The following is a 57,671-nucleotide window of genomic DNA, read 5'->3' on the forward strand; positions in this document are numbered from 1 at the left end:
ATGCCTCCGTTGCCTTGGGTTTGAGTGACGTATTCGCCTGATAGGAATAGGTTATCTACGCCCGCATTGCCTTGGTAACGTAGACTCATGGTTTCTTGTCCATCACGAACACTGCCCTGATCTGCATCCAAGCCTTTAATGTAAACGGCGGCATACGTACCTTCAGGCGTCACATACTCCGCATTCAGTCCTGCCAGCTCCATTTTCGCTTGAGCCACGTTGTCAGATTTCAACCAGAAAACGTCAGCACGGGCCCCTTCGCTGCCACCGATACGCAAGATAGCAGTCTCATCAAAGGCTTTTCTAGGTGCCAGCCAATAGCTACCACCGCGATTCATACTACCGTCGAATGCATTACCAAAATTTAACGCATCGCCGTTAATTAGGAAGCCATCGCCCACGGCAAAATTCTGACGTCCGAACGATAGATCCAAGCCGTCTTTACCTAGTGCCGGAAACAGGTCACCTGAGCGCCAGCCAACATAGGCATCTTCTAAATCCGTTTCACGCTCATTACCGATGGTGAAACCTGCCGCGTCGCCATCCCCCCATGTACCGGAGCTGACAATGTTTACGGCGCCGTAAACACTGGAATTATTGTCACCGGTGACATGACTGCCCGATAGACCATATTTGAGATAACCTTCCTGCCAGGCTGAGCTTCCCGCTTGCTTTGTGCCTAACGTGTCGTAATTATGATCACTGGAAAAGACACCAAACATCGCTTCCAAATCGACATTAAGCTCTGTGCCATTGGCATCATATACATTGTAAGCCTGAGCGGTTGACGCAAGTGCCGCAGCCATCATGGTAGGTAAAATTTTCTTGGTGAAAAAGGGGATCGTTTCACTCATAGTATTGTCCTGATATAAGTTCAATTTGTGATATCACATACCTAATACACCATTCTGTTAGTAAAACAGCATGGACTATTTAAGTAAGTATTTTTTAAGAAAATGATTCTTCTTTGGAATCACTATATGACCTTATCATTTAGCCCCTATAGATAAACTGTCCCTTTCGGGACATTTCTATATAAACAATAAATACTGATAGACTCTGACATTTTTAGATGAACCAAGGGAGCAAAGGAATTCTCATGGTCAGCTCCAGAGATTTCCATAGAGCTAACATGCTAAAGATCTCCGTTAAAGTTATTGGCCAGATAGATGAAGGAATTGTGAGTACTTCTGACGGTTGATAGTAACTATTAGATTCAATAGTAAATAGATTTGTTTATTTTATTCCGACCAAATGAAAATAGAAGATACTATTTATACAAATTAACATTAATCAGGAGATTTCCTATCTATGATAAAAATAAACAGCCAACATATTGATGAAATTGCAGCTCTGATAGCCGTTGCTGCTAATGGAACTTTTGCCGCAGCCGGAAAAGCAATTGGGCGACATCCTACCATTATTTCTAAACGTATCGCATCATTGGAGACCCGCCTTGGTGTTCGCTTGGTTGAACGCACGACACGTCAGGTTCAACTAACAGATACAGGCAAACGTCTCGCTGATAAATATAGGGTAGCGACTGACCTTATAGAGGAAGCACAAGAAGAAGCGACTGAAAACGCGAATAACCTGAGCGGGAGACTAAAATTGGCTTTTCCAGCCACTATGGGACGTTTGTGGTTAGCACCGAAAATCCCGGAATTCATGGCTAAGTATCCCAATCTAGAGCTAGATATTAACTATAGCGATAATTATGTCGATCTTATTGAAGGTGGATTTGATGCGGCCATTCGAATTGGTCAACTGACCGACAGTCGTCTCGTTGCACGTAAACTGACCAGCCATAAACGAATTCTCGTTGCGTCACCTAATTATTTGCAACAGCATGGAACGCCCATGGAGCCAGGCCAACTACTTGAGCACAACTGTATCGGTAACCCGAGTCTTCACTCCTACCCAATATGGCGCCTTTCCGATGGGCAACAACTAGCTATGGTTCGTACCAACGGAACCTTAGTCACTAACGATAGTATCGCCATGCTAGAAGCAGCACGGGCTGGCATTGGCATACTTGGTGCCGGTGAGTGGCTTGTTGCTCAAGACATACATACAGGAGCTTTAGTACAACTGATGCCACATTGGCATTTTGATAGTGATGGCGGCATCTACTTGGTTCGCGCGTCGCGCCACTATATATCAGCACGAACGGACGCATTTGGAGAATGGATTTCGCAGTTATTTCAACCAGTACCATGGAAATAGTGAGTGCTGCTTTGTAAGTTTTATTCATGCAAATAATGCATGAGTATTGTGCAAATTTAAGATATTGCCTCCCACAGTGCATGTTGACACAATCATCTCCAGTAGAAAAATACAGGAGATTTCAATATGCCACACCTTTCCCCAGCAATAAAAACAGGCTCGCTACTTTTCTTATCTGGTCAACTTGCGTTCAATAGCAACGGCAAAATCCATGGTGATATTGAAGAGCAGACAGCTTTAATTCTTGCTCATCAGTTTAAAGCTCTGGCTGAATATGAGCTGGGGCCAGAGAACGTCGTCAAAGCCGGTGTATGGATTACCGAGCGAAATAATTTTCAGAAATTTGATGCCGCATTTGCCCGCGCATTTGGCGACCATTTGCCAACTCGTTCTACCGTTATCTCACAACTGGCTCTTGAAGATGCTTTGGTTGAAATAGACTTAGTGGCTTCCTTTGAACCACTTACCCGTTGAGATATTGGCATATCTTTGTAATAACTTACTTCCGGAGAAAAATATCATGAATATTCAGCGCATTGCTGCATTCTCAAACGGTTCAGAAGGGGGGAATCCCGCTGGCGTTGTTATATGTGAATCGTTGCCTGAAACAACAACGATGCAAACATTGGCAGCAGAGATTGGTTATTCTGAAACTGTATTTGCAGCTCCTAACGATACAGGTTGGCGAGTTCGGTATTTTTCACCAGAAGTTGAAGTAGACTTTTGCGGTCACGCAACCATTGCGCTCGGATCTGCTCTTGCACGAGATTTTGGGCCTAGAACCTTTCACTTAACACTCAATCACGCGCAAATCAGTGTCGAAGGCTACTTCTCAGAGCAGGACTGGGGGGCTTCATTTATATCTCCACCTACGCATAGCCGCCCGATTGACAAGGAATTACTCGCCGAAGCCCTCGCTTTATTTGGCCTCAGTGAGGCAAAACTTGATCTACGAATTCCACCTGCGATAGCTCATGGCGGTGGAGATCACTTGATCCTTGCCTTAAAAGACAGACAAACATTACAAGCGATGCAGTATAACCAAGAAGAGGGTCGTCATTTATCTCTTCGAGAAAAGCTGGTGACATTCAATCTGATTTACGCTGAGCAGAATCAAGTATTCCATTCGCGAAATCCGTTTCCTGTTGGAGGAGTATTTGAAGACCCTGCAACTGGAGCGGCAGCAGCAGCACTTTCTGGATATCTCAGAGATATCACTTGGCCTCATCAGGGATCTATTGTGATTTATCAAGGGGAAGATATGGGTATGCCTTCACGCTTAACCGCTGAGATCTCACCTCAAATGGGTTCTGGGATCAAAGTGTCAGGCAGCGCACGATTGCTTAGCTGATCAAATAACATTCACTAATGATTGAAAAGATTGGTATGCCATATCACCAGAGAAAACACTTGAATCACTTAATATTATTTTACTCTCAGCGCCTAAACCAGCAGGTCAATATCAACCTGCTTGTTTAGTTGGAAATGTGCTTTATTTATCTAGGCAAGGTCTAAGAAATGAAGATGGTCATTTCCATCGATAGTTTCATTGACCATGCTAAAGTTGTTAACGGTAGCTCTGATTTACTAGTCGAAGTTTTAGGCGAAAGGGAGCTATCACCCCCAGTTCTGTTATGGGCGCTAGTTCACTGCCTTTTAGCATGATTCTTCAAGTAGAAGCCATCTTCTCAGTTAAGTAAACACCACAGTAGTGTGATCATCGTTTTAACGTTCAAGGAATTTTCGGAAATTAAATATGTCGCTCATTGAAATTATTTTGTCTTCAGGGCGATCTTCTGTTGATATTGCACTTTATACGCTCCTACCTATCATGATAGTGATGCTTTGCATTATGAAAGTTCTCGAAGCGATAGGGATAATGGACTTTATTGTTAGTATGTTAAGTCCGCTTTTGAAGCCCTTTGGTTTGACTGGCATGAGCACATTCGCCTTACTGCAAATGAACTTTATCAGCTTTGCAGCGCCACTTGCTACTCTAATGATTATGCAAAATCGAGGTATATCAGATAGACATTTGGCTGCAACACTAGCGATGTTATTAGCAATGGGGCAAGGCAATATTCTCTACCCAATGATCCCATTAGGTCTCAACTGGACAGCAGCAATTGCCATTTCTATCATTGGTGGATTGTGTGCCTCAACATTTACTTGGTATGTTTCGGGTCAACATTTATCCCATAAAAATGACCATTCTTCGACCCCAGCTTTAAAAGACAGCTCGTCTAACGATAGTCTAGTCAAAGTAATAAATGATGCTGGCCTTGATGCTATTCGACTAACTGTCGCTGCTGTTCCTATGCTAACTCTATCTATTACTATTGTCGGAACTCTCAAAGCTTTTGGTGCCATTACAGCCCTAGAAAATACGCTATCACCTCTTTTGAACGCTGCAAATATATCCTCCATGTTTGTTATGCCTACTCTGGCAAAATATCTAGGGGGAGGAACAGCCTATTTGGGGATAGCTTCCGATTTGGTCCAACAAGGCAATATGACCATTACTCAAATAAACATATCCACCGGATTTCTGGTCAATACATTCGATTTACCAGGTATAGGCATATTTTTAGGGTTAAGCTACCGCTTTGTAAGTCTGTTTAAATATGCAATATTAGGAATCCTATTGGGAATAGCAGTAAGAACCCTACTCCATTTTTTAATTTTTAACTAAATTTTATTTCTTCGGTCTTTTATGAATACCAAATAATTATTTTCGTTTTTATCTTTAAGTTATAAAAATGGTTAATGAATGAAATATTGCAGCAGGTTATCAATGATTATCCTATAAAAAAATTCGGGCACACAGTCTTAACCTGATGGAAGAGGACATTATTTGCCAATGGCAAGTAATTATGGCCCCCTATTCTTTAGAGGTAAAAGAGATCGCTTGGTGGCCTACCTATCAGATAGCGGATGGTCGGTTATCAGTTCCTTCAATAGTATTACTCGAATATCTTGTACCATCTCCTGTAAAAAGCCCCATACGTCACTGTATGGGGCTTATCCAAATTAGACTTAGCAGTAGTGATTACAAACGGCTCGTACCATAAACAAACTCGCCTGATTCCTGTGACGCTTGCGGTGCTGGTACCGCGTTTCCTGTTTGCGGGGAAACAGGGAAGATCGCATTGATTTGTCCCGTACCAGAGCTACCGAAGTAAGGTGTTACCACTTCTACTTTTTGATCGTAGTCAGACCAGCCCAAGGCACCGAGCAGCATGGCTGTATCGTGCATAAAGCCTTCGCCATGACCTTTGGCCGCATACTCAGGCAACATAGCGCAGAATTTTTCCCACTCGCCGTTTTCCCACATTTCCACCACTCGATGATCAAGATCCTCTAGGAACGGGCTCCAAACCTTGTCTGAGAAATCTGGTGCTTGACCGTTTTGTGCGAAGCGGTGAGATAGAGAGCCACTGGCAAGGATCGCCACGGTACCATCGTAATGTTTTTCGATCGCTTCTCGCAGTGCCCACCCTAAACGAGCCGAATCATTCAAATAGTGTACCGTTAACAACGCTGATACTGAGATGCACTTAAAGTGGTTATCTTCATTCATATAACGCATCGGCACCAACGCACCGTACTCTGGCGCTAAAGTCGTGGCATCATGGGCCATCGTCTCTACGCCCTGCTCATTACACACGTTGGCAATAATACGGCCCAGTTCTGGATTACCATCCAAGCTATATGGCATGTTGTTGATAAAATGTGGCAGCTCATTACTGGTATAAACCCCTTCCCAATGAGGCGCACAATTAATATGGTAACCAGCATTCACCAACCAATGCGTGTCAAACACAACTATGGTATCAACACCCAGCTCTCGACAACGACGCGAGATTTCATGATGGCCATCGATTGCCGCCTGACGGAACCCTTTCTTAGGTCCATCAAGTTCGGATAAGTACATAGATGGTACGTGGGTAATTTTTGCAGCTAACGCTAACTTGCCCATGGAAGCTCTCCGGTAAAACAGTTATCTGTATAAAATCTCAGGTAAAAACAAAGCAATTGAACTTACAAATAAAATCAATGCTAAACGAATCATATCTGCGCACCAGAACGGCACGATTCCTTTGAAGATTGTGCCGGCCTTTACGTCATCCAATACTGCACTGAGCACAAACACATTCATCCCAACAGGCGGTGTAATCAAGCTAATCTCTGTCACCACCACCACAAGAATGCCAAACCAAACCAAGTCAAATCCCAAGCTCTGCACCAGCGGATAAAAAATCGGTACGGTCAACAGAATCATCGACAGGCTTTCGAACACCATGCCTAATACTAGGTAAATCGCGACTATAATCAGCATGATTCCCATCGGCGATAGCTCAAAGCTTTGCACAAAGGCCAATAGCTCAGCAGGCAGTCCAGCCAAGGTAATAAAATCCGAGAAAATCAACGCACCAATCAACACCGTGAAAAGCATGGCAGAGGTGCGACCGGTATCAATCAAAGCATGGAACAACGCATCTAGGTTGAGTGATTTACGTATTAAGGCAATGACAAATGCACCACCTGCACCAACCCCAGCCGCTTCAGAAGGTGTAAAAATACCTAGATAAATGCCGCCCATCACAATGGCAAACAGCAGCAAGACACCCCAAACATTGCGCAGTGACACTAAGCGCTCAGACCATGGTAGCGGTTCACCCGCTGGGCCAGCTTCAGGATGACGCCAAACCACGTAACGAGTTGCCAACAAATACAAACCTATGCCTAACATGCCCGGGATAAAACCTGCTGCAAACAGCTCGCGAATGCTGGTTTCCGTCAAAATGCCATACATCAACAAAATAACACTTGGCGGTATTAAAATACCTAACGTTGAGCCTGCCGCGATGGATGCGCTGGCCAATTCATTTGAATAGCCATATTTTTTCATCGGCGGCATGGCTACTTTCGCCATGGTTGCAGAGGTCGCGAGGCTTGAACCGCAAATCGCCGAGAAACCACCGCATGCCACAATCGTTGCCATAGAAAGGCCGCCTTTTCGGTGACCTAAAAATGCATGGGAAGCGCGATATAAATCTCCAGATAAATTCGCTTTGGTGACAAAGTTACCCATCAAGATAAATAGCGGGATCACCGACAAGCCGTACTCTTGCGCCGTATCAATAATACGATTAGAAGCAAGAGAGATCGGTCCTCGCCAACTGAATTCAAACAGATTATCAAAGGTTAGGCCCTGTAGAGCAGCAAAGCCAACAATACCTACCGCCCCCATAGCAAAGCCGATGGGCACTCGAAACACTAAAATCAGGCTTAATAAGATCAAAAAGCCAATAAATGATTCAAACATACAAATACTCGCTACAGATCTTTCTTAAACAGATTGCGTACAGCAACAATGACTAGCACCGCTGCGGACAGATACATCATGACACTGATAAATTGGATGAAGTAAGCGACCGGGATTTGCAAGAACTCTGTGAAGACACCTCTTCGCAGCGAGCGTTCAGCCATAAACCAAATACGTCCAGCGAGATAGTAAAATCCTGCTCCCACTATTAGGTTACTGATGACACCTGATAAACGTAGGAAAATGCTTGGCAATAACCGATCAAGAATATCCACCACGACATGAGCACTAGCAATGGTCACGACCGGGATTTGACAAAATATGATAATCCCTAGCGCCAGTTCGGTGAGTTCGGTTGTCCCATTGATGGAGTTATTAAACAGGTAGCGGCCAATGACATCACCGCACGTGAGTAACATGAGCCCCATTAGAATCAGAGACGATATCACCTCTAGGGTAAAGGTTAGCCACTTGGCTAACCCAAACCCACCATGGTGCTTATCGACAAGTCGAGTCAACAACATGTTTAAGCTCCATGACTGTCAGCATATTCATGCGCTTGAGAGCGAAGGTAATCTAGAATTTCTTGGCCCTTATACCCTTTCTCATTCGCTGTTTTCACCCAATGCTGAGGCACATTTTTAAGGCGAGATTCAAACTGTTTGGTCAACTCATCGTCTTCTTTTAGGACTTTCACGGCGACGCCATTTTCGCGAGCAGATAAGACACCCGATGCATCACTCACATCCCATGCTTGACCTGCTTGGATCGAGAGAAATTCACCGGATACGGCATTAATTGCAGCCTGATCTTCTTTGGAAAATTCTTCAAAGACATAGGGGTCCATAAACATGGAGAAGCTACCCATGTATAGTCCCTGAGGAAGAATGGTTAGATTATTTGTAACTTCAGACAGACGCAGCACACGTTGCTCTACTGCTGGCAAGAATGCGCCATCAATAACGCCCTGCTGCATCATTTCATAGACTTTGGGTGCTGGAGCACCGACAGGCGTGACGTGAAACTCTTCAGCAATGATACTTTGGACACCGCCACCGATACGGATTTTCTTGTCTTCAAGATCCGCCACATCATTCAATTCAAACTTGGAGTGTATCTGGCCTGGGCCATGGGTAAAAAGCGCTAATAATTTCAGCCCCTTAAACTCGTCTGACTGTTTAAAGTACTTGTCGTAGGTTTTCCATAGCGCATAAGACGCTGCTTCCGCATTGGTACCAAGACCCGGTTGTTCAACTACTTGTGGTAATTCAAAGCGCCCAGGGACATAGCCATGGTAGCTGTAGCTTGCTTCAACGATGCCATCTTCAACGAGGTTCCACATAGTTTTTGGATGACCAAGACCATAGACAATTTCAACGTCAATGCGGCCATCGGTCGCTTCATTGATCGCTTTTCCCCACGCAGGTATAACAACCTCGTTCATTGGATTAGTGGGTGGTAACCAGCTCGCTACGCGAATCGTTTGCGCTGAAACCATTGTCGATCCTAGAATGGCGGCACCCAGAATGATTGAACTAATCTTAGTCTGCATTACGATTTCCTCTTTTTATATTTATTTAAATTGCTTTAGAAAATTCGCTTGTTTGGTTCACTTACTTAAAAAGTGGGTGAATATTGTTTTGGTTGTATTTCAATTCAGGGTCTAGCTCTGTTAGTTCGAATGAGATCTGAACATAGTGCTCATCCGTGACCGGCTTCATCCAATCAGTCAAAATGGCAAAAACGTTCTTAGCCACTTCCCTTTTCAGCTCCATATCACGACCATGACCGATTTTTAGATTCATGTTTAAAAGTGCAAAGTCTTCTCGACCATCGGCTACCCGAAAATGATCAACTTTGATCGCTCGGCTACGTACGCCACCGATTGGGAATTGGCCGGTACCAATGACGTATTCATGCAGGCGTTCAAACAGCGGCTGAAAATCCAACTTTTCTTCTAAATTTCCAGAGTACTCGACAATAAAATGCGGCATTTCCTATCCTTCTAGGTAAAAATGGAGCTGACTAAGCCAGCTCCATTGATAATCAAACCAGCTTACACACCCCATTTAGGGATATGGTGAGAGCCAAGGCTGATGCATACGTTTTTAGGTTCACAGAACACTTCAAAACTGTAATCACCGCCTTCACGACCGGTACCTGAAGCTTTAACACCACCAAATGGTGTACGTAGATCACGTACGTTTTGTGAGTTAACAAACATCATGCCCGCTTCTACTTTCTGAGCGATGCGATGCACTTTGCCAACATCTTGAGTCCATAGGTAAGACGCTAAGCCGTACTCATTGTCGTTTGCCATTGCCACTACATCGTCTTCATCTTCAAATGGAATCAATACGGCAACAGGGCCAAAAATTTCTTCTTGTGCAATACGCATATCATTGGTTACGTCGCGGAAAACAGTAGGACGAACAAAGTGACCGTCTTTTAGATGATCTGGCAATTCATCTACTGGCTTATCTGGGCCACCAGCAATCAGTGTTGCACCTTCTTCGATACCAATACGGATGTAGCCAGTCACTTTGTCGAAATGCTGTTGACTGATGAGTGAACCAACTTTGGTGTCAAGATCCGTTGGATCACCAACTTTGATTTTGTTGGCGCGCTCAGCAAACTCGGTAGCGAATTTGTCGTAGATGCCCTTCTGTACAAAAATACGAGAACCCGCAGTGCAACGCTCACCATTGATAGAGAAGATGCCAAATACCGCTGCATCCAGCGCACGTTCGTAATCGCAGTCTTCAAAAATCATTACTGGCGACTTGCCGCCCAGTTCCATAGAGAATTTTTTCAGACCAGCATTGGCGATAATGTGTTTACCGGTCGCAGTGCCACCCGTAAAGGAAATCGCATCAACGTCATCATTGGTAATGATGGCATTACCCGTCGTGGCACCGAAGCCATGAACGATGTTGAATACGCCTGGCGGAATGCCTGCTTCAATGGTCAAACGGCCAAGAAAATCCGTGGTTAGTGGAGACAACTCCGACTGTTTCATCACAACGGTATTACCCAGTGCTAATGCAGGCGCCGTTTTCCAAGTACCCGTCATAAAAGGTACGTTCCATGGAGAGATCAATGCACACACACCCGTTGGTTGGTACAGTGTGTAGTTCAACATTTGGTCATCAACTGGGTAGGTATGACCATTCATTTGCTTTGCTTTTTCAGCGAAAAAGTAAAAGTTATTCGATGAACGAGGGATCAATGCATTCAGCGTTTGATACAACGGCAGGCCCGTGTCAGCCGTCTCTAGTCGAGCAATCTCTTCAACATTTTCGGCAATAAGATCGCCTAGCTTTTCAATGATCTTTGAGCGTTTTGCAATCGGCATATTTGCCCATGCTGGAAAAGCGTCTTTGGCAGCTTGTACCGCTTGCGCAACCTGTTCGTCGGACGCATGAGCCACTTCAGCAAGCACTTCACCTGTCGCTGGGTTAAAGGTTTGAAACGTCTTTTCGCTTTCAACCCATTCGCCGTTAATTAAATTCTTGATCATTTTCACCTGCTCTCCTATGAAGCATTTATATGTGATGGAAAGGCAAAAACCCTTTCAATTGATTAACATGTTAAGTAAATTAATACTGAGATTAGGATCTGTCAAGGGCTCTTGGTACGAACGAAACTAGTTGTGATAAGAGAAATTTTTAGGAAACACGTTTAAGATAGGCCAAATAGCCATCGATCCTGCAGTAAAACCCAGCTCAAGAACAACAATTAAGAGGTGCATATGACGGTTATGGACAATTCTTTATTTCAAACTCTTCCAGAGCTTATTGGGGCAATTGGAGAGCCCAGCTTTTACTCGCAGGTAGGCGTTTGCTTTAGTAAAATTTCGACCGTTTCCAACTTTAAGGTATTCAGTTACCCCAAAGCGGATAAACCAGCCTTGTTAGCGGGGTTTCAAGAGCCAGAGCTCGACCAGCTCTATTGCGACTTTGCCTATCAGCTTGACCCTTTTTACGATGTCATTAATCAACATCAGAACAAAGCGTTGGTGACCCTAGACAGCATTACGCGACATGATTTTGAAAGCTCCACGTATTACGATCGCTTTTACCATAAGATCGGCTGGAAAAACGAAGCTAATCTAATTGTTAGCCTGAACGATGAGCGGACGATTTGTCTCGCGTACACAGCAGATAACACACCAATTCATCAGCTAAACAGTGAATTACGCCCCTACCTAGAGTCGATAAAATCTGCGATTCAAAAGCATGAAGCATTGCTTTCAACCATCCTGACCGTTGAAAACGACGCACATATCTTGGCGAATAACCACACCCTCCCGTTAGAAGCACCAGATCAAGTGATGGATCAGTTCGGACTGACGAAACGAGAAAAAGAGGTGGTGCAATACATTTTGCAAGGCTTAGCCTCCGCACATATCGCTGAAATGTGCTTTGTTTCGGAAGGTACGATCAAGAACCATCGCAAAAATATTTATCGCAAACTGAATATCCGTTCCCAGCGAGATTTGTTTAGAAAATTCTTAAATTAAAAACAGAAGTTGACATCAGAGTTTTATTTACGAGAATATAATTAACATGTTAACTAAAGTAACTTGGTAACTATTCCTATGTACACATACCGACTAGAAGAATCCGGCAAAGTGGTGACAAAAACTTGTGACGCAACCTTTGCTATAGAAATGACAGAACCACTTGCTCCAGCGGTCAAGGGTGCAGTGATTGGCGTTGCGTTAAACCATAAAGATTTAGTGGCGACCTTAGCGGATCAGTTCGAAGACAAGCCCTATGTCACCGCGCCTAAAACACCAGTTCTTCACATCAAAACCGATAACACCCATATTGGTCATGGCCAAACCATCAAGGTTCCAACAGACAAAGGCGCCGTTTATGCGGGCCCAGCCTTGGGTATCGTTATCGGCAAAACGGCGACTCGAGTGACGGAAGAACAAGCGCTGGATTTCGTCAAAGGCTACACCGTTGTTAACGAAGTCTCTCTGGCTGAAACCTCGTTTTACCGACCAGCGGTCAAAGCAAAATGCCGCGACACTTTCTGTCCAATTGGACCTTGGGTGGTTGATAAATCGCTCATCACAAATCCAAACAACTTATCGATCAAAACTTATGTCAACGACGAACTGGTTCATACCACAGGCACCGACCGTTTGGTTCATAGCGTAGAGAAGATCATCAGCTACATCTCAAGCTTCATGACCCTTGAAGAAGGTGACCTCATCATCGCGGGCACACCGCTACGTGACGCCTCTTTAGAAATAAAAGGTGGCGATATCGTCATGATTGATGTTGAGGCCGTTGGCCGTCTAGCGAACCCAGTTGAACAAGAGTGAGATCGAACATGAAACATGCTCGCGTAAAAGTAAATGATCAAACCCTAAACGTTACCGTAAATGACAATAATCAAGTCGTAACTGCTTCAGGTGAAGTGCTTGATGCTGGCTCTTTTACCTGGTTGCCACCCTGTGAAGGCAAGATGTTTGTGCTTGCCATTAACTACGCCGATCACGCTGCCGAACTGTCGTTTAAGGCGCCTGATGAACCACTTGTGTTCCTAAAAAACAGCAACACACTTATTGGTCACGAACAAAATACGTACCGTCCAGACAATGTCGACTACATGCACTATGAATGTGAGCTTGTGGTCGTCATTGGTAAAGAAGCTAAAAACGTCTCTAAAGAAGACGCCATGTCTTATGTTGGCGGATACACCGTTGGTAACGATTACGCTATCCGTGATTACCTAGAGAACTACTACCGCCCTAACCTTCGCGTGAAAAGCCGCGACACTTGTACGCCAATTGGCCCTTACATTGTCGACGCGGATCAAATCCAAGATCCACATAATCTAGTACTACGCACTTACATCAATGGCGAGCTAAAGCAAGAAGGCAATACCAAAGACCTTGTGTTTGATATTCCTCACTTGATCTCTTACCTAAGTGAGATCATGACCCTGACACCAGGTGACATGATCTTCACCGGTACACCTGAAGGTCTAGCGGATGTGAAGCCAGGCGACGTTGTTACGACGGAAGTGGAAGGGGTTGGCGTGCTGACAAACACCATCATTTCTGAATCTGAATACCTTGCGAGCTTAAACTAGGAGTCTTTCATGCTTTCAAAAGATATTATCGCTACCTGCGCACAACGCTTGCATGACGCTGAAAAGTCTCGCAAACAGATCCGTCAGATTTCATTGGATTACCCTGACATCACCATTGAAGATGCCTACGCGATTCAGCGTGAATGGTTAGACATTAAACTCAATGAAGGTCGCAAAATCATTGGTCATAAAATCGGTTTAACCTCTCGCGCCATGCAAATGAGTTCGCAGATCGATGAACCCGATTACGGTACATTGTTGGATGACATGCTTTACCACGATGGCTGTGAAATCAATACTGACGATTTTATTGTGCCGCGCATTGAGGTTGAGTTGGCTTTCATCTTGAAAAAACCATTGAAAGGTCCAAATGTCACGATTTTTGATGTCTATGACGCAACCGGTTACGTGGTCCCTGCGCTAGAGCTAATCGATGCGCGTAGCCAATCCATCGATCCAGAAAGTGGCCGCCCTCGTAAAGTGTTTGACACCATTTCAGACAATGCTGCCAACGCTGCCATTATCTTAGGTGGCCGCCCAATCAAAATTGATGAGCTGGATCTACGTTGGGTTTCTGCCATCATGCAACGCAATGGCGTGATTGAAGAAACAGGCGTAGCCGCAGGTGTCCTAAACCACCCAGCGAATGGCGTGGCTTGGTTGGCTAACAAATTGGCACCGTTTGATGTGGAGTTACAACCCGGACAAATTATTCTGGGGGGCTCCTTCACTCGTCCCGTTGCGGCACGCAAAGGCGACACCTTCAATGTCGACTTCGGCACCCTAGGCTCTGTGTCTTGTTACTTTAAATAAGGGTTATGCATGTCTGCTCCTAAAAATACCTTCAAACAGGCCCTTATTAACAAAGAGCCGCAAATCGGTCTTTGGTTAGGCCTTGCCAACAATTACACAGCGGAACTGATTGGTTCCGCTGGGTTTGACTGGCTATTGATAGACGGCGAACACGCTCCGAACACGCTACAAACGATGTTGGGGCAACTACAAGCACTCGCCCCTTTTGCAACACATCCGATTGTGCGCCCAGCTTGGGCGGACGATGTAGCACTCAAGCAAATCCTAGACTTAGGCGTGCAAACAGTTCTGGCACCAATGGTCGACAGTGCAGAGCAAGCCGAGCAAATCGTGCGTGGTACACGTTACCCACCGCAGGGTGTCCGTGGTGTTGGTAGTGCTTTGGCTCGTGCCTCTCAGTTCAACCGTACTCCAGATTACCTGACGACTGCAAACGATGAAATCTGCGTGTTGGTTCAAATTGAGTCGGCGAAAGCGGTACAAGAGCTAGACAATATTCTCGCGCTCGAAGGCGTGGATGGTGTGTTCATCGGCCCAGCGGATTTAAGTGCGTCACTTGGCTACATTGGTCAGCCAAATCACCCAGAAGTGGTCAAAGTCATCGAAGCCAGCATTGCCAAGATCGTTGCCGCAGGCAAAGCTCCGGGCGTACTGATGGCCGACAAAAAACAGGCTCGTCGCTATTTAGACTGTGGCGCGCTATTTGTGGCTGTTGGCAGTGACACGGGCTTGCTGATGACCGCAACAAAAAATTTAGTCAGTGAGTTTAAGCCTGAATTAAACAATGACCTCCAGGGTAATGCATCCGTCTACTAGTTAAACATGCGCTATGGTTTAGAATGGGCCTAAGCGTTCAAGCATCACCCTTTTTTTGCCCAGTTCGCTGGGCATTTTTTTGTTCTAATAGAAGAAATAATAAATACTATGAAGACTGAATGGATACCTAATATCAATATCGGTGAAGACTACGATCTAGCCTATCAAGATGCGACCATTCACTTTGATAAGTTGGGCAAGCTGGCGGATTTTTTTGGGCGTGATATGCCCATGCATCTTCACAGTGAATACTGTCAGTTTCACTTTGTCCAGTCTGGCAAAACACTCTTCAACATCGATCAAAACACCTATCAAACCCAAGGTAAAGCACTGTTTTATACGCCTAGCTCTACGCCACATGCCTTCTGGACAGAGCCTGACGCACCGGGGTTTGTGATCACGATGCACCGCTTAGTGCTTGAGGAAATCATTGAGCAACTGAATATTGACCGAACCACTTTGTATATGCCACTGGTACTCCATTCTGAGCAAACAGATACTCCACAATGGCAAACCATTGAAACTCTCTTCTCTCTCTTGAGGAATGAGTGGCACGAGCAACGTGCTTTGCAGTACCCTGCGATGGTCTCAATTCTAAAACTACTGATCATTACAATGGTGCGCTTATCCGAGTCAAAATCACCTAAGAATCAACATAAGCACACCGAAGTCACCCTATTCCGCAAGTTTAGCCACTTGGTGGAGTCACATTACATTGAGCACCGCAATGTGAGCTTTTATTGCGAACACTTGCATTTGAATGAAAGCAGGCTTCATTACATCTGTAAGAAGATTGCAGGTTCAAGCCCCAAGCAAATTATTAATGGCCGCGTTATTCTGGAAGCAAAACGCTTACTATCCCATACCAATCTGAGTCTGAGTGAGATCAGCTATCATTTAAACATGCTAGAGCCATCGTATTTCTCACGCTTTTTCATGCGCAAAACGGGCCTGTCTCCAACAGATTTTAGAAATCAGCAAAGCAATCAATAGTCTCTTGCCCTAAGTCAAACAACAAACCATCCGTAATTGAAGCAATAAATTCGCCGACATATATTTACTTAACATGTTAATTAAAATACTATTTGAGGTATCAGTTATGGGTAAGTTATCTATTGCGGCAAAAATCACACATGTGCCAACCATGCTGCTTTCCGAACAACCAGGGAACCTTCAAGGTTGTCGGCAAGCCGCCATTGATGGACACAAAGAAATAGCTCGTCGAGCAAAAGAAGCCGGAGTCGACACCATCGTCGTGTTGGATACCCATTGGTTGGTGAACGCTGGGCATCACGTTAATTCGAATGCCAGCTTTAAAGGTGTCTACACCAGCCATGAGTTCCCACATTTTATCCAAGACTTGGAATATGAATACCGTGGCAATCCAGCACTTGGCGATGCCATCGCTGAAAAAGCCACGGCGAAGGGTGTACACATGCTATCGCATCAGGTGGCAACACTAGATTTAGAGTACGGTACCTTAGTCCCCATGCGCTACATGAACGCTGACCATCATTTTGATGTGGTATCGGTCGCGGCATGGTGCACGGTTCATAATTTAGAGGAATCGCGTTTGATTGGCGAAGCGATTTTGGAAGCGATTGAAGCCAGCGATAACAATGTCATGTTGCTTGCTTCAGGGTCGTTGTCCCACAAGATTTGGGAAAACGAACTGTACGCTGCGAATAATGGCACCTTCACCATCTCACGCGAGTTTAACCGCCAAGTAGACTTGCGCGTGTTAGAACTTTGGCAGAAGGGTGATAGCGAAACCTTTTTAGCGATGTTGCCAGAATACGCTCAGTACTGCTGCGGAGAAGGCGGCATGCACGATACCGCAATGTTATTTGGGGCCTTAGGTTGGGACAAATACCAAGGTAAAGCTGAAATCATTACGGATTACTTCCCAAGCTCCGGCACAGGTCAAGTAAACGTAATCTTTCCCATAGAGTAAGTACATGACGACATACGTGACAACTCAGACAAATCTAACCACTCAGGCTGCCATTCAAATGGGAATGGCAGCCATCGATCGCGCTGGAAGCTTAAATATCCATATCAGCCTGACGATTGTGGATACCACGGGGCTACCCCTCGCCAGTTTACGGATGAACCAGTCGCCATTGATCTCGGTGGGCGTAGCGGAGAACAAAGCCTACACCGCCCTCTCATTTCGCCGTCCAACACGAGATTGGCAAACCAGTTTAGCGCACAAACAAACCGTACTGGCTGCCCTACAAAGCGAACCCAAGTTCACTTATTTAGGCGGAGGCCTGCCCGTTGTCATCAACGACGAAGTGGTAGGCGCCATTGGTGTTTCTGGGGGCAGTGAAGATCAGGACATTGACTGTGCGCAGCACGCCATTCAAATCCTACTCGGATAACAACTTTCGGATAAAAACAAAGAGAGACACACGCTATGTTAAAGAAACAGTACCCTTTTTACTTGGCTAGCAAACCTGTATATGCCAATGAAGATCTTGAAGTTCGCAACAAGTATTCTGGCGAACTGATTGCAACCGTTGCGCTGGCTTCGGCGACCGATATCGATAAGGCAATTGCCGCAGCGGATAAAGCACAGCCAGCAATGAAAACATTGCCATCATACAAACGCCAAGCCATTCTTAATCATTGTGTGGCACGCTTTAAAGAACGTTTCGAAGAGCTTGCTGTAGCCTTGTGCCAAGAAGCCGGCAAGCCAATTAAAGACGCTCGTGGTGAAGTGACACGTTTAATCGACACATTCCAGATTGCGGCTGAAGAAGCCACACGTATATATGGTGAAGTAATACCAATGGATATTTCACCTCGTGCGGAAGGCTACCAAGGCCAATGGAAACGCTTCCCAATCGGCCCCTGCTCTTTTATTTCTCCGTTCAACTTCCCGTTGAATCTTGCGGCACATAAAATTGCACCGGCAATCGCAGCTGGCTGTACCTTTATTCTGAAACCTGCTTCGTTAACGCCCATTAGCGCATTGATCGTCGCTGAAATCCTAGCGGAAACAGAACTACCAGAAGGGGCCTTTTCCATCCTACCATGCCGCCGTGACGGTGCTGACTTATTTACCACTGATGAGCGCTTGAAACTGCTAAGCTTCACGGGATCGCCAGATGTAGGTTGGGATCTGAAAAAGAAAGCAGGCAAAAAACCAGTAGTACTCGAACTGGGTGGTAATGCCGCTTGTATCGTAGATGAAGGGACGGATTTAGAGGATGCCGTACAACGTATTATTTTTGGCGCCTACTACCAATCAGGTCAAAGCTGTATCAGCGTTCAACGCATCATGGTACATGAATCCCTATACGACCAAGCGAAAGACAAGCTGGCCATAGCCGTTAGTAACCTTGTGATGGGCGATCCTGCGGATGAACGAACATTCATCGGGCCGATGATCTCGGTAAAAGAAGCAGAACGCCTTCATGACTGGATACTAGAGGCCAAAGCAGCTGGAGCAACCGTATTAGCCGGCGGGAATCGTGACGGCGCTATGCTGGAAGCGACTCTACTGGAGAACGTCACCTCTGATATGACAGTGAATAACCAAGAAGCATTTGGACCCGTTGCTATTTTGTCTAAGTTCTCTGATTTTGATAAAGCCCTAGAAGAAGTCAACAACTCTGATTTTGGCTTACAAGCAGGGATTTTCACTAAAGACATTTACAAAGCCCATAAAGCTTGGGAAGAGCTAGAAGTCGGTGGTGTCGTGATTGGTGATGTACCCTCTTGGCGGGTGGATCACATGCCCTACGGTGGCGTGAAAGACAGTGGCTTAGGCCGTGAAGGCATTCGTTATGCCATCGAAGACATGACCGAATTGAAGCTAATGGTGTTACGTACACCTAAATAAGTCGCTCATTTTTTTTCGCAAAAGCCAACTCTATGTTGGCTTTTTGTTTTAATAAGGAGACCAACATGACTTCTCCCCATTCTCGATGGCTGGTGCCGTTGCTCGGTTATCTCGTTGCTTTTGGCCCACTGTCTATCGATATGTACTTACCTAGTTTGCCTATCATTGCCGCAGACCTAGATTCGAGCCAACAAACGGTTCAGTACAGCATTACCGCATTTCTTGTGGGCATGACCTTTGGCATGCTGCTGTTTGGTCCCCTATCGGACCAATTGGGTCGCAAGAAGTTACTTCTGGCTGGCACCTTTCTTTATGCACTCACCAGTTTAGGTTGCGCCATCGCACAATCCGGCGAATCCCTGATCGCCTATCGCGCTTTCCAATCCATCGGAGCAGCGGCGGCTGCAGTACTTGCCAGAGCGCTGGTACGTGATTACTTTGCTCCGAAGCAAGCCGCTGGCATCTTATCCACCATGCACATCATATCGATGATCGTGATGTTGTTTGCGCCGCTGTTAGGCGCCTATATCGTGGAAATCTTTGATTGGCGTTGGATTTTCTACTTTTTGGCAGCATTTTCAGTGGTCGCCTTTATTGGCATTTTCGCCCTGATTCAAGAGCCAACAAGAGATGTAGCCCATGCACCCAATTTGGAAGCTTACCTTGCTTCCTATGTGGCCTGCTTAAAAGAACCCAAAGTTTGCTTTTTGATACTGACCAATGGCTTTTCATTTGCCGGTATGTTTGCCTTTATCGCCGCTTCTGCGTTTGTCTATATTGAGCATTTCGAATACAGCGAATCCACCTACGGCCTGCTCTTCTCAGCCAATATCGGCGCGATTATCGTCATGACTCTGATCAACAAGAGGATCTTGCATCACTATTCCTCAGAACATGCATTACGGTTTGCCATCTTTGTTTCAGTTTTAGCCACTCTTGGTATGACGACTATTGGAGCAGTTAGCTCGGCTATTGCCCCACTGTTTATGCTATCCAGCATGCTCTACATTAGCGTTACCGGTTCTATTGGTGCCAACTGTTTGGCCAGCTTATTTAACATTATCCCCAACCGAGCGGGAACAGCTGCGGGCTTATTGGTGGCCATGCAATTCGCACTGGGCGCCTTAAGTACTTACATCACAACATTATTGTTTGATGGTACCCCTAACTCGCTACTGCTGATTATGGCGGGATTTGGAGCTCTATCTTTTTGCACATTTACAATTGTTTTGCGTATCCGTACTGCATAGATATGCTTTTTATGAATATGCTGGATGATATTTGTAATATCCAATTTTGGCAGGATTTATCTTGGATTCTTTACAGATCAATGAAATTGAGTGATGTTAGGACGATTGGTTGCTTAACAACCAATCAAGGGGGGATATGTTAGACCTAACCATTACAGATTTAACCGAGGATGTTGTTTATAACGACCAGATCACTTGGGACATTGAAGAGCATGCGGCAGCTCTAAGTAACTGGCAAGTTCAGTATGACCAGATTTCGGCCGGGCGTTTTAAAGGACGTGTCACTGAGTTGCAGCTTGGCAGTATGCAATTGGTGCGTGATAGCGCTAATCAGTCAATCAGAAAAGTGGGCGACTCTTGGGCTGGCGCGCTCAGTTTGAGCTTTCCAGTTAACTCAAATGTTGATTCGTTTTACTGTAACGGACATAGATCTGAGGCGGATTATGCTTTACTTACACCAAATGGTCGCTTACCTGAGGTTCTGACACCAGAAGGATTGGATATCTTCTGCGTGTCCTGCGATATGAATGAGTTGCAGGGCATGTTAGAGCGACAAAACATCATGGTAGATCTAGACCAGAGAATGGAAAACTTTTATCTGTCCCGATTGCCTAGAGGAGCCAGTTTCAAATCTTTTCTTTCATCTGTGCTATCTGGCGAGCACAACACTACGCTACTGAAATATAACAGTATTCAAACTACTGTTAGAGAAAGTGTGTTGTCGTATTTGCTCGATGTGATAGATGACAATAACATCCAATATCTTGATTTTTCGTCTCGCAAGCAACTCGTTGACCGCGCGCGGGAGTATATGCTGTCTCATCTTGAGTCTCCCCCGACTATTATGCAGCTTTGTAGTGAGCTTGGAACCAGCCGACGTAAGCTGCAATACTGTTTTCAAGATACCTTAGGGATCAATCCAGTTGGTTATTTACGTCTAGTAAGGCTTAATGCGGCGCATCGTGATCTTTTAACGGGTGGAAGCTGTGTTCAGGATGTTGCGGCAAAGTGGGGGTTTTTACATCTAAGCCGTTTTGCTGCCGAGTATCGTTCCCTATTTGATGAGCTTCCTTCAGAGACGCTAAAACGTGCTTATTAATATTGCTAATATTGGCTAACGCCTCTTTTTTAGTCGTTGTAATGTGAAATTGTTGACTAACAAAATAATTATATTTTCACATTAGGAGCGATTTATGAAAGAGAGTGTGAGTGTTGTATGTAAATATACAGGCCTAGCTGCCGCTATTTCTTGTTCTTCTTACTTGCTAGCCACCGAAAGCGGCTCCCCTTCTACTTCAGTGGGGGTGTACGATTTCGGAGCGGGCTTCCTCCCACCAGCTACAGAACATGGATCGTTTGCTTCTCGGGCAGCCATCTATAGCGCAGATAAACTTGCTAATGGCAATGGGGACAGCACCCCTGGTCAGGACTTTAGTCTTGATGTGTTTTCGATCTCTGCTGTTTATCTAAAAATGACGGATAAACAACTTCTAGGTGGGCGTTATGGTTACTCTGTTATTGTTCCATTTTTGAAGATGGATGGCAGTCTTTCAGTCTCTGTGCCAGGTGTAGGCACAGTGTTTGAGGATGACGCGGAGTTATTCAGATTAGGGGATATTCAAGCTGTACCCTTTATATTGGGCTGGAACCTAGCCCCTAATTTTGCAGTAAACACTCAGTTTGCTGTTCAAGCGCCAACGGGGGATTACGATAAAGATAGGTTTATATCTCCAAGTATCAACCACTGGGTATTTACGCCTAGTGCGGCCTTCACCTATATCACCCAAAGTGGTTTCGAAATTTCTTCCAATTTTCAGCTCGATATCAGCACTAAAAATGAAGATACCGACTACCAAAATGGCCTTGAATACCGACACGAGTTTGGTTTTGGTCAGCACGTTAACGAATGGACACTTGGCCTAGGCGGTTATTACTACCGACAGCTAACGGACGATAAAACCGGTAGCGATTATACCGGCCAGCCCATTGTAGATGGTAATAAGCTTGAAACTCTCGCGTTGGGACCAGCCATTAGTTACTTCTCTCCAGGCATGCCAAATGTATGGTTCCATGCCTACAAAGAGTTCGACTCAGTTAATCGCAGTGAAGGCTATAACATAGCACTTCGCGTTGCACATTCATTCTAAGGAGGCTGAATATGACAGATCAATTCACTGTTAAAAAAGCCACCGCTGGACGCGAAGGTATTCTGATCGCACTAGGAAGTAGTTTAACCATAATGGGCTCTGTAATGGTCGCCCCCATGCTACCAAAGATGGGGCAAGAGTTTGGCCCAGTGACCCCTGATGCGGGAACGCTATTACCCCTAGCGGTGACTGGCCCGGCGTTGGCAATCGCTTTATTTGCACCCATTGCTGGGTGGATTTCGGACCGTGTCGGACGAAAGGCGATGTTGATTTTGGCTACCTTTTTGTATGCCATTTTGGGTGTTTTGCCTGCTCTCCTCACTGACTTGAATGACATCGTTATTTCACGTTTGTTATTTGGTTGTGCTGAGGCGGTCATTATGACCTGTTGCACTGCATTGATAGCAGACTATTGGCACGGAGAGGAGCGGTTTAAGTTTGTTAATTTCCAAGTGGTCTCCATCGGAATCATTGGCTCAATCTTCTTTGTCCTAGGTGGGGTAATGGGGGAAGAGTCATGGCGTACCCCGTTTTACCTGTACTTAGGGCCACTATTACTTATTCCTTTCATGGTTCGAATTTTATGGGAGCCTAAGAAGAACTCAGGGCATTTGCCGCCAGTTGATCCTAATGCTCATACAGCTTTTGCTCCGCTCATTATTGGTTACCTTATGATTCTAGGTGGCATGGTGCTGAACTTTATCGTCCCAGTGCAAGCACCTGCTTTGTTGGTAGCAATAGGGGTTACATCCACGACTAAAATCGGCCTATCCGCAGGGCTTGGCTTGCTAGCCACTCTTGGCGGATCGTTAACTTGGCCACTATTACGTCGCCTGTTTGGTCTATCAGGCTGCAACGCTTTGTTAATGGCTTTACTTGCTGTAGGACTATGGTTACTGGCCAATGCAGAAACCTATAACCAAGTACTGTTTGCAGTATGTATTCACGGTTTAGGTGCTGGATTAATGGTACCAAACTTGATGGCCTCAGTAATGAACGCTTTACCTGATAGCGTGCGTGGTCGCGGTATTGGTGGTTTCACTTCTGCACTTTATCTCGGGCAATTTATCAGCCCAATCGTCGTGGGAACAATTATCGCGATGACTCAAACAGACCTGCCCAGCGCTATTGTCTATTTAGCGATAGCAAGTGCGGTTGTGGCGGCTATATGGCTCCTTTCCAGATTACTTGGTGGTAAAAGCCAACCTTTAAATAAAGAAAGTGCAGCTTAACAAAAGAGAGCTCATTCAAAACAAACTTTAAACAGATGTTGTAGGTAATATTATGAAAGACATTCATTCGTTAATGGATCAATGCGACGGTATTGCGTTGGCAGAACATGTGAAAAATAAAGAGGTAACGGCGCAAGAGCTTTTGAATGCGAGTATCGAGCGCTTAGAAAAGGTAAACCCTATTATTAATGCTGTAGCGGAAAAGCTGTATGACGCGGCACGTGAAGCGCCGACTACGGAAGGGGCATTTGAGGGCGTGCCTACCTTGGTGAAGGACCTCTTTGCACCAATGAAAGAAGCACGTATGAGTAATGGCTCTTTCTCCCTAGGTAAAGCCCGCCCAGGATTCGATGACTCAGTGGTCTCACGTTTACGTGCTTCCGGTCTGCGTTTTATTGGCACCTCAACGGCTCCCGAATTTGGTATTTCTTATACCACTGAATCGGGACGTTTTGGTGTGACGCGCAACCCTTGGAATCTTGATCATAGTGCGGGGGGGTCTAGTGGTGGCTCCGCAGCAATCGTTGCGGCCCGGGTTGTGCCCTTTGCACATGGTAATGATGGCGGCGGTTCAATCCGTGTGCCTTCCTCTTGCTGTGGCTTGTTTGGTCTAAAGCCGAGTCGAGGATTGGTTCCAAGTGGCCCCTTAGTCGGTGAAGGTTGGGGCGGCATGGGATGTGCTCACGCACTTACTGTCTCTGTACGTGATAGTGCAGCCTTGCTGGATGTCGTCGCAGGTAGCGATCTAGGAGCCCCCTACGCAGCGCCGATACAACAAGATTCTTACCTGAGCTCAATGCAAAAGGAAGTAAAACCACTACGTATTGCGCTGGTCGAAGATGCTGGCCCATGGAGCTTATCTCCAGAAGCGTTGGCTAGCGTAAGGCATACAGCAAAACTATGCGAAAGCTTAGGGCATTCAGTCGAAATCGTGAAGTTTCCTGTAGACCTTCCTTCATTTTTCAGTAGCGCATTCGATGTGATTGCACCAAACACATTAAGCTATGTTCAGTTACTGGGAGATATGCGAGGAGCGCCAGTAAAAGATGAAGAGTTAGAGGCCGGAACCCGTATTATCCTGCGCGAAAGAGGTAATATTAGTGCAGTAAAATACACTCAAGCAATTGAGCATTTCCATCGTCTAGGACGTGAAATGGCGGGCTTTATGCAGCAGTTTGATGTTTTGTTAACACCGACTTTAACACGCGAGCCTCCAAAAATAGGCGATATTCGTATGCTTAATGCGGAGGCGTCGCTCGACGAGTTTATTCATCTTTCTCATGGCTACAGCCCATACACTGCGGTGTTTAATTCAACTGGGCAGCCTGCTATGTCGGTTCCGCTTTATTGGACTCAAAATGAACTGCCACTAGGTTCGCACTTTGTTGGGCGTTTTGGTGAGGAAGCGACATTATTACAACTCGCCGCACAGTTAGAGCAAGCACAACCTTGGGCTCATAAAGTGCCTCCTGTTAACGCTCGATCCGCCTAACCGTCACTCAAGTGACGTGATTATCCCCAATAGTTGGAGTAGCCAACTATTGGGGATTTTTTATTGTGAATATCTGACGAAGCATAAACTAAAAAGCCTGACTTCAATAATATATTGAAGTCAGGCAATAATAATGGCTTGGAAATTAGTCTTAGCGGTTTACTATCAAACGCTTATCTTTTTAAGCAACAGCTTTCTTACGAACTTTGCTAAAAACAAACACGGTGATAGACAACATGGTGAGCATCAATAAGGTAAAAGCAATCGGACGATCTACGAAGATCTCGAAGTTGCCATTGGATACCCCTAATGCCTGACGCATACGATCCAAAAACACAGGGCCTAGTACTAAGCCGAGGATAATTGGCACAGCTGGGATATTGTTGCGCTTCATGATGTAGCCAATGACTGAGAAAAACAACGCAATCAGGGCATCAGTGATCTGATAGTTCTGGCTGTAGGCCCCCAAGAAACCTAGTACAAAAATCAATGCACCAATGAATCGACCACGGATACGAGTGATGTTAACGATGTATTTCGAGGCAAACGTTAAATACACAAACACAAAGATGTTCATAATGAACAAGGAAACGTAAAGACCAGAGATAAACTCTGGATGCTCTGTGAACAAACGCGGTCCGGGGATATAGTTATGCACCATAAATACGGACAATAGCATGGCCATCAACGCATCCGCTGGGATGCCAAACGCCAATAGAGGGATCAAAACCGATGCTGTGACGGCATTGTTTGATGTCTCTGATGCAACAATACCCGCCTCGGCGCCATTGCCAAATTCCTCAGGTTTTTTAGAAAACTTCTGAGCTAAGGTATAAGAGAAAAACTGTGAACCGAACTCCCCTACCCCTGGTAAAAGTCCCATTAAGACTCCAAGAATAGCAGAGCGAATAGCGGTCACCTTATTACGAAGTAAAACCACAAAACCTGAAAAGTGACCTGATCCTTCCAGCTTTGTTTTGAATGAATCACCACTTTTAGTCGACAGCAGGATATACGCCTGAGACATGGCAAATAGCCCAATTACAGCTGGTACTAAAGGCACCCCTGCTAATAAAAATGACTGATCTAGCGTGTACACCTGAGTGCTGTATGAACGATCGATACCAATGGTACCTAAAAACATCCCCAAGCCTATCATCGCCGCCGCTTCAATGGCGTATTCATTGTGTGCCAAGACCACGAAGACCATACCTAACAACGCCAGCATGGCAAATTCCGCGGAGCCAAATAAAGTGGCTACTTGAGACAAAACTGGAGCGAAAAAGACCAACGATAACACCGAAATAATGCCACCAAAAAAAGACGAGGTATAAGCAATCGATAGTGCTTTTTTACCTTCCCCCCTTTTTGCCATGGGGTAACCGTCATAGGTGGTCAATACCGCTACAGGCGTTCCGGGCGTATTCATCAATATGGCTGGAATGGCTCCACCATACCAAGCGCCACCATACACTCCTAACAAAAGCGTGACCCCAAACAACGGCTCCATAGAAAAGGTTAATGGCAGCAGAATCGCCATCACCCCTGCAGGTTCCAGTCCTGGAATAGAGCCAATGGTCACGCCAATTAGCGCGCCAATAATCACTGCCCAAATGACACCGCCACTTAGGACTTCATTAATACCTAAACTAATCAGTTCCATACATCATCTCTACAAGTAACTGTTCATAAACCAAAGGACACCGTCACTAAACAGCGCTTCATAAAGCACAACATCTGGAAACCAAATATTGACCCCAACTCGGAAAATCAACACGATCATGGACACAGCAGCAACGGCACATGCGACCCAAAACCATGACAGCAAACGACTTAACCAGAGTAGTGCTAAGACAAACAACAGCGTGGCCGGGGCAAAACCAATCCAGCCTAAGGCGTAGATGTAAGCAATGAACAACCCACCAGTGATCACCACCACCTGATAGTAAGGTAGATTTTCAATCAGTCCTTGAATAAGGCTAGGTTCGCCTTTTACTGGTTTTAACAAAGTTAGAAGCTTAATAAAGGAGAAAAAGGCCAGAATACTTAAGCCAACTAGCGGTGCGACATAAGGTTGCGTATACCAACCTCGAGCACGTTTTAGTGTCGTGGTATGCTCCGGAAAGCTAACAATCAGGTAACAAGTGATGACTAAAGTCACGATGAAAAACAGTTTAGATTTACGATAAGCTTGATCCATATTATGCCCCAACCTTGACTTGCTTGATGGTATTTGAAATCGGGACAATCAATACGGGGGTTGAAGCACTATGAATAACTTTCTGTGCAGTGGAGCCTAAAAATAACCGGGACAAAGCATTCACTCTTCGATCGCCCATCACGATCATTTGCGCCTCAATTTCTTCGGCCACCTCGACAATCTTTTTCGCGGGTTCGCCAAAGGTTACGATGACCTCTATCTGCTCCGCATCGAATTCAGATTGTTCTAACTCTTCCGCAACAAAGTTATGGATGCGCTGTTTCATGTAGGCACGTATTTCGGTTTTCAGCGATTCTAGATGCTTATCGTGTGCTTTTTTTACTCGAAAGCCGCCCAGTGTTTCATCTTGACCACGGTGAAACTGTTCAGATACATGTAGAAAATAAATTCGTCCTTTGCTTTGGATTGCTTGCTCAATCGCAGCGTGCAATACCACTCGGCTTCCATTTTCCAAATCGGAAGCATAAAGAATATGTTTCATGACTTACCCCATAAAAAAGGCGCAGCTTCACAATGAAGCTGCGCCTTATCTTTATGATTTACTTAGCTCGGTTAACCACTTTTCTAACCGTATACTCAAGTAATCCTTCTTTACCAAATTCAACGCCTAAGCCAGAGTCTTTATTGCCACCAAATGGGATATGCGGCAGGACTTCCGCATGGTTGTTTACCCATACCGTTCCAGAGTCCAATTGCGAAACCACCCAATCCAACTCTTCGCATGGTTCGCCCCAAACCGACCCACCTAATGCAAACTCTTTATGAATCGCATGGGACATGACCTCTTTGACATCATCAAACGGAATGATCGGTAACACTGGACCAAATTGCTCTTCGCACACTACAGAGATCTGATGTTGAGGATTTTTAACCAGTGTCGGCGCAATAAAGTAGCCATTTAACCCTTCTGGTAGCGTCGGCTCAATCACCTCAGCACCAGATGCCTTGGCTTCGTCAATCATGGCTTTCACACTGTTGAACTGCTTCTCATTTTGTACAGGGCCAAAGGTCACACCCGCGTCCATGCCATTACCGACCACTTGTGCCGCTGCGATGTCTGCCAAGGCCTTGGCAAGCTCGTCGTACTTAGAACGATGCACATACAAACGTTTCAAACAGGCACAAGTTTGTCCCATGTTGATGAAAGACGTCATGTAGATCTTTTCGGCAATCTTTTTGATATCGGCGTTTTGCAACACAATACCGGCATCATTGCCACCCAGTTCAAGCGTGACTTTTTTAAGGTCCCCTGCTGCAATTTTCGCTAAATGCTTACCAACAGGTGTGGATCCCGTAAACACAAGTTTCTTGACATCAGGGTGCTGCACCAATGGCTCACCAATCGCTCGACCGCCACCTACAACCACCTGAACTAAGTTTGGGATCGTATGCTTGTTAATGATTTCGGCCAATTTGATGGTATTGATAGGCGTTGTTGAAGCCGGTTTTACCACCACACTACAGCCCGCTTTTAACGCAGGCATGATGTGCCATACTGCAATCATAAGTGGCCAGTTCCATGGCGTAATAGAAGCCACAACCCCGACCGGTAAACGTTGAATTTCAACATAACGCTCAGCACTGTCTTCAATCACTTCTGTTTCAAGTGACAAACTAGCGTTGTATCGAGTCCAACCTGCTGCGCCACCCACTTCAATTTGAGCGATCGCAAGCGGTTTACCTTGTTCTGAAACAACGATTTCCGCCAATTCCGCTGCACAAGCCTCAATCTCATCGGCAATGTTTAGCATGGCTTGGGTACGCTCTTCATCGGATTTGGAGCGCCAAATCTCAAAGGCTTCTTTCGCTGTTTCAACAATGCTGTTTAGCTCAGCCTCCGTTGTTTCCGGGATACTCTTATAAACAGCTTTCGTGGCAGGGTTGATTACATTAATCGTCATGTAGTACACACCATATTATTGTTATGTGGATTTCAAACCGGCTGGAATGACGGGCTATTTATTAGCATCCGCCAGTTTTTTCGCATTTTCGTAATCCAGCTCGATTACTTTCTCTGCATCATCCATATTCGTCCAATACACCCCTGCACCCGTCGTCTCTTGCAGTTTAACGACATCAGGTGATTGCAAGGCGGCTTGAGCAATGGAAGCAATTTTTTCTTTCACTTCTTTTGGCGTACCCTTCTTAACAAACAGACCGTTCCAGAGTGTTTGAGGAATACCCGTCTGCTCGTTTAGCGTTGGCACATCAGGAGCAGTTAATAAGCGATTGAAGGTATAGGAAGTGAGAAGCTTCACTTCGCCAGAATCTAAACAGGGAAGAATTTGTTGTGTGGTTGTATTGGTAATATCCGCATCACCATTCGCTAGTGTTGCGCAGTTCAGCTCATTAAAAGCAGAATCCGATGCGATGTTGATGCCCAACTGTTCAGCCGCTTTGAAAGTTAAGGCTGTGGGTAGGGCTTGGTAACCAAAGTGGCCAAGGGAAATATCATGGGTTTTAGAGTATTCAGCTAGTTCAGCCAGCGTGTTGTAAGGCGCATCGGCTTTGGTTGCCAGTACGAATGGGTAATCAAGAAAGATACCCACTGGCTCAAAATCATCTCTCGAGTAAGGTGCATTGCCGCCTACCACTTGAGAGGTCACAAGGTCCACCACGAAAGAACCGATCACACTGCCATCAGGACGTGACTGAGCGACCGCAGTCGCGCCTAGTACACCGCCACCGCCAGGCTTGTTCACTACACTCGCTGGTACACCTGTTTCTTTAGACATCTCTTCAGCAATTTTACGAGTAAGTACGTCTTCTAGGTCACCTGGAGGCCAAGGCACAATAAAGCGAACTGGGCGATTTGGATATTCGGCCGCGATGGCCGCCGTGGATACAGCACCGATTAGCATGGAGCAGGCAATCGGAGCCAAGATAAGTTTTGCGCTTTTTTTCATTTTTATGCTTCCTTTTGTTTGCGTTACTTAAAAATTACACTTGCGCGCTAGCATCCTCTATGTCCCTTTGGGGACATTTTTGAAAGCGCAGCAGCTAGCGCCCGAAAATTGCTTTCCGGGCCGCTTCGACTAGTTCTGTTGAATCATGAAATGATTAAAGAATTCTGCCAGTTCAAGATGGGCTGTTATTGGTAAGATCGCGGCAATGTGTTGATCAGGACGAACGACTACCACACACCCATCCGTTCGATTGACGCCTCGAAGGTCATAAACATCATTGCCAGGTTGGGATTGATACACTTTCTCGTAGTCACGTAGGCCGTATTTACCTTTGCCAGGCCAAAGGTAAGGATGAAGCTCGTGAATTGACAAATCTTGTTGTTGGAAAACCGTATAAGTATCAATGACGGAATCAATGTCGGCATCTTTTGGCGTGAATTTGATAACTGGAGAGGAGATGTCATGGGCCAAAAAATCAATCAGCTTATAGATTTCAGAAGACGTATCAATTGGGCTCTGCTCACCGCCAAAGATAAACAGACGCCAGCGACCATCCGCTTTAACTAAATGCCCTAGATGCTCAATACGTCCATCTGCGGTACGTTGCGCTTCGACAGAATGGAAGCGTTGTCCGATTTTGAACCCCGAAGCCAACTCTTGATGCTGCTGTCCAGTACAAATGTAAGAAGGAAAATACTCAATCGCAGTGCCTGAGACAAAGCCACTTTGACGCTTCATGAAAGCTTCAATTTTAGCTGTGTCGACTTTAGCTTGTTTGGAATCATCACCCGCATCAGGACGCGTCGCCACCAGTTTAGACAACTCACGATCGGCATCAATAAGTTGTTGTGCCACCTTGCGGCGCTCGGTCTCATAGGTATGCAAAAGCTTCGGATCACTTTTTCTCTGAAGCACAGACGCCAGCTTCCAACCAAGATTAAAGGTATCTGGCAAAGAGGTATTCAGCCCCCAGCCCCCTTTCGGACTGTGAGTATGGCACGCATCACCCGCAACAAAGCCTCGTGGAATGATGTCTTCAGAGCTGCCAACAGGTCGATTATCAAAACGTTCAGCAATTCGCTGACCTACTTCGTAGATCGACCACCAAGCAACTTCTTTCACATCCAATGTATACGGATGAAAAATTTTCTGCGCTTTGGCAATCAAATCTTTCTCTGTCATCTTTACATCGCTGGCACGCTTATCTTTGTCCAATAGATCCAACTCAACGTAGAAGCGACATAGATAGCCACCCTCACGAGGTATGGTCATGACGGCTCCGTGGTCTTTGGACTGAATAAAGCTCTTTACACGGATATCAGGGAAGTCCGTATTAAGCAGGATATCCATAACACCCCATGCTTTGTTAGCGGAATCACCTTGCAACTCAATTCCCATGCTTTTACGTACCCGACTGCGGCCACCATCACAGCCAACCACATAGCGTGCCTTCACAGTTTCCGTCTTGCCATTTCCAGCGGCATCCGTCCGTTTGAACACTGCGGTAATCGGATACGCCTGAAGATCTTGAGTCAGCGCGTCGTCAATTGATAAGTCAATCAACTCGCGACTGTAGTGAGGCTCAAGCTGCGTAATGGAATTGCGCATACCATCGATAAGTAGCTCATGTAGACGAGCTTGGTTGACAATACCGTGGGTAAACTCAGACAGCCCCGCTCGGGCATCTGCAATTTTCTCAGTACGCTTAATGTTTTGAGGATTTTGTGCATCCGGCTCCCAGAAAGTATTCTGCTTCAATTGATAGGTCTCTTTTACGACCATCTCACTGCTATTGAAGGCTTCCATGATTTCTATTGTGCGGCACGAAATACCGTCTGCACGGCCGAAAAGCAGTGGACCTGGCGCCATATCTACGATGCAGGTTTTGATATCTTCGAACTCTGCCATTTGACGCGCCATCGTCAGTCCCGCAGGTCCGGTACCGACAATTAAAACATCCACATTCGTCGGTAAATCCGCTACAGGTGGGTTTGGATATGGCTTACGAGCTTTATCAGGTACTTGATAGTTTCCCGGCTTAAACCCGTTCAAATGATATTGCATTACATGTTCCTCTTTTCAAATTGGGACTGAATCCCTATATAAAAATTAATTAACATGTTAAATTAATGACTGTCAATGAATATCAACTAACGGTTAACGAGATACTTAATTTTCTAGAAAAGTCCTAGTGATTAGCTCGAATTGGCCATTTATCTCAATTGGAGCATTTCTAATAATGTGCTCAATCTGAATGAATAAAAATAAGAGGTTGTGTCATGAAGCGTCCTAATCCATTACTTGAAGATCTTAAGTCTGTCCTTCCTGAGATTGCCAAAAACGCATCTCACGCGGAAGATTTAAGAAAAGTCCCAACAGAAAATATCGAACTATTGAAAAAGATCGGTTTGCACAAAGCTTTTTTACCTAAAGCCTACGGCGGCTATGAAATTTCGCTACCAGAGTTCTGTGACTGCATCGCTGCACTGGCCGGCGCTTGTTGCAGCACCGCTTGGGCCTTTAGTTTGCTTTGTACTCACAACCATCAAATGGCGATGTTTTCAAAAGAGCTTCAAGAGGATGTATGGGGAAACAATCCTGATGCGACCGCTAGCAGTAGCATTGCCCCGTTTGGTAAATACGAAGAAGCGGAAGGCGGTATCAAGTTCACCGGCAATATGATGTGGAGCAGTGGCTGTGATCACGCTGAATGGGCCATTGTCGGCTTCCTACGTGACAACAGTGAAGGTGCTAAAGACTACTGCTTCGCCGTGATTCCTCGCTCTGACTACAGCATCCAAGATGATTGGCACTCGTTGGCTATGAAAGGCTCAGGTACCAAGACTCTGGTAATCGAAGACGCCTTTGTCCCTGAACATCGTATTCAAAAAGCAAAAGATATGATGGAAGGGAAATCTGCTGGTTTTGGCCTATACCCTGACAGCAAAGTTTTCTACGCGCCTTACCGCCCTTACTTTGCTTCTGGCTTTGCATCCATGGCATTAGGTGTGGCTGAGCGCATGCTTGAAGTGTTTAAAGACGTTACCTCTAAACGTGTACGTGCTTACACAGGCGCTAAAGTCAATGCCGCAACCCCTGCCCTGATGCGTTTAGCGGAGTCAACTCATCAGGTCAATGCTGCCCGCGCTTTCATGGAAAAAACATGGGACGAGCACCGTGAGTTCGCTGAAGCGCACCGTTACCCGAATCGTGAAGAGCTGGCTTACTGGCGCACCAATCAAGCTTATGCCGTAAAAATGTGTATTGAAGCCGTCGACCGTTTGTTCAACGCGATCGGTGCAACACAATGGATGCTGGATAAAGAAGCACAGCGCTTATTCCGTGATTGCCATATGTGTGGCGCTCATGCTTACACCGACTACGATGTCTGCGCCCAGATCCTAGGCCGAGAAATCATGGGGCTTGAGCCTGATCCATCACTGCTTTAAGCGCTATGGCTACGAGGGCCTTCATTGATCGCTCTCGTTCTCTTCTAAAAATTAAAAGAGCACTCAGATTATGAACTTCGATCCAAAAGAATTCCGCCGTTGTCTTGGCAACTTCGCCACTGGCGTGACCGTTATCACCGCTCAATCTGAAGACGGTACCAAAGTCGGCGTCACTGCCAACAGTTTTAACTCAGTCTCCCTTGATCCACCATTGGTGCTATGGAGCATTATCAAAGAGTCTGGCAGTTACCCCGTGTTTGAAAAAGCGAGCCACTTTGCCGTCAATATTCTGGCCGCTGATCAAATTGATGTTTCAAATCATTTCGCCCGTCGAACCGAAGATAAATTCGCTGAAGCGGAGTTTACTTTGGGAGCAGGTAGTGCCCCCTTGCTGGCCAATACGGCGGCCAATTTTCAGTGCGAAAACTACCAAATCGTAGACGGTGGCGACCACTGGATTATGATCGGTAAAGTGGTGGCTTTTGAAAATCATAGCCGCAGTCCATTATTGTATGTTCAAGGTAACTATGCTGGTGCGATTCCATTTACAGGGACACAGTCTAGTGACCCTGTCGCGTCACCTTCTACTTTGGAACGCCTGCATAACAGTGCCATTTATCTGATGAATAAGGTGCTGCAAAAAATTCAAGAGAACTATCTACCTAAACAATCTGCGGCAGGCTTAAGCACCAGCGAAGCGCGTTTGCTACTGGTACTGAGTGACACATCAAACACCACTCTTGAAGACTTAAAACACCTAGTCACCATTCCTGAGGAAGATGTGGCGGCGGGGGTTGAAAGCTTACAGCAATTTGGCTTTATTAATGCTGATTTTTCTTTAACGCCAAAAGGCCAAGAGATGGCCGATAGGCTCTGGGATATTTCACAAAAGCAAACCGACCAAGTGTTTGAAGAGTTCACGGATGAAGAATATGAAGTCTTTAAGCAGCAACTTCAGATGCTGCTTAGACAGCTTTGCTGATGTAAACATCCACTTTTTGAGTTAATACATTCAAAGGCCAAGGGGAATTTTCCTCTTGGCCTTTCGTGCTTTCAGATTAAAAGAGATAAACCGTGAATAAGACCCTTAGCACGCTCATCTTAATGTCGATGGCCAGCCCGCTGGCACTGAACATGATCATTCCCCTGCTGCCCAATTTGGCGCAGCACTTTCAAGTCAGTCATAGCTTAATACAGATGAGCGTATCGCTTTATTTGATTGCACTCGCTGTGGGACAACTGTCGGTAGGCGTTATGATCAATGCTCTAGGTCAATCTAAAACCATTCTGATTGGACTGTCCCTTTTCTTGATTGGAGGAATGTTGATTTGGCAGGATTTAAATATATACATTCTGCTGGTTAGTCGAGTTCTACAAGGTTTAGGAGGTGCGATTTTAATCTCTAATGCCCGTTCATTATTGGTGCTGACGTTTGGTAAAGAGCAAAGCTCACATATGATGGGCTATATTGTCATGGCAATCGCTCTAGCACAAAGTATTGCCCCCCTCCTAGGAAGTTACCTCAGCACCTATTTTGGATGGCCGAGCATTGGGCTCCTATCCGCGGTTCAGGCTTTTATCCTCATCCTAGCGTTCAAGAAAGTAATACAAGGCCATATTAAACCAACAACTCGACTTGGCTTAACAGAGACCCTCATTCAGTACCGTGAATTACTGCAAAACACGCAATTTCGGACGTATACCGGTGCCAATACGCTCATCGCCTGCTGCTTTTATATTTTCGTTGCCAGCGCCCCTTATTTAATTCCCGATACATCACATAGCCCTGAGTTATTTGGTTATTGGTTTATTTGTATTTCTGCCAGTTTTCTAGTGGGCGGCTTTTGCAGCACTCGGTTAAATAAAATCTGGAGTGTTAATAAGACCATTAATGCTGGCAATGTAATGTGTGTAATGGGCGCTATTTTGCTTTTACTCACCCAGCTCATTTTCCCTGCATCCTATGCGATGCTGTTTCTCCCCATGTCTTTAGTCACCTTTGGACGAGGCATCAGCCAGCCATCCTACCAATCTGCAGGCGTGGGCGCACTGGCGAATCAGACCACAACCGCAGCAGGCTTGATGGGCTTTTTACAGCTTTCTATGGGCGCGCTGATTTCTCAACTTGCCCCATGGCTCATTACGTTTCATAGCAGCTTATTCGCAGCCTGTATACTGGCTTTCTGTGCCGCGGCCGCCATCTGGCACTTCTGCGTTTACAAAACGCTTTAGCCAACCGCATAACTATGAATACCAACCACTTACCTTTAAACTATTACGATACTTTTTAATTAAGCCCAATTAACGCATGAAGAAACTTGAAGACTCTTTAACCCTACAGCTACTCCGAGCCCGTGAGTCAGCGATGACTTTTTTTAGACCGGTACTACAGCAAGCAGGCTTTACTGAACAACAATGGCGGGTTTTACGTGTACTAAATGACCATAAAGAGTTGGAAGCGAAACAGCTAGCTCATCTTTGCTGTATTTTGAGCCCTAGTCTGACTCGCATTATCAAAAGTTTTGTAGAAGATGGCATGATCATTCGCATTCGCTCCCACGAGGATCAACGCATCACTTTGCTCTCTTTATCTGACAAAGCCAAAAAACTTGTTTCAGAATTTCGCCCAGATGTGGACGCGGGATATAAACAGCTGATCGATCAATTAGGTGAGAAAAAATTAAAAGAGTTAAGCTCATTATTAGACGAAGTCATAAAACTTTCTCCTCCAAATAAATAAAAAAGCGCAACCAAAAGGTTGCGCAAAAAAGGGCAGAACTCATAATTAATTCAATCATTAAGTGATGATCGAGAATCATCACTTATCAGTCTAACGGTATGATTGAACACTCTAAATAGCTCTTTGGGGACATTTTACGTCTAGTTAAAATCGATCAAATTTATAAGGAGTAGGATCGATAATAGGCTTCACATCCATCACAATGTCCGCTGCTAATTGACCCGCTGCGGGCCCTGTGCCAAACCCATGTCCAGAGAAGCCGGTAGCGATTGTTAAGCCAGGAATACTGCGAATACGATCAATCACAGGATTAGAATCTGGTGTCACATCAATCACGCCAGCCCATGCCTCTTCGATGGTTGCTCGTTCAAACGCAGGCCACGCCTTACTTAAGTTATTCAATGCATCCTGATTGAGCCCATGGTTAACGGGTGGATTATTCACCCGAACTTTTTCCATAGGACTTACCGCTCCCGCTTGCCATTTACGTCCCAAAGCTAGATCTTTAAAGAACGTTGAACCAAATGATACTTTCAAAAAGCTACGCTGGTGTTTTAGCTGCTCTAAATATTTATGTCCTATTAATAGATGATCCAATGTCACGGGTGCATCGAGCTTACCGCGTTGAGTAATTATGTAACCGCCACCTTGATGCTTTCGAAATGAAAAATCTGGTCCACCAACCGCAATATCCGTTGGGCCGTCCATCGGCGCAGTACGCAATACAGAACACACTAACGGCAAAGTGGGTAATGAAATTCCGTGATTACCAAGGAATCGACGAGACCAAGCTCCGCCCGCAAGCAGTACTTGCTCACAGCGAATTTCGCCTTTTTCCGTTAACACGCCACTGATTTTACCTGCTGTCGTCACCAATGATCGTACCGCGCAGTGTTGTACAATCGTAGCCCCTTTTTGGATGGCCGCTTTAGCCATAGCGGGCACGGCAAGATGAGGCTCAGCTTTACCATCGGTTGGGGTATACAACCCACCTTTCCACTGCCCTACACCGCCAGGCACCAACTTATCAATTTCCTTTTGAGATAACATTTTCGAGCCTAAAGATAATGACTCAACAGACTTGAGCCACGACTCGTGCATTCCTAATAATTCATCCGTTTGAGAAAGGAACATAATGCCAGATTGCTTATAGCCTACATCGCTTCCAACCCGCTCTGCCATTTGCGACCAAAGCTGGTCCGCAGCTAAGGCTAGGGGGACATCCTCAGGATGACGGCTGGTTTTACGAATCCAACCTAAGTTCCTTGAGGATTGCTCGCCAGCAATATGGCCCTTCTCAAGTAAAACCACAGAAATATTTTTCTCTGCCAGCGCAAGAGCCGCTGAAACACCTGCGATACCACCACCAATTACTACAACCGATGCTGAGCTAGGTAGCTCGTCCTGCGTTGCCAAACGCTCAAGTGTAATCGTCATACCATTCCTCCATAAAGGTTGAACCAGCTTATCAATTCAACCTTTAGCCGTTAATTACTGGGCAATAGTGATGGTTTCCACGTCTGCTTCAGCGGCACCACGGTAAGCGGTCACTTCTAGCTCCACCTTGTAAACCGTTGAACCTAAAGGTGGACAGGTTACCGTGGTGGTTGGATCCACGCCGCGGAATTTAGTCCCAATGAAGGCCATCACTTTTTCAGTATCCGCAGGATCCTGAATGAACACGCGTGACACAACGACGTCTTTTAGGCTAGAGCCAACCGCCACTAGTGCGCGCTCAATGTTTTCAAAGACTTGTGCCGTTTGTTCAATCACGTCTTCAGGAATTTCTTTGGTATCAGGGTTACGGCCCGCTGTGTTAGATACGTAAATCCAGTTATCAACCGCAACAACACGAGAGTAGCTAGCGATTTCTTCAAATTTTGAGCCAGTTTTTACTTTAATAATTTTAGCCATGGGTATGCCTTTATCTGTTAAGAGTTAATTCAAATACAATGGGAAGTTAAGCAAGTGCTGGGGTATTCCAAAGGTTTAGCGGTACACCAATGCCTTTCTCAACTGCATTACGGTAAATCACAGTCGCCCAAGCGACGTCCTCAACTGGCATACCACCGACTGACATGATGATGATTTCCTCATCATTTTTACGTGCTGGCGTATCACCAGAGACAATCGCGCCTAGATCTTCCAGATCTGATTCAGCCATTAGCTTGGCATCAATCATGTCCATAAAGCGCATACCCACTAGAGGAATGTGATTGTGAGCAGGTTTTGGCACTTCTTCGTACCAAGCTTTGTATAGACCAATACTGTCCATGACTTTACGAACATTATCGCTGCTCATACCATCATCTAGGCTGCAGCTCGCTGGCATCGCTAAGAACGCTCCAGGTTTCACCCACTCGTGTTTCACCATCGGGTAAAGAGAAGGATCTCCGACCTCGCCTGAATTACAGAACGACACTAGGTCAGAGTCACGAACCACCGCTTCAATGGAATCAACCACTTGAATATTTTTTAACTGCGGGTAAGTCTCTTTCACCCAAGCCACAAAGTTATCTAGGTTTTTCTGGCCACGGCCTTTGATTTTGATGGTATCGATATTAGGACGCACAGCCATAAAAGAAGCGATGGTTGTCTTACCCATTACACCAGGCCCCAGTAGACCAATCACTTTGGCATCTTTGCGAGCTAAATGTCTTGCGCCCACACCAGGAATAGCACCAGTACGGTAGGCAGAAAGCAGGTTTGCCGACATCATCGCCAAGGGGGCACTGGTTTCGATGTCGTTCAAGATCATCATCAGAATAGAACGAGGTAAGCCACGCTCACGGTTAGCGATGTTTGAGCCATACCATTTAACGCCACAGGTCTGGAAGTCTCCACCAAGGTAAGCTGGCATAGCCATCAAGCGACGATCTGCCGTTGGTTTTGGCATGGTTGGAAATGGAGACTCCTCAGGAAAGGTAATCATTGCTCCATGAGAATCATTATTCGGCCCTGCCATTCGGTAGTCACCTTTATGCAGCAAAGCAAACATCTCTTCCATGGTATCCACACACTGCGCCATGTCCGTGACGCCAGCTTTGATCATGTCTTCTTCAGACAAGTAAATAAAATCAATCTTAGTATTCTCGGCCATGCCACACCTATACTTAACATGTTAATTTTTTTTAATTACATTTACTACAACTCATGGGAGTCGTACTATCATTTGAATACGTTAAAGAGTTTGGCATTAAAAATATTGAAGAAACGCGCCAAGTGCAGAAATAGCTGCACAGTTGAAAAGTAAGAAAACAAGAATTAAAAAGGCATCAGCAATGCGTACATTAGCAAAAGTATGTCAAGGAACGAGTGAGCAGCCGTGGTTTGTGCTCAATGCAATGAAGGGATTAACTCAATATAAGCCCCAATTAAAAGGCATTTCGCAAATTTATCGTTTTCAAGCGGGCGTCAGCTCGGATACGACGTTTGCGATTCCGGATGGCTGTATTGATATTATGTTTGATTGTACGGAAACCACGCCAAGCGCCAAAATCTGTGGCTCAACATTGCGAGCCCAAAATGCAAAGTTAAAATCTGGTCACGAATACCTTGGAGTACGCTTTACACCAGGTGCACTGCCAAGATACCTCAATATATCCGCGAAAGAATTGATCAGCCAACGGCTGAATTTATTTGATCTCGCCCATGATCGCGACCATCTTTTGGAAAAGCTCATTACCAACCAAAACTTTAACCACCAAGTTCAAATTATCCTGAAACACCTTGCACGAGAGGAATTTTCTAAACCCTCTCATAAAACCCAAGTTGCTTTGAATGCCATTAATGAATGCTCAGGCAACATTCAAATCAACGAATTGGAAACGATCACAGGCATAAGCAAACGAACCCTACAGCGTTTATTTAGAGAAGAACTAGGGATTTCACCCAAGGAATTTAGTCGGATCATTCGCTGCCAAAGCGCCGTGAACCAGATCAATCAACTGTCTGAAGTAACGTTTATCGAGCTTGCTCATAACCTCGGCTTTAGTGATCAACCCCATTTCATGCGTGAGTTTAAGAATCTCGTCAGCTCTACACCGTTCGCCTATCAACGTAAAATTCTAGAAAGCTCTTATGCTTCACGGATACAGCAAGTTAGCTAGACATGATAGAATATAGTTAACTTGTTAATCATATTCTATCTTTAGGAACAGAGATGTCCATCAGGCTATCAGTCGTTGACCAAACCCCCGTACACGGTTCCCATGATAAAAATGCAGCCCCTTCCCTTAGTGTAGAGCTTGCAAAATTATGCGATCAACTGGGTTATTACCGATATTGGGTTGCAGAGCACCACAACAGTATTCACTTTGCTAATCCTTGCCCAGAGATATTAGTCTCTCATCTTGCGAGTGTGACCGAGCGTATGCGTGTCGGCAGTGGCGGCGTGATGCTCTCTCATTACAGTCCATTGAAGGTTGCGGAATGTTTCTCGATGATGGCGACCTTGTTCCCAGACCGAATTGATTTAGGCATCGGTCGTGCCCCAGGTGGATCTGCGCTGACCTCGCAAGCGCTAGCCTACCCAAATGTACCGAACGCTGGCGATTATTATTCAGATAAAGCACAACAATTAAAAGGATTCATACATCAAACGCTACCAAAAGAGCACCCCTTTCATAGCATTAAAGTAATGTCTGATCATACCCCTCAGCCGCAATTATGGATGCTTGGCTCTAGTGGCGGAAGTGCTGAGTTAGCAGGTCAGTTAGGTTACAACCTTGCCTTAGCTCGTTTTATTGACCCCGATAACTGTCATCCTGCGATTTTTACTGGCTATCGAACAGCATTTGAAAAAGCAAATCACGGGTATTCAAGCCATACCATGTTGGCGATTGCGTGCATTTGTGCCGAGACAGAAGAGGAAGCCAAGCTACGTGCTGGCACAGCGGTGTACCGTAAGTTAGCAGCGCAAATGGGGCAGAGAGCTGACTTTCTAACGCCTGCTGAGGTTCAAGACCGCTACCGCCATCTACCTGTGTCATTGCAAAGTGCTTATGATCATATTCTCGCGGGGTATACCGTAGGCACCCCAGAACAATGCTGGGATGAGATCCACCGCTTATCAACTGAATTTGGTTGCCAGGAAATAGCAATGGTAACCGTTACTTACAGCCAAGCAGATCGTCTTGATAGCTATCGCTTAATTGGACAACTGCTTTAGAGCCCTCCTAGAACTCAGAACGTAAAAGACGCCCCTTCAGGCGCCTTCTACGCATAGGTTATTGGCTTTGAATACACTTAAATAGATATTGTTGTACCGCTTCTAAGCGTGATTCGACAGCGTTAATTGCGCGATTCATCCGCATATCAAGCTGTATCATGGCATCTATCTCATGAGCATCAAGTGTTTCAGCGTTTAATGACAGCTCATTAAGCTCTTCTAGATCTTTATTAATCGCTACAAAGTGGCTCTGGTTGCGATAGTTGAATTCGTTGTCTGAGCCTCGATGATACCAATCGTAGAACTTTGTTTGACTTAGACCTTCAGGCTAAGCGTTTTTATCATTTTCAGCTAACGCTATTAGCACTTTAGAACGCCATGCGTGCAATTCTAAAATTGAGGCTGCTGCGTGGGCATAGGCCATCGACTGGTATCCAGAGAGCATTAATTTATCAATACTAATTGAAGAAATTTCAAACGATTGCTCTAGTACTCTACTCGCTTCACGCAGTACAGTAGCGTCGCTACTAAGAGCCCCTATTTGGTTTAATACGGCCTGTGTACGCTCATCAATACGTTGCACTAGACTTGAAATATGATCGCTGGATTCTTTAGCTTTGGTGGCCAATGTTCGGACTTCGTCGGCAACCACCGCAAAGCCTCGGCCTTGCTCCCCTGCTCTTGCCGCTTCAATAGCTGCATTCAAAGCCAACAGGTTTGTTTGCTCGGAAATGCTTTGAATCGTATCTGTAAAGCTTTTAATTTCTGAAGAAATATCCTTAAGGGCCTTAACATTTTCGAGACTACTGTGACTTCGTTCAGAAATACCAGACATGCTGTGGGTCAGCTTTGCAATGTCCTGTTTGTTACTCTGAATATTGGTATTCGTACCTTCAGAAGCCGTCATGGGTTCAAACAATTGCTCTGATATATCATCTGCAAATTTCAAGGCACGAACAAACACCTCATGCTGGTTTTGTAACAGTTGAGTGTCTATTCTAGGTTCTGGCTTTTCTTGTTTGAGAGCAGAAGCTTGCTGCAGACTTTCGGTCAGCACAATCACTTTCTGTTCAAGTGATTGCTTCTCTTGTCGAGCCTGGTTCAGCTCTTGTTCTAAAGCTCTGATGCGTCTTTGACCAAACAAATTACTTCTCCTTAGGCTATTTCAATCGTAAGCAACATCAGCACTAGAAGTGCTGACATGGGTGTTCGTCCAGTCATTGAATTACTCAAAGCCAGACTCAAATAATCCGCGCTTTATATAAAATTACACCCAGTAACGTTTCGAACAATCTGTTCTATTCACCTCTCCTCACTGTGGAGACACAACTACTAACTCAGACATTCATATTAAAAAATAACGAAGATGAGCGGAGTCGATTACGATCACACAGGCTACGTGTGCCGTCCATCACCGTTTGTAGACAAACGGGAAGACAGCATGAGGCCCTTTCGATCGTAACAGTGTCATAATGAGTTTGTATTGAAGTTTTGCGCCATTAATTCGCATTAGAAATGGCCATTCAGACGAAATTGTATGGATACTTTGGAAAAGAAAGCTTGTTGGTAAAATAAGGTTGTCGAAGAGAGTTTGTTGATTTATAGCTCGATAGTACGAACCGCTAAATCACACGAGGAATGTTTTTGAAAAGACGTTACTAAAAGTGGAATTCGTAAAATATGACACAAATCGGTCAAACCGAAGTCACATGGGAAATTAATAAAAGTTGTGGTCAACCGAGGCTATAAATGCCATGTACAGATTGAAAAAATAAACTATTAAAAATCAGAAGCTTTAAGAGAATTGCTGAGCAAGAAGAATTGATGGTGGGTGTGGAGAGGTTCGAACTCCCGACATTCGCCTTGTAAGGGCGACGCTCTCCCAACTGAGCTACACACCCATCGTAATGATGGTAACACTGCCAACTCACTTCTCATTGAAAGTAAGTGGCGGAATGGACGGGACTCGAACCCGCGACCCCCTGCGTGACAGGCAGGTATTCTAACCAACTGAACTACCACTCCGTTGTCATAAGCTGTTTAGCCACTGTCTTATAAGTGGTGGGTGTGGAGAGGTTCGAACTCCCGACATTCGCCTTGTAAGGGCTAAAAATCAAAAGAACTTTAACTTGCCTCAACCAACCTTGAAGAGCATTTTAACTTAATATCATATTAAATCAATAACTTAGAAAATAAATTATTGGTTTATTTCAGAGCCCTAAGAAAAAACGTTCAAGCTTTGTGGCCAATTTTATAAAAAAAGTGGTCACAGCACTACTTGATCATCTCAACAGGAAGAGTACTCACTGATGAGCTTCGCTCGACAACGGGCGCAGATGATACAACATTGAATTTTTATGTCTAGCTTTGGATAACATTTTTTTAAAAAAACTCATGCGTTTTTAATAGAAGCGAAATGAAAAATGAAATTAAGCTACTAAATTGTTCAAAATCCAAACATGCAACAAAGCTTTAGCTAGTTTTACCCAACAACTACACTCATAGCTTTTAAGCTTTCAGCTTTGATCCGATAGGCCACTGTCAGATTGGAACCTCGCAACTAGGGCACTTAATATTTATTGGTTGCATTGGCATCGTGGAGTGATAAGTCCAGTGTTCGCCGTTCTTTATTAGTCTGTGATTACACTGGTAGCAATGATTGTAGACAGTGAAAAGATCGCACTCGGTACATTGATACCACACCTTGCTCTGGTTTCTGTGAGTATGCTCAACCTTACGTAATGCTGTAGAGCCACACCCTATGCAGAAATTGTGATTTGCTACATCGTCATCAGAGCCACTATTATCAATTTCATATTGCAAGAACATTCCCAACATTCTCTGCATTTCATCGCCATGCTGGTGAGAAATAAGGGGATTCAAACAGATTGCACCAAATTGATGAGGTTGTTCACGCTGGTCCCATTCAAAAAGCTTCAACTCTCCAAGATGAGATACCTTCCCCCACTCTTGAGGTGATACTGGCCCATTAGCCTCTATCACTGCTTGAGCTGTTGGGTGAAGAATGAATACTGCATTTTTACCACCCTCTGAATAGTCCTTGCGTAACGCAAGGCCTTTAACAACCCCGCTTAGTCCACCTTGCTGGCGCATAAACCCATCGGAATAAAACTTTGCATCAAGCACTACCTTTTTTTGAGCTTGACTGCCGTCTTTTGCTTCAAAGGTCATATCTAAAACAAAGTCAGGAAGTTTGCCATTCTCTAGGCGTGGCTCATAAAACAAATCCACCTGTCGTTTTGCCTGCAAGTTAGTAAACTGGATTGAGGTGTTATCTGATTTGTTTTCTAAAATTTTTAATAGTTTACGTTTCCAACCATCCTCGGGGGTGAATCTGAACTGATGTTGCAGTGTCTTGATTAGTTGTAACAAACACCATCGCTCGTATAACAAGGGGATATTGACCAACCCAATTCTGTCAATTGCTTCCAGCGACATAAGTATGTCTTCATCTGTTAAGCCAATCTGCTCTTTGAGTTTCTTAAAACCTGCATGAACGCCTTGATAATTTGGGTTCTGAACAAATGTCATTGAGTTGGGAAATGTACGTTTGGGCTTTATCCCTAACGTAATTAGCTGCTTGGTGAGCTCCTTGAGCTGTTTTTCTTTAGGTTCAAGATGTTTACGAACATAAGATACATTCTGTTGTTGCTCGTTAAAGAACTTCTTACGATTTTCTATGGATTCTCGTTCCTTATCCTGCTCTTCTAACTCTTGGTTGGTCAGTTGTTTTTTCCAATCACTCTTACTCAATGCTACTGCCATTTCCTCCATATCACGAAACTTTTCACGTTTACGTTTAAGCCATAGGGGTTCACCAATAATCTCTATGGAGGAAAGGTGTTCGATAGAAAGAACAGCACCTTGACCACCACCAACAGGGCGGCTGCTCATGTCAGCAGTCAGCTTGTAGTCGGTGTAAGCTTGAAAAAGAGCCTTATATCGGCCATCAAGTTCAATGGAAGAATATTTAAAGCCAGGAAGAGGCTTCCATTCTTGCGCCTCTTCGAATTTACACAAACAAAAATGTGATCCATATTGACTTTGCTTTTGAATTCTCAGATACCCAGTAACACCGTGAGATGATGCACCAGAATTAATCTCCAGTAGCTCTCGCTCCAGTTCTACATTAATATGATTAAGATCTTGCTCTAATTTGGCTTTCTTGTAGTCCTTAACAACCAAGTCACGATTAACCGTCTTATAATCTTTCAAACTGGCTAGACGCTCATCGAGTTTGCTGAGGTTATTTGCCAATCGTTCGGTTTTGCTTTGTGACACCCTACAAAGCTGTGACACAATCCGATGCGTACTAAGTAATGCATAAAGTAGATAGCTATTTTCCGCCACATTGAAATTAGGCTTGGTACTTCGGCTTGTCAGCTGTTTGGTACTACCTTTAGTAGCAATTTCCATAAAGGTACGAGGTACTGGCTTTACAGCCATACGAGGTTTGAGAACTTGGGTCTCACGCAATTCAGACTTCGGTTTCTTTAGAACATTTCGACCATAACTCCATATAGAACCGACTAAGCTAAGTGTAGATTCATCCACACTACCTATCATCCCCTGCTTAGCCTCAGCCTGAATATAACTGCTCTCGTCTAAGACTAACTCCCACATATCTGACTTGAAATCGATCAGATATTTGTCGAGTTGTTCTTTCGAGGAGTCAGTTAGTGTAATGTGCAAATCTAGTCGCTGCTTTCCTATCTGAAAAGAAATAATCCCAGCGGTACGATGCGTATTTGTCACCCAAGCTTTGCTCTTAGGGTTCCACTCTCCAGGCTCGATCCACCACTGCTTGCCTGTTTCAGGGTGAACCACTTTTTTCAATGGAATAATCGTGCCGTCAGATGCAAGAATAACTGGAGGGCTTGTACTTCCGCGATCATTATACGTAATCGCCAATTGAGAAAAGCGAAGTTCATCTACTTTTGGATAAATCGTCGTACATGCTACGTACCCACCAGACGACTCTTCTTCAAGTGGCAACGCATATTGGGACTCTATTAACTCAAGCAATGTCGATTTATCATGCCAGCGAGTCTCAATGTACCTTACTTCAAAACCAGCAGTGCTCATGATTATGACCAGTAATTCACAACATCTTCGTTAGCTTTAGCAGAGACTACTATCTCTTTGATAGCTTCAAGTACAGAAAACTCATCAGCCACAGCCAAACCTAATAACTGTTCCTCTATTTGTGTGAAGAACACACGCTCGATATGAGTAAGCTTGTCTGCATTGCCAATGGGCTTTGAGCCATCAAAGGTGAACTTAGGCAATACCTTATGTAGTAAAAAGTTGTTTAGGATAAGCGAATCATCCTGATTAACATCTTTAAACAGAGCTCGGTAGTTAAGGCCTTGCCTGATGGTACGCATGCCAAACTCCACCCCTAGCGGATGAAAATGCTCCTTATTTAACGCTGTAAACAAGCGACAGAACTCATCAGCTGGCGAAAAAACAGGATAAGGTTCACGTACCCCCAACTCATCAACGGTTAAACGAACTAACTTTGTAACATCACCTAGACCATAACTTTCGATTTCTTGCTCAATCGCATGCCAATCGGTCAGCAAAGGGCTTTTAAACTTCATGATATGGGCACGGTCTAGAATCTTTGGTGACAGGTAATGTGTCGTTTCATCAATATTAATCGCCCCGATAATTCTTATATTGTTTGGGATAGTAATTGTGGATGGGATACCAATAACGCCAGCTAGCATTCGTCTAACATCACCGTGATACTTAATCAACGAGTCTTTGTCACTGAAGCCAAATGCTCGCTTCATCTCAGTGTTTACGTCTTCATCCTGCATCAGTGCAACAAAATCAACGACACCATTCTTGTTGTATTTATCTTTGGCGCCACTGATGATAGAAACGACACCACGCAGCTCTGATAACACATGTGCCGCCTCATCATCTGAATACAATTGAATTTCAGGCTGCTGCTTACGCTCTTCTAACTTAGATAGAAAATCGGCAAAGTAGTACTCTACGCGAGCAAGGTTCATCTCATCTAGGCAAATGAAATAAGGTATTTCAGGGTTTTGGTTTGCCTCTAGTAATGCTTCCAGGAAAGGAGTAGCAAGGTACTTTTTCTCTAAAGGATTGTAATAACCTAAAAGATCCTCAGAACTAGTCCAGTTCGGTTTAACAGGGATAATTTTAGCTACCCCGCCTACGGCTTCAGCAAAAGACTGCACTAGGCTCGTCTTACCTGAACCAGAGTCACCAGCAAGAATGACCAAGTCATTTGTTCGAATGAGGGTTAAGTAGTTCTCGATAATATGGCGAGAGTAATACTGCCCTTGCTCTCTTAGGTATGCCTGTAAGTATGATGTAAGTTGCGAATAGTCAGATTCAAAGTCATCGACAAAGCTCAAACCACCAACAACATTTTCACCAACTTGCTTCTCACCCGACAATTCAGCATAAACATCTTCGTCGATAAACTCAAAATCTTTTAGAAAGCCCGCTTTTTCTTCAACGTATTGTTTTAGTCGTTCTATTTTCTTGCTCATTTCACCTTCGATCTGCTGTTGTTTTTCTATGATTGCGTTAAGTGCTGACTGTTCTAGCTCTATATTGTTTTTAACTATTTTTTGCTTAGCCTCAAATTCTGAAAGTCTGCCCTGCAACGCTTCTCTTTCGGTTTTCAAGGTGGTGAGTTCACTGTCTATATCTTCCGTCTGGTCAGTTAAACTCTGCCGTAGCTCTTCATATTCAGCTTCTATTTGTTCAATTTTATAGCGAGCTTTTTCTTCTGCTTCTCGCGTCTCATTTTCTAACGTTGTTAGAAAATGTCGATAAATATGATCTGATATGAAGGTTGATAGATCTGAGTGCATGACCTCGTCAGTGCTAAATTTTGGTAATTCAGTAAGTAACTCGACACTGTCAGGCTTAATAGAAAGTAAAAATGGGTTATCTTTATGCTGGCGTTGTTGATGCGATGCTAATGTAAGTTCACATCTTATAAACACTGAGTTTTTACCATTAAGGAGAGTTCGCGCATTGTTGGGAGATAAAAATACTCCTGATTGAAGTTCCCCACTGTTTGGAAGGGGGTACTCAATAGGTTCATTGGTTTGGAGCAATTTTGCTTGCTTGATACCCGACCAATTACCCTGTGCATTGACCTCTAGCCGCCCCCAAACTCGTATTCTTCTATCTTGGATACCCCAAGCTTCATATAAGCACTTATATAAAGCTTCATCATCGAGCCCCTCTGCATAGTTTTTATCGTAGTTAAGACTCATGTCTTCCATTTATTTTATATGTTCCTTATATGGCAGAACTGTAGAAATACTTCCAGCCTTCATTACAAATGCCCATGCGGTAAATCATAATGATTATATCAATTCTAGACAGTCATTGAAGATTTAAGGTCACCTCACCTAGTTACCAATTTTTCACATCTATTCATATAGTAACGTAGATATATGTTCGGAGCAGTTAAGCTTACTAATCTTGTTCTGGCACATACACCGCCAGCTCCTCCAAAGAGCACCCAAAATAAGCACACAGCTTATCTAGGTTATCAGTGACCGTGCTGTACCCTTTGTGGTTAATCATCTTTGACAAGGTCATGCGGTTAATCCCTGTTTCTTTGGCAACCTCACCAATCGTGATCCTTCTTCCCTCTTGAAATGACTTCTCAGAAATCATCTCGTTCAATCTAAATCTGATCATAAATAAGCTCTTTTGATTTTTTTTTGATCAAAAATATTGACAACTTACAGCCTCTGCCCTAAATTTACACATATTGATAATATTTATTATCAATTATTAGGATTTCTGATCATTAGATAGGATATATACATATGAGTACTTACCTTAGCACAGAACAGCTGTCAGAGAGAATCCATTACACGCCTCGCACCATTCGAAATGAGCTTTTGGATTCCTGTCTATTCGAAGGACGCCACTACATTCGTCCATTTAAACGTCGCAAGATTCTGTTCATCTGGGAAAACATTGAAGCAGATATGTTGACTCAAGATGACTCTCTAGCATTGGCATACACAGAGGAGGTCTAACTATGGCAAGCGTCAGCATTCGCAAGGAAACCAATACCCTCTACCTCGATTTCCGTTACATGGGAAAACGTTGTCGGGAGCAAACTACGCTAAAGCCAACCTTGGCAAACCGTAAAAAGCTTGAACGAGTCTTAGTGCAAATCGAGTCTGAAATAGTCGCAGGTACTTTTCGTTATAAAGCGCACTTTCCTAATAGCAAATCGGTTGAGTACTTCACAGACTTAGAATTGCAAACTCATCTGCCTGATGAGTGGAAGTCGCTTCAAGAACAGGTCGAGACTCCATTTTTTGAAGAGTTTGTTGAAGGCTGGATTGATCGCAATAAAGTATCTTGGCGCCGTTCTCATATCATCAATATTGAGAGCATTGTTTCCAAGCATTACTTGCCATTCTTTGGAAAGATGAAAATCGACGACATCACTCGTAACGACATTCTTCAATTTCGCACCTCACTCGCCAAAGTTCCGGGTCGAAATGGAAAAGAAAGCCTAGCTAACACACGTATCAATAAGATAGTTAACCCGTTAAAACGCATATTTGAGGACGCCGCCGACGAATACAACTTTACCACGCCTTACATCCGTATCAAACCGCTGAAAAGCCCAAAGACGGATGCCTTTCCGTTCACCATTGAAGAGGTGAACTTAATTCTTGATGCCGTCCGCCCAGACTATCGAGACTACTTTTTGATTCGCTTTTTTACAGGGATGCGCACAGGCGAGATTGATGGTCTGAAGTGGAAATATGTGGACTTCGAGCATCGAGTAATCAAAATCCGTGAGACTATCGTAGCTGGTGAAGAGGACATCACAAAGACAGAGTCATCTATCCGTGATATTCATATGAGCACACCTGTTTACAATGCTCTGCTGCGTAAGAAAAAGCACTCTGAGCATTTCGGTAAATTTGTCTTCTGTAATCGTAATGGTGAAGCGATCAATCACAACAATGTCACTCAACGTATTTGGTATCCTCTTCTCAAACGCCTCAACCTTGAAAAGCGACGCCCTTATCAAACTCGCCATACAGCCGCGACATTATGGTTAGCATCTGGCGAATCGCCAGAATGGATTGCTCGCCAAATGGGCCATTCAAATACATCCATGTTATTCCGTGTGTACTCTCGATACGTACCAAACTTGACTCGCATGGACGGTTCAGCCATTGAGAAACTGCTACAGAAAAAATTGGGGGTGAAGTATGCATAGTCTAACGGCTCAACCAAGCTTGTCAGAAGCGGCTAACTGTCTGCGTTTCAAGGGCTGCTACCTGCTAGAGTCTGTACAAATAAAGATTACAGATACCGGCTGGCCAGTACGTGTAGCAACTATAAAGGATGTTGAAGAGCAGAATTCCTTAGAACTACGACTGTTAGGAAGCAACTTCTTAGCAATAAATCATTTCGTTGGCGATTATGTTCAACTCGAAGCAGCCGTAAAACGTTACCGTAATGGCCAGTTTTTTTACTTAGCCTGGTATGAGCCCGTAACAGGGCTTTTGATGGAACCTAAAAGTGAGGAAAGGAATGCGATACAACAGATAAGTCGAGAGGCATGTTTGCTGACTTTAAGACACCGAATACTGTATTTCCCATCGAAACCAGAGCAGTCTTTGTGCTTAGGCATACTTAAAAACTTCAGCCATGACTTTTCAACCTATGTACTTCAGAACCTTTGCCAACGTCTGATGTATTTAGACAACAACCAACTGGTGGTTGAGCTGGTACATCAAGCTGAAAAACAAAGTGATGACATTGGCTCAACAGGCAAATTGCTGTATCAATTGCACAACAAGCAGCCTTATCAAATATGGGAGCAAAAGCTCTTGGGTATCTAAGGTGGAAAGCCGCTACTTAAAGTCTTTTGTAGCGGTTTCTTTAAGCTTCATTAAAACTCGCCAGTGTTCAGTTAAGACTGCTGATTGAGCATTTCCCTTGCCCCAAATTCTCTTAAATGCTTAAACACCCATGGATAGACGGTGGCGGATTTATGCTTGATATGCCACACCATTAACGATTGCCAAAACCATTCAGGTATAGCACCAGGCAGTGTGCTCGTGACATTATAAATGTGATGGAAATTATCTAAGTCCTGCTTAGAAGGTCCTGCTGAGCCAATTGAGTAAAAACCATTCTCACGATCACGCCAAATTCCAGCTGTTATATACATCGGACCATCCTCAGCCGAACGCCAGCTGGTTTTGATGCGATAACCGCATTCCACCAAATAGTGATAGAAAGCTTGATTGGATTTGCTTTTATAGCTAATTGCCTTAAATGAACTGACTGGGATAATTTGCATGTGAGCCCCTAAAAGCTTTACTAAGTCTTTTTGTAGCTTTGAGCCCTCTAACTCTTCCTTGTGACAAGCCAAGTACCCTTCAAGCAATTTTGTTGGTACACCTGAAGCCGTGGTTTTATCGAGCTCTTTGATTAGCTGATACACTTTCGCTTCATTCGGCAAGGTGATTGCGGATGTGTCCGTTATCAACATAAACTCATCCGAGTCAGGCCAAAAAATCACATCCGCACGCTCGTATCCAGTAAACACTTGGCGCTGTTCAGCTGGCGTTAAGTTCATTTTTAAGGACTCTTCCATGTCGGCCGTCACCCACCCGAACTCTAGTCTTTCAGCGCCAACACGACAGTAAGACAATGGCCAAGCTACTTTATTCGCATCGCCTACATCAGGTTTCACAGGGTGAATAAACCAAGCATTGCTTGGCAATGTCGGATAACCGAGTTGCAGTTGTCGATGTCGCACTTCAAATTTCACCAGTAGCTCTTTCAATAAAACGTCAACTACGCTGTCCCGACCTTTGCCTATCAGACTCTCAGGGTAGCAAGATTGAATAACGGCTTCGGGATACTCTGCACGTAACACCTGATATGGGTCGGACTCAGGCGCTTCTTTATAAGACTCTTTTCGGTCAACAATCAATATGGTTAATTGCTTTGGTTGCAACACTTCAGAAACGGTAGCGGGAATATGTTTAGCGCTGAGCTCTGCTAATAACTGCTGCTCGGCCCCCAGTGTTTGGCTTTTGTTAACGATATGCACAGGATGATTTTCAAACCATTGATGAATTGCCTTATAGCTATGAGCCATAAGGTTTTTATGAAGCAAATTGTGATCATCTGCTTGAATGGTTCTAAGTGTGATTTCAAAAGCTCCGCTATAAACATCTTCGATATCTTCTAGAAACATGGAGATCACGCCCAACCGAGTTTTGTAATAAGCTTCCAACGTGTTGCTATTACTCAAATCAATCGCTTTTACTCGGTTTTTATTATTCGGATACAACGCTTTTTTCACGTATTCACCACTTGGACAGTGAATGAGCCGCTGAGTGATGGTGTCGAATGTAAAACGACGTAGCTTGGCGACTTGATGCGGCAAGTCTCCATTGGGCAAACGATGAGCCTGAACATTGGAAAATGTTGCAACACTTACATTTAGTACGCCCTTTCCAGTAAAGGTTCCAAAGAAAGGCTCCACTTTGACCGCCACAAGCTGGTGACCGCGAATCGTTGCTTTACTTTTCACCACATAGTGAAGCCCATCTGCTTCGATCCGGTTCTGATCTCTATTAATCGGAGATAGCACACGGGGCATGGCTCTGACAAGAAGGCAGGCAAGCAACCAGTTAGGCACCTTTTCAAGTCTCTCTCTACGGTGGGCAACACTGTCTTTGTCAAGGGTCAACTGAGAGCCTCTAGGTCTCAACAGCCAATACTCACTTTGCTTTCGATATTGAACGAGAGACAAGACTGGACCAGATTGGTATATCAGATTAGGTAGACTTAGTAACTGTCGATCACGCAGTTCTTTATCCCAATCTTTATAGGAGACACAATCAACTTCAAACTGATCGCTCAGCTTCTCATAATCAAAGCTGACTTTTTCAATAAATGTTGTAAAAACTCGATTTCTAAATCGCTAGTCTGCTTGGAAGGCGTTGTCAGTGTTACCGGTACTAACTTCGATCCGTTTAGCGAGCCATCGGCAGGTAAAAATTTCTGCCGTAAATAGCCGAACTCGTTCTACACCAAGCCTTCTTGTTCACAGAACACTTTGGCGGATAATCCAGATGACCGCCACTTTTCGAAATGGGCAGCCCAAGTTTGGTTTGATACAGTGTTTGTGCTCATGTTGGTTACTCCGTCGATTATTGGGACTAAGCACGAAAACTATAGGCTGATTTAGTGACGCTTACGAAGAAGGAGTCATTTGAGACTGCTTTGGCAAACAATAACACTAAGGCCGGTGAGGTTGGTTGGTTGGTTGGGGATTAACTTAGTGAATCGCAGGACAGGGAAAGCTATTGAAGGAGCGAGATATGCTTTGGGCATGCACTATGTGCTTTTCAAAACTTGAAATTGCCTCAAGCTCTTACCTCACGATAAACTAGTAAGGATTCAGTGCTTGAATGAACTGAACCCTAATGGTATGCTGCCTAGGCTTCTAATATTTGATTAGAAGGTTCCTTTTAGGATTTTAAGTTTAAAGTTACGCGGCTATGAGCTTAGCTCAACGATGGTTATCTCAAATAATTTGGTTAAGCCGAGGTAAGGCGATTTGAATTGCCGCAGTTCCAAGTCTACCTCGGTTTTGCTTTTGCTTGGATGCAATATGTCAATAGAATCTGCCAATTGGTACCGCAGTCGCGGATATCTTCACTTCGATCATCCTGTATCTTATGATAAAGCAAACAGTATAGTTAGAGCCCCTGACTTAGTTGCTAAATACTCTTTTTTTCCGTTTATTTCTTATGAAATCCAGTCTAAGAAAATCACCAAAGATACAAATGGTAAGGTAAAAATCAAAACAAAAGATAGACCTATTGCATATTCGGCTCATATCGACAGTCATATATACTCTTATTATTGTGAAATACTTAGTAATTTATATGAAAATAGAATTAGATCCCTTGGATTAGATAAGTCTATCATAGCTTTTAGAAGCTTGGATAAAAGTAATATTGATTTTGCGTATGAGGCATTTCAAGAAATTAAAAAAATGGGCGAATGTAGCGCTGTTGCTTTAGATTTCACTAAGTTTTTTGACACCCTTGATCATAATTTGATAAAAGAGTCTTGGTGTAATCTATTAGGTGTAAACCATCTCCCTAAAGACCACTACAATGTTTATAAATCGATAACTAAGTTTTCAATGGTTAAAAAAATCGAACTTTATAAACTACTAAACATATCTCCTCATAACTCTAAAAAAGATAGGGTACGTGTTTGCAGCATCTCTGACTTCCGTAATATTGTTCGAGCGAATGGCCTTATTAAACCTAATACTCATCACTACGGAATACCACAAGGTTCACCAATAAGCGCTCTGCTTTCCAATATTTATATGCTTAATTTTGATCTTGCAATGAAGAAATATGCTGATTCATATAATGGAAAGTATTTTAGATATTGTGATGACATGTTGTTTATAGTCCCAACAGAAATAAGAGATATTGTAGCAGAAAAAGCTCAAAAAGAAGTTCGCAAACTGAAAGTTTCAATTAATACAAGTAAAACAGAATTAAGAACATTCACCTATAATAACAACTCACTTACTACAGATAAAATGCTGCAATATTTAGGCTTTTTATTTGACGGCGAGAACATTTATCTCAGATCATCGTCTCTAGCCAGATACTCAGAACGAATGAAGCGTGGTGTTCGTGTAGCCAAAAAAACCAGGGACAAGTATAACTCTATTAGATCTAAAAAAGGCCTTTCAGAGAAAGAACTCTTTAAACGTAAACTTTATAGCAGATATACTCATTTAGGGAAAAGAAACTTTATCACTTATGGACTTAGAGCTGCAAAAATAATGCAGAGTCCAACAATAAAGCGCCAACTAAAGCCACTTTGGAATAGATTTCATAAAGAGCTTTCCAAGCCAGAAGACAAAAAGCCTCTTACCCTTAAGTAATATATAAACTATCACTTAAAAATAGAATATATTGTATTTTTAAGTTATATCAAATTTTCCCATCTCTTATGCTAAATGCTAGTGAATATAGTTTCTCCATAGTTTGAGCTCCAACTCCTTTAACAGATGAAAATTGATTTAATTGATTTAATTGATAAAATTTAGCGCCCTCCATAGCCGACAACAATATCATCAAACTTTTTTTACTAATATTAGAAACTTTAGAAACATATTCAATATCATGTTCATGAAAAAAAGTATTGATTAACTCATAGATATCATCTTTAGAGTTTTTGTCAAAATTATATACTTCGACATGTATATCTAAGTCACTTAAGTAGGAAGTCATTATTTTTAGACTCACATCTGAATCAATCCCTCCTTTATCCGCCCCCAATAATGGAAATGCGATAGATTCAATTCCTCTTTCTTTATATGTTGAAACAAATTTTTTAAGACCCTCATGTAAATACTCTTCCTTTGAAGGGTATTTCCAATTTTTTTTAGTAGGAAAGTTTAGCACCCATTTATCTTGCGACTTATAGATCCAAAGCATTCCAATATCTATCATACCATCTGAACATAGGTCTCGATATTTTAGGAACATCTCTGGGTATCGATACCTAAACTCTAATGCAATTCCCGCACCCATAACACCAGTACAATTAATAGTATTAACTATTGTTTGACATGACGTAGTGAAGATGTTTCCTGTCTTTATTTCAATCATAGCACACCTTAAAAGTACATATTTCTATCGACAATCACCTTAATCTCTGGAGCCATACACTTAACATAAACTCTCTGACTCTCATCAAAACAAATTATATGGCACAGACTGTTAATTTCTACCCGATCAGGTACTAGAATCTCGGCCATACGTTCACTTTTCCCATTTTCAAATGAGTTCCAATACTCAGCTTTGATACAGTCCCAGTTAATTTCGCCCAAACAGTCGAGAGAGCTAAAAAACTTAGTATTATTTTTTGCTGCATTACCATTAGTGAAAATTGCCCCCTCCCTAAATAGTAGATCATTACTAAAAACCAAAATAATAATACCATGCTGCTTATACCTATTAACAAACAACATAGGGTTTTTAGGATTAAAGTAAAAAGGAACATAATCATGAATTACTTTTCCGTAAATCGGGTCTTTTCTATTCCTTCGTCCATTAACATCTTTATTATCAATTCTTTCAGAAACATAGCTATTATTATGTGGAAGCAATCCATGCTCTAGCACCATAGATAAATTTTCAACATCAGTCATATGATATAAAAAATCAATCCCATATAAATCTATTTTATCTTTATTTTTATCTTTACAATCAACCCCAAAAGACTCACCAAGCAAAAGCTCCCATGCTTCTAATTTTTCTTTTTTTTCAGATTCATATATTTTTTTTACTTCTTCCCTTTCCCTTCTATTTTCCTCATCTCTCCTTTTTTTTCTATATTCCCTTTCCCTTCTATTTTCCTCATCTCTCCTTTTTTTTCTTTCCTCTTCTTTTACTCTTTTCTTTTCTCTCTCCATTGGTTCTTTCCAGCCATATATATAAGCCCAAAAAACACATAAGAAAGACATCGAAACTACAATTATAATTTTTAAAATAATATCCATATAAAAAACGACTACATATATATAAAATCCAATAATTATTTCATACAATAAATAACTTACCGTACCCTAGCCACTAGATCATCAATTTGACTTAATGCATGACGCATACTGTATACTTTCCAACCAAACTTTGTTGCTTGAACTGCATCCTCTTTATCTACTGCAACTCCAACTTTTTTCAGTGGCCACGCAAGCTCTAACTCAGCAATAACTCGCCCACCTTGATTTTGAACTTCCTCACCAACTGCTGGCAGATGAACTTGGTAGCGCTCGAGCAGATCAATAACA

Annotated in this window: 53 protein-coding genes and 2 tRNA genes (2 of these 55 running past the window's edge); 28 read left to right on the top strand and 27 right to left on the bottom strand. The window is 44.0% G+C overall.

Annotation, left to right across the window (positions count from 1 at the left end):
• Window positions 1-854, bottom strand: the 5' portion of a protein-coding gene (locus ASC49_RS09875) for an alginate export family protein (RefSeq protein WP_082443792.1). The gene continues 451 nt to the left of window position 1, outside the view; only the first 854 of its 1,305 coding nucleotides appear in the window; it begins with the start codon at window positions 852-854; its stop codon lies off the left edge, out of view.
• Window positions 855-1,311: 457 nt separating this feature from the next.
• Between ASC49_RS09875 and ASC49_RS09880 the strand changes: the two genes are divergently transcribed.
• From ASC49_RS09880 to ASC49_RS20015, 4 genes are all read left to right on the top strand, one after another.
• Complete coding sequence (locus ASC49_RS09880; protein WP_055463077.1) at window positions 1,312-2,226, top strand: LysR family transcriptional regulator; 915 nt, start codon at window positions 1,312-1,314, stop codon at window positions 2,224-2,226.
• A gap of 126 nt (window positions 2,227-2,352) precedes the next feature.
• On the top strand, window positions 2,353-2,700 hold the full coding sequence (locus ASC49_RS09885) for a RidA family protein (RefSeq protein WP_055463078.1): 348 nt from the start codon (window positions 2,353-2,355) through the stop codon (window positions 2,698-2,700).
• Window positions 2,701-2,746: 46 nt separating this feature from the next.
• Complete coding sequence (locus tag ASC49_RS09890) at window positions 2,747-3,577, top strand: PhzF family phenazine biosynthesis protein (protein WP_055463079.1); 831 nt, start codon at window positions 2,747-2,749, stop codon at window positions 3,575-3,577.
• Window positions 3,578-3,982: 405 nt separating this feature from the next.
• The gene (locus ASC49_RS20015) at window positions 3,983-4,918 is read left to right on the top strand and encodes a nucleoside recognition domain-containing protein (RefSeq protein WP_055463080.1); all 936 of its coding nucleotides are present in this window, start codon (window positions 3,983-3,985) and stop codon (window positions 4,916-4,918) included.
• Window positions 4,919-5,275: 357 nt separating this feature from the next.
• Here ASC49_RS20015 and hpaD (ASC49_RS09900) read toward each other — a convergent pair whose 3' ends face one another.
• From hpaD (ASC49_RS09900) to hpaE, 6 genes are all read right to left on the bottom strand, one after another.
• Window positions 5,276-6,205 carry a 3,4-dihydroxyphenylacetate 2,3-dioxygenase gene (gene hpaD / locus ASC49_RS09900; protein ID WP_055463081.1) on the bottom strand — a complete coding sequence of 310 codons (930 nt, stop codon included), beginning with the start codon at window positions 6,203-6,205 and terminating at the stop codon, window positions 5,276-5,278.
• A gap of 21 nt (window positions 6,206-6,226) precedes the next feature.
• A complete protein-coding gene (locus ASC49_RS09905) occupies window positions 6,227-7,555 on the bottom strand; it encodes a TRAP transporter large permease (protein WP_055463082.1) in 1,329 nt (442 codons plus the stop codon).
• An 11-nt stretch (window positions 7,556-7,566) separates the two neighbouring features.
• A complete protein-coding gene (locus ASC49_RS09910) occupies window positions 7,567-8,079 on the bottom strand; it encodes a TRAP transporter small permease (RefSeq protein WP_055463083.1) in 513 nt (170 codons plus the stop codon).
• 2 nt (window positions 8,080-8,081) lie between these two features.
• Window positions 8,082-9,107, bottom strand: a complete 1,026-nt coding sequence (locus ASC49_RS09915) for a TRAP transporter substrate-binding protein (RefSeq protein ID WP_055463084.1) — start codon at window positions 9,105-9,107, stop codon at window positions 8,082-8,084.
• A gap of 61 nt (window positions 9,108-9,168) precedes the next feature.
• A complete protein-coding gene (locus tag ASC49_RS09920) occupies window positions 9,169-9,549 on the bottom strand; it encodes a 5-carboxymethyl-2-hydroxymuconate Delta-isomerase (protein ID WP_055463085.1) in 381 nt (126 codons plus the stop codon).
• Between the two features lie 62 nt (window positions 9,550-9,611).
• Window positions 9,612-11,075 (bottom strand): 5-carboxymethyl-2-hydroxymuconate semialdehyde dehydrogenase, encoded by a 1,464-nt coding sequence (gene hpaE / locus ASC49_RS09925; RefSeq protein WP_211262044.1) that lies wholly within the window; start codon window positions 11,073-11,075, stop codon window positions 9,612-9,614.
• 231 nt (window positions 11,076-11,306) lie between these two features.
• Between hpaE and ASC49_RS09930 the strand changes: the two genes are divergently transcribed.
• The 14 genes from ASC49_RS09930 to ASC49_RS09995 all read left to right on the top strand — a co-directional run bounded on the left by ASC49_RS09930 (window position 11,307) and on the right by ASC49_RS09995 (window position 25,266).
• Entirely contained in the window at window positions 11,307-12,077 is a 771-nt protein-coding gene (locus ASC49_RS09930; RefSeq protein ID WP_055463087.1) for a helix-turn-helix transcriptional regulator, read from the top strand.
• Between the two features lie 78 nt (window positions 12,078-12,155).
• Window positions 12,156-12,893: a fumarylacetoacetate hydrolase family protein gene (locus ASC49_RS09935; protein ID WP_055463088.1), complete on the top strand. Its 738-nt coding sequence runs from the start codon at window positions 12,156-12,158 to the stop codon at window positions 12,891-12,893.
• Window positions 12,894-12,901: 8 nt separating this feature from the next.
• Complete coding sequence (locus ASC49_RS09940) at window positions 12,902-13,666, top strand: fumarylacetoacetate hydrolase family protein (protein WP_055463089.1); 765 nt, start codon at window positions 12,902-12,904, stop codon at window positions 13,664-13,666.
• 9 nt (window positions 13,667-13,675) lie between these two features.
• Window positions 13,676-14,479 (top strand): 2-oxo-hept-4-ene-1,7-dioate hydratase, encoded by an 804-nt coding sequence (gene hpaH / locus ASC49_RS09945; protein ID WP_055463090.1) that lies wholly within the window; start codon window positions 13,676-13,678, stop codon window positions 14,477-14,479.
• Window positions 14,480-14,488: 9 nt separating this feature from the next.
• Window positions 14,489-15,295, top strand: coding sequence for a 4-hydroxy-2-oxoheptanedioate aldolase (gene hpaI / locus ASC49_RS09950; RefSeq protein ID WP_055463091.1), 807 nt, complete (start codon window positions 14,489-14,491; stop codon window positions 15,293-15,295).
• Window positions 15,296-15,403: 108 nt separating this feature from the next.
• Entirely contained in the window at window positions 15,404-16,288 is an 885-nt protein-coding gene (locus tag ASC49_RS09955) for a helix-turn-helix domain-containing protein (RefSeq protein WP_055463092.1), read from the top strand.
• A gap of 106 nt (window positions 16,289-16,394) precedes the next feature.
• Window positions 16,395-17,249: a 3,4-dihydroxyphenylacetate 2,3-dioxygenase gene (gene hpaD / locus ASC49_RS09960; RefSeq protein WP_055463093.1), complete on the top strand. Its 855-nt coding sequence runs from the start codon at window positions 16,395-16,397 to the stop codon at window positions 17,247-17,249.
• A 4-nt stretch (window positions 17,250-17,253) separates the two neighbouring features.
• Window positions 17,254-17,679, top strand: coding sequence for a GlcG/HbpS family heme-binding protein (locus ASC49_RS09965; protein ID WP_055463094.1), 426 nt, complete (start codon window positions 17,254-17,256; stop codon window positions 17,677-17,679).
• 35 nt (window positions 17,680-17,714) lie between these two features.
• On the top strand, window positions 17,715-19,145 hold the full coding sequence (locus ASC49_RS09970; protein WP_055463095.1) for an aldehyde dehydrogenase family protein: 1,431 nt from the start codon (window positions 17,715-17,717) through the stop codon (window positions 19,143-19,145).
• A gap of 65 nt (window positions 19,146-19,210) precedes the next feature.
• The gene (locus ASC49_RS09975; RefSeq protein WP_055463096.1) at window positions 19,211-20,395 is read left to right on the top strand and encodes a multidrug effflux MFS transporter; all 1,185 of its coding nucleotides are present in this window, start codon (window positions 19,211-19,213) and stop codon (window positions 20,393-20,395) included.
• A 136-nt stretch (window positions 20,396-20,531) separates the two neighbouring features.
• Complete coding sequence (locus tag ASC49_RS09980) at window positions 20,532-21,494, top strand: helix-turn-helix domain-containing protein (protein ID WP_055463097.1); 963 nt, start codon at window positions 20,532-20,534, stop codon at window positions 21,492-21,494.
• A gap of 94 nt (window positions 21,495-21,588) precedes the next feature.
• Window positions 21,589-22,542, top strand: a complete 954-nt coding sequence (locus tag ASC49_RS09985; RefSeq protein ID WP_055463098.1) for a SphA family protein — start codon at window positions 21,589-21,591, stop codon at window positions 22,540-22,542.
• 11 nt (window positions 22,543-22,553) lie between these two features.
• Entirely contained in the window at window positions 22,554-23,774 is a 1,221-nt protein-coding gene (locus tag ASC49_RS09990; RefSeq protein WP_141656825.1) for an MFS transporter, read from the top strand.
• Between the two features lie 52 nt (window positions 23,775-23,826).
• On the top strand, window positions 23,827-25,266 hold the full coding sequence (locus ASC49_RS09995; protein ID WP_055463100.1) for an amidase: 1,440 nt from the start codon (window positions 23,827-23,829) through the stop codon (window positions 25,264-25,266).
• Between the two features lie 181 nt (window positions 25,267-25,447).
• Here ASC49_RS09995 and ASC49_RS10000 read toward each other — a convergent pair whose 3' ends face one another.
• The 6 genes from ASC49_RS10000 to ASC49_RS10025 form a co-directional block, all read right to left on the bottom strand.
• Complete coding sequence (locus ASC49_RS10000) at window positions 25,448-26,929, bottom strand: tripartite tricarboxylate transporter permease (RefSeq protein ID WP_055463101.1); 1,482 nt, start codon at window positions 26,927-26,929, stop codon at window positions 25,448-25,450.
• Between the two features lie 9 nt (window positions 26,930-26,938).
• Entirely contained in the window at window positions 26,939-27,466 is a 528-nt protein-coding gene (locus tag ASC49_RS10005; protein WP_055463102.1) for a hypothetical protein, read from the bottom strand.
• 1 nt (window position 27,467) lies between these two features.
• Window positions 27,468-27,968: a universal stress protein gene (locus ASC49_RS10010; protein ID WP_055463103.1), complete on the bottom strand. Its 501-nt coding sequence runs from the start codon at window positions 27,966-27,968 to the stop codon at window positions 27,468-27,470.
• 58 nt (window positions 27,969-28,026) lie between these two features.
• Window positions 28,027-29,388 (bottom strand): aldehyde dehydrogenase family protein, encoded by a 1,362-nt coding sequence (locus ASC49_RS10015; protein WP_055463104.1) that lies wholly within the window; start codon window positions 29,386-29,388, stop codon window positions 28,027-28,029.
• A gap of 54 nt (window positions 29,389-29,442) precedes the next feature.
• Entirely contained in the window at window positions 29,443-30,393 is a 951-nt protein-coding gene (locus ASC49_RS10020; protein WP_055463105.1) for a tripartite tricarboxylate transporter substrate binding protein, read from the bottom strand.
• A 129-nt stretch (window positions 30,394-30,522) separates the two neighbouring features.
• A complete protein-coding gene (locus tag ASC49_RS10025) occupies window positions 30,523-32,457 on the bottom strand; it encodes an FAD-dependent monooxygenase (RefSeq protein WP_055463106.1) in 1,935 nt (644 codons plus the stop codon).
• A 215-nt stretch (window positions 32,458-32,672) separates the two neighbouring features.
• On the opposite strand from ASC49_RS10025, the gene ASC49_RS10030 reads away from it, so the two are divergent.
• From ASC49_RS10030 to hpaR, 4 genes are all read left to right on the top strand, one after another.
• Window positions 32,673-33,842, top strand: a complete 1,170-nt coding sequence (locus ASC49_RS10030) for a p-hydroxyphenylacetate 3-hydroxylase oxygenase component (RefSeq protein WP_055463107.1) — start codon at window positions 32,673-32,675, stop codon at window positions 33,840-33,842.
• Window positions 33,843-33,912: 70 nt separating this feature from the next.
• Window positions 33,913-34,824 (top strand): p-hydroxyphenylacetate 3-hydroxylase reductase component, encoded by a 912-nt coding sequence (locus tag ASC49_RS10035; protein ID WP_055463108.1) that lies wholly within the window; start codon window positions 33,913-33,915, stop codon window positions 34,822-34,824.
• Between the two features lie 92 nt (window positions 34,825-34,916).
• Window positions 34,917-36,074 (top strand): MFS transporter, encoded by a 1,158-nt coding sequence (locus ASC49_RS10040; protein WP_055463109.1) that lies wholly within the window; start codon window positions 34,917-34,919, stop codon window positions 36,072-36,074.
• Window positions 36,075-36,150: 76 nt separating this feature from the next.
• A complete protein-coding gene (gene hpaR, locus ASC49_RS10045; RefSeq protein ID WP_055463110.1) occupies window positions 36,151-36,582 on the top strand; it encodes a homoprotocatechuate degradation operon regulator HpaR in 432 nt (143 codons plus the stop codon).
• Between the two features lie 144 nt (window positions 36,583-36,726).
• On the opposite strand, the gene ASC49_RS10050 is transcribed toward hpaR, so the two are convergent.
• From ASC49_RS10050 to ASC49_RS10060, 3 genes are read right to left on the bottom strand one after another with little or no spacing between them, the layout of a single operon-like run.
• On the bottom strand, window positions 36,727-38,019 hold the full coding sequence (locus ASC49_RS10050; protein WP_055463111.1) for an NAD(P)/FAD-dependent oxidoreductase: 1,293 nt from the start codon (window positions 38,017-38,019) through the stop codon (window positions 36,727-36,729).
• 54 nt (window positions 38,020-38,073) lie between these two features.
• Window positions 38,074-38,496: a RidA family protein gene (locus tag ASC49_RS10055; protein ID WP_055463112.1), complete on the bottom strand. Its 423-nt coding sequence runs from the start codon at window positions 38,494-38,496 to the stop codon at window positions 38,074-38,076.
• Between the two features lie 46 nt (window positions 38,497-38,542).
• Window positions 38,543-39,682 (bottom strand): tyramine oxidase subunit B, encoded by a 1,140-nt coding sequence (locus tag ASC49_RS10060; protein WP_055463113.1) that lies wholly within the window; start codon window positions 39,680-39,682, stop codon window positions 38,543-38,545.
• 142 nt (window positions 39,683-39,824) lie between these two features.
• On the opposite strand from ASC49_RS10060, the gene ASC49_RS10065 reads away from it, so the two are divergent.
• Together ASC49_RS10065 and ASC49_RS10070 are read left to right on the top strand one after the other, a co-directional pair.
• Complete coding sequence (locus tag ASC49_RS10065) at window positions 39,825-40,691, top strand: helix-turn-helix domain-containing protein (protein ID WP_141656826.1); 867 nt, start codon at window positions 39,825-39,827, stop codon at window positions 40,689-40,691.
• Window positions 40,692-40,744: 53 nt separating this feature from the next.
• Window positions 40,745-41,752, top strand: a complete 1,008-nt coding sequence (locus tag ASC49_RS10070; RefSeq protein WP_055463115.1) for an MsnO8 family LLM class oxidoreductase — start codon at window positions 40,745-40,747, stop codon at window positions 41,750-41,752.
• 328 nt (window positions 41,753-42,080) lie between these two features.
• On the opposite strand, the gene ASC49_RS10075 is transcribed toward ASC49_RS10070, so the two are convergent.
• The 6 genes from ASC49_RS10075 to ASC49_RS10100 all read right to left on the bottom strand — a co-directional run bounded on the left by ASC49_RS10075 (window position 42,081) and on the right by ASC49_RS10100 (window position 49,477).
• Window positions 42,081-42,659, bottom strand: a complete 579-nt coding sequence (locus ASC49_RS10075; protein ID WP_141656831.1) for a methyl-accepting chemotaxis protein — start codon at window positions 42,657-42,659, stop codon at window positions 42,081-42,083.
• 918 nt (window positions 42,660-43,577) lie between these two features.
• Window positions 43,578-43,653, bottom strand: a tRNA-Val gene (locus ASC49_RS10080).
• Window positions 43,654-43,700: 47 nt separating this feature from the next.
• Window positions 43,701-43,777, bottom strand: a tRNA-Asp gene (locus ASC49_RS10085).
• A 516-nt stretch (window positions 43,778-44,293) separates the two neighbouring features.
• Window positions 44,294-46,858: a nuclease domain-containing protein gene (locus ASC49_RS10090; protein WP_055463117.1), complete on the bottom strand. Its 2,565-nt coding sequence runs from the start codon at window positions 46,856-46,858 to the stop codon at window positions 44,294-44,296.
• Window positions 46,859-46,860: 2 nt separating this feature from the next.
• The gene (locus tag ASC49_RS10095) at window positions 46,861-49,053 is read right to left on the bottom strand and encodes an McrB family protein (protein WP_082443796.1); all 2,193 of its coding nucleotides are present in this window, start codon (window positions 49,051-49,053) and stop codon (window positions 46,861-46,863) included.
• Window positions 49,054-49,249: 196 nt separating this feature from the next.
• Window positions 49,250-49,477, bottom strand: a complete 228-nt coding sequence (locus tag ASC49_RS10100; protein WP_055463118.1) for a helix-turn-helix domain-containing protein — start codon at window positions 49,475-49,477, stop codon at window positions 49,250-49,252.
• A gap of 131 nt (window positions 49,478-49,608) precedes the next feature.
• Here ASC49_RS10100 and ASC49_RS10105 point away from each other — a divergent pair, with 131 nt between their 5' ends.
• The 3 genes from ASC49_RS10105 to ASC49_RS10115 are packed head-to-tail and all read left to right on the top strand — an operon-like array spanning window position 49,609 to window position 51,660.
• A complete protein-coding gene (locus ASC49_RS10105) occupies window positions 49,609-49,824 on the top strand; it encodes a hypothetical protein (RefSeq protein WP_055463119.1) in 216 nt (71 codons plus the stop codon).
• Window positions 49,825-49,826: 2 nt separating this feature from the next.
• Window positions 49,827-51,032 (top strand): site-specific integrase, encoded by a 1,206-nt coding sequence (locus ASC49_RS10110; protein ID WP_055463120.1) that lies wholly within the window; start codon window positions 49,827-49,829, stop codon window positions 51,030-51,032.
• Entirely contained in the window at window positions 51,025-51,660 is a 636-nt protein-coding gene (locus ASC49_RS10115; protein WP_055463121.1) for a hypothetical protein, read from the top strand. The genes ASC49_RS10110 and ASC49_RS10115 overlap by 8 nt, the downstream gene beginning before the upstream one ends.
• Before the next feature lie 71 nt (window positions 51,661-51,731).
• On the opposite strand, the gene ASC49_RS10120 is transcribed toward ASC49_RS10115, so the two are convergent.
• On the bottom strand, window positions 51,732-53,528 hold the full coding sequence (locus tag ASC49_RS10120; RefSeq protein WP_141656827.1) for a hypothetical protein: 1,797 nt from the start codon (window positions 53,526-53,528) through the stop codon (window positions 51,732-51,734).
• 338 nt (window positions 53,529-53,866) lie between these two features.
• Complete coding sequence (tnpA, locus tag ASC49_RS20310) at window positions 53,867-53,974, bottom strand: IS66 family insertion sequence element accessory protein TnpA (RefSeq protein WP_407067173.1); 108 nt, start codon at window positions 53,972-53,974, stop codon at window positions 53,867-53,869.
• A 481-nt stretch (window positions 53,975-54,455) separates the two neighbouring features.
• Between tnpA and drt2 the strand changes: the two genes are divergently transcribed.
• Complete coding sequence (drt2, locus tag ASC49_RS10125; protein WP_055463123.1) at window positions 54,456-55,760, top strand: antiviral reverse transcriptase Drt2; 1,305 nt, start codon at window positions 54,456-54,458, stop codon at window positions 55,758-55,760.
• A 49-nt stretch (window positions 55,761-55,809) separates the two neighbouring features.
• On the opposite strand, the gene ASC49_RS10130 is transcribed toward drt2, so the two are convergent.
• The 3 genes in view from ASC49_RS10130 to ASC49_RS10140 are tightly spaced (at most 56 nt apart) and all read right to left on the bottom strand, a layout consistent with a single transcriptional unit that may run on beyond the window.
• Window positions 55,810-56,490, bottom strand: a complete 681-nt coding sequence (locus ASC49_RS10130; protein ID WP_055463124.1) for a macro domain-containing protein — start codon at window positions 56,488-56,490, stop codon at window positions 55,810-55,812.
• Window positions 56,491-56,498: 8 nt separating this feature from the next.
• Window positions 56,499-57,383, bottom strand: a complete 885-nt coding sequence (locus tag ASC49_RS10135) for a DUF4433 domain-containing protein (RefSeq protein ID WP_055463125.1) — start codon at window positions 57,381-57,383, stop codon at window positions 56,499-56,501.
• A 56-nt stretch (window positions 57,384-57,439) separates the two neighbouring features.
• Window positions 57,440-57,671, bottom strand: the end of a protein-coding gene (locus tag ASC49_RS10140; RefSeq protein ID WP_072242082.1) for an HNH endonuclease. The gene runs 911 nt beyond the window's last position; only the last 232 of its 1,143 coding nucleotides appear in the window; its start codon lies off the right edge, out of view; the stop codon is at window positions 57,440-57,442.

The organism is Marinomonas fungiae (assembly GCF_001418205.1).
Lineage (GTDB): Bacteria > Pseudomonadota > Gammaproteobacteria > Pseudomonadales > Marinomonadaceae > Marinomonas > Marinomonas fungiae.

Coding starts and splice junctions, on each gene's coding strand:
- ASC49_RS09880 (WP_055463077.1), top strand. CDS start 1,312: ATGATAAAAATAAACAGCCAACATATTGATGAAATTGCAGCTCTGATA.
- ASC49_RS09885 (WP_055463078.1), top strand. CDS start 2,353: ATGCCACACCTTTCCCCAGCAATAAAAACAGGCTCGCTACTTTTCTTA.
- ASC49_RS09890 (WP_055463079.1), top strand. CDS start 2,747: ATGAATATTCAGCGCATTGCTGCATTCTCAAACGGTTCAGAAGGGGGG.
- ASC49_RS20015 (WP_055463080.1), top strand. CDS start 3,983: ATGTCGCTCATTGAAATTATTTTGTCTTCAGGGCGATCTTCTGTTGAT.
- hpaD (WP_055463081.1), bottom strand. CDS start 6,205: ATGGGCAAGTTAGCGTTAGCTGCAAAAATTACCCACGTACCATCTATG.
- ASC49_RS09905 (WP_055463082.1), bottom strand. CDS start 7,555: ATGTTTGAATCATTTATTGGCTTTTTGATCTTATTAAGCCTGATTTTA.
- ASC49_RS09910 (WP_055463083.1), bottom strand. CDS start 8,079: ATGTTGTTGACTCGACTTGTCGATAAGCACCATGGTGGGTTTGGGTTA.
- ASC49_RS09915 (WP_055463084.1), bottom strand. CDS start 9,107: ATGCAGACTAAGATTAGTTCAATCATTCTGGGTGCCGCCATTCTAGGA.
- ASC49_RS09920 (WP_055463085.1), bottom strand. CDS start 9,549: ATGCCGCATTTTATTGTCGAGTACTCTGGAAATTTAGAAGAAAAGTTG.
- hpaE (WP_211262044.1), bottom strand. CDS start 11,075: ATGATCAAGAATTTAATTAACGGCGAATGGGTTGAAAGCGAAAAGACG.
- ASC49_RS09930 (WP_055463087.1), top strand. CDS start 11,307: ATGACGGTTATGGACAATTCTTTATTTCAAACTCTTCCAGAGCTTATT.
- ASC49_RS09935 (WP_055463088.1), top strand. CDS start 12,156: ATGTACACATACCGACTAGAAGAATCCGGCAAAGTGGTGACAAAAACT.
- ASC49_RS09940 (WP_055463089.1), top strand. CDS start 12,902: ATGAAACATGCTCGCGTAAAAGTAAATGATCAAACCCTAAACGTTACC.
- hpaH (WP_055463090.1), top strand. CDS start 13,676: ATGCTTTCAAAAGATATTATCGCTACCTGCGCACAACGCTTGCATGAC.
- hpaI (WP_055463091.1), top strand. CDS start 14,489: ATGTCTGCTCCTAAAAATACCTTCAAACAGGCCCTTATTAACAAAGAG.
- ASC49_RS09955 (WP_055463092.1), top strand. CDS start 15,404: ATGAAGACTGAATGGATACCTAATATCAATATCGGTGAAGACTACGAT.
- hpaD (WP_055463093.1), top strand. CDS start 16,395: ATGGGTAAGTTATCTATTGCGGCAAAAATCACACATGTGCCAACCATG.
- ASC49_RS09965 (WP_055463094.1), top strand. CDS start 17,254: ATGACGACATACGTGACAACTCAGACAAATCTAACCACTCAGGCTGCC.
- ASC49_RS09970 (WP_055463095.1), top strand. CDS start 17,715: ATGTTAAAGAAACAGTACCCTTTTTACTTGGCTAGCAAACCTGTATAT.
- ASC49_RS09975 (WP_055463096.1), top strand. CDS start 19,211: ATGACTTCTCCCCATTCTCGATGGCTGGTGCCGTTGCTCGGTTATCTC.
- ASC49_RS09980 (WP_055463097.1), top strand. CDS start 20,532: ATGTTAGACCTAACCATTACAGATTTAACCGAGGATGTTGTTTATAAC.
- ASC49_RS09985 (WP_055463098.1), top strand. CDS start 21,589: ATGAAAGAGAGTGTGAGTGTTGTATGTAAATATACAGGCCTAGCTGCC.
- ASC49_RS09990 (WP_141656825.1), top strand. CDS start 22,554: ATGACAGATCAATTCACTGTTAAAAAAGCCACCGCTGGACGCGAAGGT.
- ASC49_RS09995 (WP_055463100.1), top strand. CDS start 23,827: ATGAAAGACATTCATTCGTTAATGGATCAATGCGACGGTATTGCGTTG.
- ASC49_RS10000 (WP_055463101.1), bottom strand. CDS start 26,929: ATGGAACTGATTAGTTTAGGTATTAATGAAGTCCTAAGTGGCGGTGTC.
- ASC49_RS10005 (WP_055463102.1), bottom strand. CDS start 27,466: ATGGATCAAGCTTATCGTAAATCTAAACTGTTTTTCATCGTGACTTTA.
- ASC49_RS10010 (WP_055463103.1), bottom strand. CDS start 27,968: ATGAAACATATTCTTTATGCTTCCGATTTGGAAAATGGAAGCCGAGTG.
- ASC49_RS10015 (WP_055463104.1), bottom strand. CDS start 29,388: ATGACGATTAATGTAATCAACCCTGCCACGAAAGCTGTTTATAAGAGT.
- ASC49_RS10020 (WP_055463105.1), bottom strand. CDS start 30,393: ATGAAAAAAAGCGCAAAACTTATCTTGGCTCCGATTGCCTGCTCCATG.
- ASC49_RS10025 (WP_055463106.1), bottom strand. CDS start 32,457: ATGCAATATCATTTGAACGGGTTTAAGCCGGGAAACTATCAAGTACCT.
- ASC49_RS10030 (WP_055463107.1), top strand. CDS start 32,673: ATGAAGCGTCCTAATCCATTACTTGAAGATCTTAAGTCTGTCCTTCCT.
- ASC49_RS10035 (WP_055463108.1), top strand. CDS start 33,913: ATGAACTTCGATCCAAAAGAATTCCGCCGTTGTCTTGGCAACTTCGCC.
- hpaR (WP_055463110.1), top strand. CDS start 36,151: ATGAAGAAACTTGAAGACTCTTTAACCCTACAGCTACTCCGAGCCCGT.
- ASC49_RS10050 (WP_055463111.1), bottom strand. CDS start 38,019: ATGACGATTACACTTGAGCGTTTGGCAACGCAGGACGAGCTACCTAGC.
- ASC49_RS10055 (WP_055463112.1), bottom strand. CDS start 38,496: ATGGCTAAAATTATTAAAGTAAAAACTGGCTCAAAATTTGAAGAAATC.
- ASC49_RS10060 (WP_055463113.1), bottom strand. CDS start 39,682: ATGGCCGAGAATACTAAGATTGATTTTATTTACTTGTCTGAAGAAGAC.
- ASC49_RS10070 (WP_055463115.1), top strand. CDS start 40,745: ATGTCCATCAGGCTATCAGTCGTTGACCAAACCCCCGTACACGGTTCC.
- ASC49_RS10075 (WP_141656831.1), bottom strand. CDS start 42,659: ATGACGGCTTCTGAAGGTACGAATACCAATATTCAGAGTAACAAACAG.
- ASC49_RS10090 (WP_055463117.1), bottom strand. CDS start 46,858: ATGAGCACTGCTGGTTTTGAAGTAAGGTACATTGAGACTCGCTGGCAT.
- ASC49_RS10095 (WP_082443796.1), bottom strand. CDS start 49,053: ATGGAAGACATGAGTCTTAACTACGATAAAAACTATGCAGAGGGGCTC.
- ASC49_RS10100 (WP_055463118.1), bottom strand. CDS start 49,477: ATGATCAGATTTAGATTGAACGAGATGATTTCTGAGAAGTCATTTCAA.
- ASC49_RS10105 (WP_055463119.1), top strand. CDS start 49,609: ATGAGTACTTACCTTAGCACAGAACAGCTGTCAGAGAGAATCCATTAC.
- ASC49_RS10110 (WP_055463120.1), top strand. CDS start 49,827: ATGGCAAGCGTCAGCATTCGCAAGGAAACCAATACCCTCTACCTCGAT.
- ASC49_RS10115 (WP_055463121.1), top strand. CDS start 51,025: ATGCATAGTCTAACGGCTCAACCAAGCTTGTCAGAAGCGGCTAACTGT.
- tnpA (WP_407067173.1), bottom strand. CDS start 53,974: ATGAGCACAAACACTGTATCAAACCAAACTTGGGCTGCCCATTTCGAA.
- drt2 (WP_055463123.1), top strand. CDS start 54,456: ATGTCAATAGAATCTGCCAATTGGTACCGCAGTCGCGGATATCTTCAC.
- ASC49_RS10130 (WP_055463124.1), bottom strand. CDS start 56,490: ATGATTGAAATAAAGACAGGAAACATCTTCACTACGTCATGTCAAACA.
- ASC49_RS10135 (WP_055463125.1), bottom strand. CDS start 57,383: ATGGATATTATTTTAAAAATTATAATTGTAGTTTCGATGTCTTTCTTA.